Origin of the sequence: Streptomyces sp. NPDC047841 (assembly GCF_040704085.1) — a bacterium.
Taxonomy (GTDB): domain Bacteria; phylum Actinomycetota; class Actinomycetes; order Streptomycetales; family Streptomycetaceae; genus Streptomyces; species Streptomyces argyrophylli.
The window spans coordinates 1-57,671 of sequence record NZ_JBEYRP010000011.1; the positions used below are offsets into that span (position 1 = coordinate 1).

A 57,671-nucleotide genomic window follows, 5' to 3' on the forward strand; every position below is an offset into this window, starting at 1 on the left:
CACCCCAGCCGCATGCACCACCCCCGACAACTCCACCCCCTCCACCACACCAGCCAACGCCCCCAGATCAGCGACATCACACGCCGCCACATCCACCACAGCACCCAACGCCCGCAACTCACACGCCACCGACACCAACCGCTCATCCGCCCCACCACGCCGGCTCACCAACAAGAACCGACGCACCCCATGCACCACCGCCAAACGCCGCACCACCAACCCACCCAACGCACCACCCGCACCCGTCACCAACACCACACCCGCACCCCACACCGACCCCGCCGATTCCCCCGAACCCTCCACCGCGACACGAGCCAACCGAGGAACGAACACCTCACCACCACGCACCGCCAGCTGCGCCTCACCCGACGCCACCACATCCGGCAACACACCCGGCAACACACCCACGTCACCGTCCACATCCACCAACACGAACCGCCCCGGATGCTCCGACTGCACACTCCGCAACAGCCCCCACACCCCCGCACCCGCCAAACCACCCACACCCGACACACCACCAGGCCCCACCGCACCCCGCGTCACCACCACCAACCGCGACGACACCCACCGCTCATCCGCCAACCACCCCCGCACCAAAGACAGGGCGGCCTCGGTGGTGGAAAGGGCCAGGGTGTCCGCGCCGTCACGGGGCTCGTCCCCGATCGTGCGGCCGATCGGTGCGAGGACGACCTCCGGGCGCTGCCCGTCGGTGCCGACCGCGGCGACGAGATCGTCGAGGCCGGCGTAGTGGACGGTGCCGGCGGGGGCGCCGTCCATGGGGTCGGTGCCGACGACGGCCCACCGGCCCGCCGCCGGTGCGGGCGCGGTGCCGGTGGGCAGCGGCACCCAGTCGACGCCGAACACCGCGTTGTGCGTGGGGTGGGCGGCCCGGCCGGCCGGTGTCTTCATCTCGCGCAGCGTCAGCTCCGCGACGGAGACGACCGGGGCGCCGGCGGCGTCGGCGACGTCGAGGGCCGCCGTGCCGTCCCCGGTCCTGGTGAGCCGGACCCGCAGGTCGGTGGCGCCGACGGCGTGCAGGGACACGCCCGCCCAGGAGAAGGGCAGCCGGGGCGCCGCACCGCTGACCGCGGCGGCGGGGTCCAGGACGAGCAGGTGCAGGGCCGCGTCGAGCAGCGCGGGGTGCACTCCGTATTGGTCCGCCGTGGTGCGCTGCTCCTCGGGGAGCGCGATCTCGACGTACGTCTCGTCACCGTGGTCCCAGGCCCGTACGACGCCCTGGAACAGCGGTCCGTAGCGGTAGCCCTGCTCCGCCAGGCGCTGGTACAGGTCGTCGACGTCGAGGGCGGTCGCCGCGGCGGGCGGCCACTGGCGCGGCAGCGGTGCGGGCGCCTGGGCGTGGTGGAGGAGGGTGCCGGTGGCGTGCCGGGTCCACGGTCCGGGCGTCTCGTCGGCGTCGTCGGGGCGCGAGGAGACGGTGACGGCGCGGCGTCCCGCGTCGTCCGGTGCGGTGAGCGACAGCTGGAGCTGTACGCCGCCGGTCTCCGGCAGGACGAGCGGCGCTTCGAGGGTCAGGTCCTCCAAGTGCTCGTGGCCGGTGCGGTGTCCGGCGTGCAGGGCGAGTTCGACGAAGGCCGTGCCGGGCAGCAGGACGGTGTCGCCGACCTTGTGGTCCGCCAGCCAGGGGTGGGTGCGCAGCGAGAGCCGGCCGGTGAAGACCACCTGGTCGCCGTCGGCGAGGGCGAGGGTGGCCCCGAGCAGCGGGTGGTCGTCGCCCTGGAGGCCCAGTCCGGTGATGTCGCCGCCGCTCGTGGCGTCGGTGAGCCAGTAGCTCTCGCGCTGGAAGGGGTAGGTGGGAAGCGGCGCCGGGGTGTCGGCCGCCGGGACGAGTCCGGACAGGTCCAGGTGTGCCCCGTGGGCGACGGCCACGGCCAGGGAGTTCAGCAGCCGGGCCGGTCCGCCGTCCTGGCGGCGCAGCGAGCCGACGGCGACGCCGGGCACGCCGATGCCGTCGAGTGTCTCCTCGATGCCGACGGTGAGCACGGGGTGCGGGCTGGCCTCGATGAACAGGGTGTGTCCCTGCTCGGCCAGGGCACGGACGACCTGCTCGAACCGTACGGGGTTGCGCAGGTTGCGGTACCAGTAGCCGCCGTCGAGCAGGCCGGTGTCCTCGATGAGTTCGCCCGTGAGCGTGGAGTGGAACGGCACGGTCGATCGCTGGTTGGGCGTAACGGGTGCCAGGAGCTCGGCGAGGGGCTCCTGAAGCGCCTCGACGTGCGGGGAGTGCGAGGCGTAGTCGACCGGGATGCGGCGGGCCCGTACGTCCGACTCCTCGAAGCGCAGGAGGAGTTCCCCGAGGGCGTCGGCGTCGCCCGAGACCACCGTGGAGTGCGGGCCGTTGGCCGCCGCCACACAGACGCGGCCGTCCCATTCGGCGATCCGGCGCTCGACCTCGTCGGCCGCGAGGGACACGGAGACCATGCCGCCGGTACCGGCCAGCCGCAGCAACGCACGACTGCGCAACGCCACCACACGCGCCGCGTCCTCCAGGGACAACGCCCCCGCCACACACGCCGCCGCGATCTCACCCTGCGAATGCCCCACCACCGCCGCCGGCTCCACACCGTACGACCGCCACACCCACGCCAGCGACACCATCACCGCGAACAACACCGGCTGCACCACATCGACACGCTCCAACGACGGAGCACCCTCCACACCCCGCACCACATCCAGCAACGACCACTCCACATGAGGCGCCAGAGCCCGCCCGCACTCCACCATCCGCTCCGCGAACACCGGCGAAGCACCCAGCAACTCCACCGCCATCCCCACCCACTGCGACCCCTGCCCCGGGAACACGAACACCGGACGCACATCCCGGGCGGCGGTGCCGCGTACCAGAAGGTCGTCGGATTCACCGTTCGCGAGGGCGCGCAGGGCGCGCAGCGTGGTGTCGTGGCCGGTGGCGGTGACGATCGCGCGGTGCTCGAACCGGGTGCGGCCGCCGGCCAGGGTGCGGGCGACGCCGACCGGGTCGGTGGTGGTGCCGGCGGCGAGCAGTTCGGCCAGCCGGCCCGCCTGCTCGCGCAGCGCCGTCTCGTCGCGGGCGCTCAGCAGCCAGGGCACGGGGGTACCGAGGGGGGTGGGGGGCGTGGCGCGGGGTGTCGCGGGCTCGGGGTGCTCCTCCAGGACCAGGTGGGCGTTGGTGCCGGAGATGCCGAACGAGGAGACGGCGGCCCGGCGCGGGCGTTCGCCCCGCTCCCACGGCATCGCGTCGCGCAGCAGGGCGACGGCGCCGCTGTCCCAGTCCACGTGCGCGGTGGGGCTGTCGACGTGCAGGGTCCGGGGCAGCGTCCCGTTCCGGAGCGCCATCACCATCTTGATGACGCCGCCGACGCCCGCGGCGGCCTGGGCGTGGCCGATGTTGGACTTCAGCGAGCCCAGCCACAGCGGCGTGCCGGGGTCGCGGTGCCGTCCGTAGGTGGCGAGCAGGGCGCGGGCCTCGATGGGGTCGCCGAGGGTGGTGCCCGTGCCGTGCGCCTCCACGGCGTCCACGTCGGCGGTGGTGAGTCCGGCGGCGGCCAGTGCCTGTCGGATGACCCGCTCCTGGGCCGGGCCGCTGGGTGCGGACAGGCCGTTGCTGGCGCCGTCCTGGTTGATCGCGGAGCCGCGGATCAAGGCGAGCACGGGGTGGCCGCGCCGCTCGGCCTCGGACTGCCGCATCAGCAGGATCATGCCGACGCCCTCGGCCCAGCTGGTGCCGTCGGCGGCCTGCGCGAACGGCTTGCACCGGCCGTCGGGAGCCAGCCCGCGCTGACGGCTGAACTCGACGAACATGCCGGGCGAGCTCATGACGGTCGCGCCGCCGGCGAGGGCCATGTCGCACTCTCCGGCCAGCAGGGACCGGGCGGCCATGTGCAGGGCCACCAGTGACGAGGAGCACGCCGTGTCGACGGTGATCGCCGGGCCCTGAAGGCCGAGTGTGTAGGCCACGCGGCCGGAGGCCACGCTGGAGGTGCTGCCGGTCAGCAGGTAGCCGTCGAAGCCCTGGGCCCCCTGGTACAGCCGGGGACCGTACTCGGGTGCGACGGCGCCGACGAACACGCCGGTCTGGCTGCCGCGCAGCGTGGCCGGGTCGATCCCGGCCCGCTCCAGTGCCTCCCAGGAGGTCTCCAGGAGCAGCCGCTGCTGCGGGTCCATGGCGGCCGCCTCGCGCGGGCTGATGCCGAAGAATCCCGGGTCGAAGAGGTCGGCGTCGTGCAGGAAGCCGCCGACGTCGACGTAGGAGTGCCCGGCCCGGTCCGGGTCGGCGTCGAAGAGGCCGTCGAGGTTCCAGCCGCGGTTCGCGGGGAAGCCGCTGATCGCGTCGGTCCCGGAGGCGACCAGTCGCCACAGGTCCTCGGGTGAGGTGACCCCGCCGGGGTAGCGGCAGGCCATGGCGACGACGGCGATGGGCTCGTCGGCGGCCGCGGCACGGGCCGGGGCGTCGGTGTCCGGGCCGGTGCCGCCGTACAGCCGTTCGTGCAAGTGCCGGCTCAGGGCGAGCGGGCTCGGGTGGTCGTAGAGCAGGGTCGTGGGCAGGTCGAGGCCGGTGGCGAGGGAGAGCCGCTCGCACAGGTCGACCGACATCAGCGAGTCGAGGCCGAGGTCCCGGAAGACCCCGGTGGGGTCGACGTCGTGCGCGGAGGTGTGGCCGAGGACGGCGGCGACCTCCGCGCGGACCAGGGCGAGGGTGCCGGCGGAGCGGTCGGCCGCGGCGGGGGCGGGCGCCGCGTGGTGCGGGGCGGACGGCGGCGCGGGCGGCGCGGCCTGCGGGAGGCTCGGTGCGCCGGCCGGGGCGGCGACGCCGGGCCAGAAGCGGCGGCGCTGGAAGGCGTACGTCGGCAGCGGTACGAGGCGTGCGGCGCTGTGGGCGAAGAAGGCGGCCCAGTCCACCTCGGTGCCGGTGGTGTGCAGGTGGGCCAGGGCGCGGACGAGGGTCTCCTCCTCGGGCCGGTCGCGTCGCTGCGCGGCTGCCAGCAGCGGGCGCGGAGCGTCGGCCGGCAGGCTCTGGCGGATCATGTGCACGAGGACGGAGTCGGGACCGATCTCCAGGTAGCGGGTGACGCCCAGCCCGTGAAGGGTGCGGACGCCGTCGCTGAAGCGGACGGTCTTCCGGGTGTGCGCGGCCCAGTAGTCGGGGGAGGCGAGTTCCTCGGCCGTCGCCAGGCGGCCGGTCACGTTGGAGATCACGGGTACGGCGGGAGCGGCGAACTCCACGTCGGACGCCGCCGAGCGCAGGGGCCCCAGCGCGGGTTCCATCAGCCGGGAGTGGAAGGCGTGGCTGACGTGCAGCCGGCGGGTTCGGCGGCCCCGTGCGGCGAACAGCTCCATGACGGCGAGGACGGCCTCTTCGGGTCCGGACACGACGGTGGAGTCGAGCCCGTTGAGCGCCGCGATCTCGGCGTCGCCGCGCTCCTCGGCCAGCGCCTGTGCCACTTCGGCCTCGGTCGCCTCGACGGCGGCCATCGCACCGCCCGCGGGCAGCGACTGCATGAGGGCGCCCCGGCTCGCCACCAGCCGGCAGGCGTCGCCCCGGGAGAGGACGCCGGCGACGTGCGCGGCCGCCAGCTCACCGATCGAGTGTCCGATGAGGTAGTCGGGGCGGACGCCGAAGGATGCGAGCAGACGGTGCAGCGACACCTCGAAGGTGAACAGGGCGGGCTGTGTGTAGGCGGTCTGGTCGAGCCAGTGGGCCTCGGGCGTACCGGCGTCGGCGAACATCACGGTGCGCAGCGGACGCTCCAGCAGGCCGTCGAACTCCGCGCAGAGTTCGTCGACCGAGTGCCGGAAGGTCTCGAAGGCCGCGTAGAGTTCCCGTCCCATTCCGGGGCGTTGGGCGCCCTGCCCGGAGAAGACGACCGCGAGCGGACCGGTGGGTCCGGCGGTGCCGGTCAGCGTGGCGGAGGCCGGCTGTCCCTCGGCGAGCGCGGACAGGGACCCGAGCAGGGTGTCACGGTCGCGTCCGACGAGGGCGGCGCGGTGCGGGAAGGCGGTGCGCGTGGTGGCCAGCGAGAGTCCGATGTCGGCCGTCCCGGCGCCGGCTGCGGACGTGAGGTGCTCGTGCAGGCGCCGCGCCTGTGCCCGGAGGGCGGCGGGGTCCGTGCCGGAGAGCAGCCAGGGGACGACCGGCCGCGGTGCGGCGGGCGTGGTGCCGGTGTGCCGCGGCGCGGGGTGCGCGCCCTCGTCGGCCGGCTCGTGCCGGTGCTGGGCGAGGACGAGGTGGCAGTTGGTGCCGCCCATGCCGAAGGAGCTCACGCCGGCCACCAGGCGGTCCTGCGGACGGGGCCAGCTCTCGTGGCGGGTCTGCATCCGCAGCCGGAGCTCGTCCAGGGGGATGTCGGGGTGGGGCGTCTCGAAGTGCAGGCTGGCCGGGAGTTCGCCGTGGGCGATGCTGAGCACGGTCTTGATCAGCCCGGCGACGCCCGCGGCCGCCTCCAGGTGGCCGATGTTGGTCTTGACGGAGCCGACCCGCAGCGGAGCGTCCGCGGGACGGCCCGGCGCGAACACCGTGCCGAGGGCGGTGGCCTCGACGGGGTCGCCGACCCGGGTGCCGGTGCCGTGCAGCTCGACGTACTGCACCTCGCCGGGTGTGACCCCGGCCGCCAGCTGGGCCCGCCGGATGGCCTCGGCCTGGTACGCGGAGCCGGGTACGGTCAGGCCGTCGGTGCGTCCGTCGTTGGTGACGGCGCTGCCCAGGATCACGCAGTGGACGGGGTCGCCGTCGCGTACCGCCTGCTCCAGCGGCTTGAGCAGGACCACACCGGCGCCCTCGCCGCGTACGTAGCCGTCCGCGGCGGCGTCGAAGGTGCGGCAGCGGCCGGTCGGGGACAGGGCGCCGAACTTGGCGGACACCGCGGTGGTCTCGGCGAGCAGGTCGAGGTTGACTCCGCCGGCGATGGCCATCTCCGACTCACCCGCGCGCAGGCTCTCGCAGGCGAGGTGGACCGCGACGAGCGACGAGGACTGGCCGGCGTCCACGGCGAGGCTCGGGCCGTGCAGTCCCAGGACGTAGGAGAGGCGGTTGGCGATGATGCTGCGGTGGGTGCCGGTGACGGTGTGGCCGGTGCTGCCGTCCGGGCCGCGCCGCGCGAGGAGGCCGGCGTAGTCGTCCCAGATGGCGCCGATGAAGACACCGGTGCGGGAGTCGCGGACGCGCTCGGGGACGATGCCGGCGTTCTCCAGGACCTCCCAGCCCAGTTCGAGGACCACCCGCTGCTGCGGGTCCATCTCGACGGCCTCGCGTGGGGAGATCCCGAAGAACGCCGCGTCGAACTCGTCGACGTGGTCGAGGAACGCGCCGTACCAGCGCGGGCCCGGGTCGGCACCGGCCGGGCCCCAGCGGTGCTCGGGGGCGGGGACGACCGTGTCCCGGCCCTCGCGCAGGAGCTTCCAGAAGGCCTGCGGGCCGTCCGCCTGCGGCAGCCGGCATGCCATGCCGATGACCGCTACGGCGTCCTGGCGCCGCACCGCGGACTCGTTCGCGTTCACGTCCGGGGTTTCTGCAAACACCTGCTGACTCCTTGGTTGCACCGTGGCTGGTGTGCGTCGCTGTGGGCGGTGGCTCAGTTCTTGCGGGCGAGTCCCGCGTAGATGACCATGTCGCTCACCTTGCGGGGGGCCGTCTGCTCCGCCCGCCACTCGGTGGTCTCCACCAGACCGGGCTCCAGGAGTTCGAGGCCCTCGAAGAAGCGCGCGATCTGTGCCTTGGTCCGGTTGGCGTTGAGCTCGATGCTGCGCTTCTCGAAGGCCCGGTCGGTGGTGGCCGCGAGCTCGTCCAGCTCGGCCAGGGAGACGTGGGAGAGCACCAGGTAGCTGCCCGGGGGAAGGGCGTCGAGCAGCAGGCGCACGGCGGCCCAGGGGTCCTCGGCGTCGGGCACGAAGTGCAGGACGGCGACGAGCAGCAGGGCCACCGGCTCGTCGAAGTCGAGCAGCCGGCGCACCCCGGGGGCGTTCAGGATGTCCTCGGGGCGGCCGAGGTCACCGAGGACCACCTCGATGTTCTTCTCGGCGCGCACGAGGGACTCCGCGTGCACGGTGATGGTCGGGTCGTTGTCGACGTACACGACGCGTGCCTCGGGAGCGATGGCCTGCGCGACGGCGTGCACGTTGTCCTGGGTGGGCAGGCCGGACCCGATGTCGAGGAACTGCCGGATGCCCACGTCTTCGGTCAGGAAGCGGACCGCGCGGATCAGGAAGTCGCGGTTGGCGCGGGCCGCGGCGAAGACACCGGGATCGGTCGCGGCGATCTCGTCGACCAGCGCACGGTCGGCCGGGTGGTTCTCGGTGCCACCGAGGAGGTAGTCGTACATGCGGGCCAGGCCCGGACGCGTGGTGTCGATCTCGACGGGGGTCTTGATGGGGGTCTCGCTCAACGGAACGTTCCTTTCCGGAAGTGACGGGACGAAGCGTCGGGCAGGGGGCCTGACGGGGCGTCAGGCAGCCGGCCTGGGCCGGCGCGCCCCGGTCAGGGCGCCGGTGAGCCGTCGCCGCAGGGCGAGCAGACCGGCCGCGGCGGCGAGCAGGGCCGTGCGCGGGCCGCCGACGCGGCGCATGCGCAGCAGGGACAGGAAGATCCACAGCCGGGTTTCCAGGGCGTTGCCCGGTCCCGCGTGTTCGTCGCGGTACTCCAGGACCCGGGTGCCGGGGACCCTGCTCGTGAGCCGGCGGACGTCGTCACCCGGGATGATCGCGTCCTCGTGGGTGGCCAGGTAGTGCACCGGGATGCCGACGGCGGCGAGTTCCGTGTCGGTGAGCGCCCAGGGGCTCATGTCGCCGGTGATGTCGTCCGGGGTCGTGCGGGTCAGCCGGGCCAGCGTGTCGACGGTGATCCGGGGCAGGCCGCGGCGCCAGTCCGGGTCGGTGAAGAAGGCGGCGACCGGGGCGGCGATGGTGATGACACCCCTGATGCGCCGGTCGTGCGCCGCGCAGCGCAGGGCGGCGTGTCCGCTGAAGCTCAGGGTCAGCCCGTAGGTGTGCTCGACGTCGGCCCGGTCGCTTACGGCGTCGAGGAGGTGGGAGAGCATCCGCCAGCTGTCGGCGGAGTACGGCAACGGGTTCTCGCCGACGCCCGGCAGCTCGGCCACCAGCACGGCCATGCCCAGCCGTGACGCCTGCGCGAGCAGGGTCATCCACTGCTCCTTGATGCTGATGATGCCGCCCATCACCAGCAGCAGCGGGCGCCGCTCCGTGGCGGACAGGCCGCTCGCCCAGCAGGGCACGGTCTCGCCGAGGACGGGGAGGTCGAGGCGGGTCACCGCGTGGTCCGCCGCCCAGGCGGCGCAGACCTCGACGCACTTCTTCTGCGCCCGTTCCCTGGCCGGGCCGTCCACGGCGGGGAATCGCGCCAGGTTGTAGTGGGCGCAGGCCTCCAGCAGCCGGCCCTCGGCCTCCAGCCGGGCCGCGGCTCGGCTCCACTCCCCCGTCCAGGAGCCCGGCCGGTCCCCGTCGTCGGAGTGGATCCGGTCGCAGACCTCCTGGTAGGCGGCCTGGGTGAGGTTCTGGGCGCGTGCGTGGGCCAGCCCGAAGAGCTTCAGTTCCGCCACGTCGTTCATACGGCGTCCTCCAGGGCCGCGGCACGGCCGTCGGTGCCCGGCGTCAGGGGGTGGTGGAACTCCTCGATTCTGGTCTTGATGTCCGCGAGCAGGTCGGCGGCCTCTGCGCCGTCCACCACACGGTGGTCGAAGGCGAGGTTGAGCCGCATGACGGGGGCGGGGACCACCTGGCCGTCGCGGACGACCGGGCGCTCGGCGATCTGCCCGAGGCCGAGGGTGATGGTGGTGCCGCCGACGGAGTGGAACCCGTCGACCGGCCGGTGGCCGAGCGAGGACACGGCGAGCGTGCCCATGACCTGGTGCCGGGCGGGAAGCGGGCGCACGACCCGCCGGAAGGCACGGGACCCCACGGCTACGGGCAGCCGCTGGAGCCGGCGGACGGGGGCGAACTCGGGCATGTCGTCCGCGTCGCCCTCGCGGTAGTGCTCCAGTTGCCTCTGGATCTCGTCCAGGCCGGCCGCCTGCGCGCCCTTGAGCAGGGCCGACAGGACGACCCGTTCGCCGTCCAGCCTCTTGTCCAGGGCGACCTTCACATCGACGTGGTCGTAGGTGACGATCCGGGGGCGCAGGGTCCCGAGGATCGCGGCGTTGGCCTGCGGATGGGCGGCGAGTGCCCGTGCGGCGGCCAGGATGACGCACGCCACCGCGGAGTACCGCCGGCCGCTGTCCCGGGCGGCCTCGCGGACCTGCTGGACCCGGGTCATGTCGACGTCCGTGTCCAGGAAGACCGGGGAGAAGCCGCGGATCGTCTGGAGGAAGTAGAAGGTGTGGCGGCGCTGCCGCGCCAGGGGCCGGACCGTCACGGGGCCACCGCCAGTTCGTAGACGTGGGCGAGTGTGGGGGCTTCGATCACGTCGGGCAGGGACAGGCGTCGCCCGGTCTCCCGCTCCAGCACGGTCAGCAGCCACATCACGTGGAGCGAGTCCCAGCCGGGGACCTCGTCCACGTTGCGGCGCAGATCCTCACCGGTGACCGGTATCCCGATGTGATCACTGATCAACTCGGCGAATTCGTCCAGGCTGTTCACTTGCGGGCCCCCCGGGAGCGATCGATCAGACGGATGTGGCCGGGCACGTCCGGCAGCTGGCCCAGTCGGTGACGGAAGGTCGTCGACGTGGTGTCGCCACCGGTCTCCTCGAAGCCGGCGGACGGGTACAGGTGCCGCACCTTGGCGTTCTTGGCGGTCGGGCGGTACGCGGCCTCCACCGCGTCGGCGCCCTGTGCCTTGGCGTGGTGCAGCACGGCCGCCAGGCAGGCCTGTTCCACGCCGCGGGCCAGCACCCGGCAGCTGAGGAGGAAGTTGTCGACCGTCAGCACGTCGCCCGTGCGCCGCAGGAACACCGCGCCGGTCAGGCCGCTGCTGCCGAAGCGGTCGCTGACGTGGACCGCCAGCACGCTCGCGTCCGGGTCCTCGGCACGCTGCTGGACCGCCGCCGGCTGGAGCCGCTCGGTGGTGAGGTTGAACTGGTTGGTGCGCAGGGTGAGCTGGGACACCCGGGCGATCTCGTCCGGCCGCACGGGGCCGATGGTGACGGTGATCCGCAGGTCCCGCAGATAGTCGTCGGGATCGGCGTGCGCCGTGCGCAGCTCACCCCGTGCGGCCTCCGCCCGGTACAGGGCGGTGCGTTCGGTGTCCTCCGCGGTGACCGTCCGCACGGTGAACCAGCCGTCGGCCAGCAGCTTCTCCACGTGCAGCGCGGGCTCCTCGTCGAGGGCGACGACGTCGGCCTGCGGGCAGTGGGCGCGGACGAGGCCGCACTCGTGCGGGCTGTCGTCGACGAAGACGAAGCTGTCGAGACCGATCCCGATCGTGTCCGCGATCTCCCGCAGGTGCCCGGGCTTGGCCGACCAGTCGGCCTTGATCTGCACGAAGTCGTCCTCGCGCAGGGTCATGCCGGGGTGGTCGCGCAGCACCTCGCGCACCGGTGCCGGGTCGTTCTTGCTGACGGCCGACAGCAGGACGCCCTGCGAGGCGAGCTGGGCGAGGACGCGCTGGAAGGCGGTGAACGCCCTGCCGCGCAGGCCCTCGCCCACCTCGATGCCCTCGCGGCCGTCCTCGCTCAGCACTCCTCCCCAGAGGGTCTGGTCCAGGTCGACCGCCAGGCACTTCTTGGTCCGTCCGGTCAGGTGCCGGGCGAGATGGCCGATCTCCCTGGCGTAGGCGGCGAGCAGCGGCTCCGACAGGTGGGCACCGGTGTACGCGCTGAGCCGGGGGTCCGTGGCGGGCACGCCGTCGGCCAGCAGCGGGTCGAGGTCGAGTGCCACGACCTGGGGCCGGCTGTCGCCGAGCCCCAGCAGCCGTGAGTTGGCCTCCCGCCACAGCGTGCCGAGCCGGGCGCGCGAGCGGTAGTCGATCAGCTGCGCCGTCAGCGTCCGTGGGAGAGGCAGGGTGTTGACGACCAGGGTGGCGTCGCTGTGTGCGACGAAGCGTTCCACCAGGGCCTCGATCAGCGAGATCCGGTGCTCCACGGCCGCGCGTACCTCGTCGAGGGTCCAGGGCGCGCGCAGATCGTCGAGGACCACCATCGGGTCGAGGACCAGCAGGACCAGGTCGGGGCCCGCCGAGTACAGTTCGCCGGCCGGATCGGAGAGTTCCGGCACGTAGCTGTCGAAGTCGGTGAGGGTCGGCCGCAGCAGCAGCCCGTGCCGGGCGAGTTCGGCGGTGAGCGCCGGGGTCAGCAGGGCCAGGTTCCCGTGTCCGGTCACCGCTGTCCGCACCTGGGGAGTGTCCGCGTGGTGCCGCAGCACCTCGTCCGGGTCGAGACGGCACAGGAGCCGGCCGGCCCGCTGGAGTTCGGCGCCGGTGGCCTCGGCGAGCAGGGAACGCACCCGTGGGTAGTCGGTGGCCAGACGGCCGGCGCGGAACAGCTCCAGCAGGGAGCCGGGGCGGGACGTGTCCATCACGTCACACCCGCTCGATCGCGAAACCGGCGCGGATCCACTTGCTCGACTCCACCGAGATCCCGACCGCCCGGTCTCCGGGAGCCATGAGCTGGAGCGCTCGCTCGACCTGGAAGAACGGCGTGGCGTTCCCGGTGTTGCCGATCTGGGTGACGCAACTGACCTCCTTGGCGCCCAGCAGGTCCAGTTCGTCGACGACCCGGCGGGTCATCCGGCCGGACAGCTGCGGCGGCAGGACGTAGTCGACGTCCTCGCGGGTCCAGCCGACGTCGGCCAGCACCTGGTCCAGGATCTCGCGGCTCATCCGGGGCACGGTCTCCTCGATGGCCTTGTAGTCCTCCGCCGCGGGGAGCCGGTCGGACATGCGGTCGGCGGGGCCGAACCACTCCAGGATCTGCCCCGGCTCACGGCCGTGGCCCGTGAGCCGGGACGACGTGAGGCACACCCTGGCGAGCGCGCCCCCGGGCTCGGTGCTGAGGACCATCGCGCCGGCGCCGTCGCCGAACAGCACGTAGTTGATGAGCTGTTCGGGACGCAGCTTGGAGAAGTCCTGGCCGAGGTCGAAGTACTTCTCGTTCAGCTCGCCGCCGATCACCAGCGCCCTGCGGTACGCGCCCGTGGTGAGCAGCCGGTGGGCGAGGTCCAGCGCCTGGAACGCACCGGTGCATCCTGACTGCAACTGGAAGACGGGGACGCCGTCGATGCCCAGCCGGTCCGCCACCACGGAGGCCGTCGTCGGCAGGAGCCGGTCCGGGGTGGCGGTGCCCATGACCACCAGGTCGATGTCGGCGGCGGCGGTCGCGGCGCCGTCGAGCGCGCGGCGCGCGGCGAGTTCGCACAGGTCCGCCAGGGTGTTGCGCCGTTCGCCGGTGTCCAGGTCGACCGTGAGGTGCCGGGTCTCCGTGGCGATGAAGACCCCGATCCACTCCTCCCACTGGTCGCTCATGCCGAAGCGCCGGGTGAGCGCGGCGTTGTCGACGGGCGCGCCCGGGAGGGCGGTACCCGCGGACGCGACATGGATTCGTTGGGGTTGCATCTGGTCCCTCCGTCTGGTCGCGGCCCCCGCCCGTCCGGACCGGGGCATCGACCGGCTCGAAGCGGGGCGGTGCACCGGACGGGCCGTCCGGCGGAGCCCGGCAGCGAAGATCCTGGGAGGGGGCGCTTAAGCGGGCTTAAGGCCCCGCTCTAGCGGGTCGGCGCGCTCCCGGCGGGCGGCGCCCTCGCCCGTCCGGGCACAAGACCGGCTTTAGAGCCGGTCAATGCGGCCCGGCGACGATGGGCGAAAACTCTCGGGGAGGCACAGACGTGCGCGAGTGGGAAGGCACCGTATCCGGCCGCGGGCCGGCGACGCAGCGGACCCGGTACCTGACGACGACTCCGGTCGCCGGCGGGCCGCTCCGGCTGTTCTGCTTCCACCACGCCGGTGGCAGCGCCTCGGCGTTCACCGCGGTGCGCAACGCGCTCGCGCCGCACATCGACGTGCTGCCCGTGCAACTGCCGGGGCGGGAGGGGCGTAGGGCCGAACCGCTTGCGCGGTCGATGGCCGGCCTGGTGGCCGAGCTCGACGACCAGCTGGGCCCGTACCTCACGGGGCGATACGCCTGCTACGGCCACAGCATGGGCGCCCTGGTGGCGCACGACCTCGTCGCCCGCAGGCAGGCCCGCGGTGACGTGCTCCCGGTGCGTCTCGTCGCGGGAGCCGCGCGTGCGCCCCAGCTGGCGCCCGCGCTGGCCTCGTCACACACCGACTCCGACGACGAACTCGTCGAGAAGATCGTCGGTATCGGCGGCATGTCCGCCGAACTGCTGCGCTATCCGGACTGGGTGCGTCCGGCGCTGGAACTGACCAGGGCGGATCTGCGCCTGTGCGCGACCCGCAGCCCCTCGGCCACGCCCCCGCTGGACTGTCCGGTAGACGTGTTCCACGGAGTCGCGGACCCGCTGGTCTCCGAGGCCGAAGCCCGCGAGTGGGCGGCGCGCAGCTGGGCGGAGAGCACCTTCCACTCCTTCGAGGGCGGGCACTTCTTCTTCCTGCGGGAGTCACCCGCCGTGTTCGCCGCCCGGCTGGCGGCCCTCCTTCTCCCGGCCGGGGGTCTGGTGCCGGAGCACTGAGACCGACCCCCGGCCGGCAGCGCGGGCATGCGGCGGGCGGGCCCGCCGCTCAGCTCGCCATCAGGACGTCCAGGTCGCGGTCGGACGCGAGGATGGCCCGGTGCAACTGCCTGAGGGCACGGCAGGGCTCCAGTCCGAGTTCGGCGCGGAGTACGCGCTGGGCGGTGCGGTAGACCTCCAGCGCCTCGACCTGGCGTTCGGAACGGTAGAGCACCAGCATCAGCTGCCGGTAGAACGACTCACGCAACGGGTATTCGCTCGTCAGCCCGTACAGCAGTCCGATGACCTCGCGGTGCCGGCCGAGGGCCAGCCGCGCCTCCACGGACATCTCGAGGCACTGCAGGCTCTCCTCCTCGACCCAGGCGGCGAAGGAGTTCAGGATCGGCCCCTCGGCGAAGCCGTCCAGGACCTGGCCGCGGACCAGTGACAGCGCCCGTTCGAATGCGGCCAGCGCCGCCTCGTAGGCGGCGGCCTGGTGGTGCGCGTGCCCTCTGCGCACCGCCTCGTGGAAGTCCTGGAAGTCGAAGCCCGCGCCGTCGGTCTTCAGCAGGTAGCCGGCCGGCTTGGTGACGATGGCCCGTCCCTCGATGTCCCCCGCCGACACCAGGAACTTGCGCAGTTGGGAAATGTACACATGGACGGTGGCCGAGGCACGGCGGGGCGGATTGCTCACCCACAGTTCCCCGATCAGCTGATCCTTGTTGACGAAGCGCCCCGACTCGACGAGCAGCGCCGCGAGAACCGTCTCGATTTTCGGGGCACTTAGCGTGAACTGTCGCGAACCGTCGATTACTCGGAGCGAACCGAGTATTTCAAACCGCATTCACACCTCACGGGTTCGGTCTGGCTGAATGATTCCACGGTAAAGGAACCCGATCAGTCTGGACCATGACGTGGCGAACACACATCCGAGGAACTACGTACGTACCCGATAATGTCCGAGCCCCGCCTTTGCTTCCCGGTCCCACGAGCACTCCTCCCCTTCCGACACGCGGACGCGGCCGCCCGGCCCCTGCCTTCATGCGGGCGGCACAGGCGCCGACGGGGTCATCACCGTGACGACCGCCACCACTCACCGACGACATCCGGCCGCGCCCCCCGAGCGGCCCACGTACGTAGATTGGCCAATGAAAAGTAAATACTTAAAATTCAACGCAAATAAATCGACACGCCGCACCGTAAACACGCGACCAGCATTTCCGATGAAAAAAGCAGCACGATATCGGACGTTACCGGGGCATCCGCGGGAACCACAGCGCGGACGTTCTCACCATCTGGTCACGATGAGGTGGATCCCGTGTTCGGCGCGCCACTGCCCGTAATCGGTGGCGGCGGCCGTGTCACGAACGACGCGGAGCCAGTGACCGCGCGGCACTCTCGCCATCGCCCTCGAGGAAGACCTTGCGCATCAGCTCGGCACGCGAATGAACGCCCATTTTGCTGTATATCCGGGCCAGATGCGTGTCCACGGTGCGCGGGCTGACGCCGAGCGAGGTGGCGATGTCCTTCGTCCGCATGCCCTCGCCGACCAGCTGCGCGACCTGGCGTTCCCTCGTGGTCAGCAGGGCCGTGGGCAGCGGGCTCTCCTCGGCCGTGCGTCCCGGCGCGGAGCCACCGGGGGCGTCTCCCTCGTCCTGCGCGGGTTCGCTCCGCTCCTCCGCCGCCGCGGCGTCCGTCCGGGCCGGCGCCGTCCCGGTCCCGTCCGACGCCTCGCGCCGCCCCGGGCGGGACCGTACGGCCTTCGCCGCCAGGCTCTCCCAGTGTCCCGCTGTGGCCTTGTCGCCGAGGCCCTCCGCCGCTGCGGCGAGCAGCTCGTACACCCGCGCCCGGTGCACCTTCGCGGGACCGGCGCTCTCCCACATGTCCTGCTGCGCGGCCAGCAGTTCCAGCACGCCGACGTTGTCGCCGACGGACAGCGACGCCTCCGCCTGGAGGATCACGGCGACCGGCGCCCAGAAGTTGCCCTCGTCCAGCCCGTGCCGGAACCGCGGTGCCGAGGGCGCCGGATGGCGGTGCCACGCCCGGCCCGCGGCGGCCGCCGCGAACGCGTCCGCCACAGCGGCGTAGTCGTGCCGGCCGATCTGCCTGGCCGCCGCCTCGGCCCGCTTGGCCGCGTCGTACGCCTCGGGCAGCTCGCCCTGGCCGTAGTGGATACCGGTCAGCACGAGCAACAGCAGGGGCAGTTGGTGCCTGCCGCCGGTTTTGTGCATGGACTCGTGAGCCGCGCGGACATGGCGCTGGGCCGACTCGTACTCCCCCACCAGCGCCTCCGCCCAGGCCATCATGAGCAGGAACTCGGCGAACCCCGGCGTCTCCGCGTCCCCGTCGGAGCAGTTCGCCAGCGCCTGCGCGCACCCGGCCAGCAGACGCTGCCCCTCCGCGCGGTCGCCCTCGAACATCACGCACAACGCGCGCACGGCCTCGGCGCCGAAGCCGTGGACCGGGTGCGCCTGCCTCGCCCACGAGCCCAGCGAGTCCAGCTCGGCGCGGCTGGGTACCGTGCCCGTGAGCAGCTTGACCAGCACCCCCGAGAGGTCCATCACCGCGCGCACCGCGGGGTCGGCGCGGCCGAGCCTGGCGGTCTCCTGACCGAGCAGGGCCTGCCCGCGTTCGGCGTCACCGAGCGAGGCGTGCAGACAGGCCAACGTGGCCGCCGCGGTGGCCCGCGCCCCGGTGGACTCGTCCAGCAGGGACAGCAGTTCGCCGCCCAGCTCGATCAGCCGCTCGCGGTCACCGTCCGCGGCGGCTGCCTGCGCCACTCGGCGCCAGACGGCGGCGTCCACCATCCCGTGCCGCGCCCCTCCGCCGCGTGCCCGCTGCGCACGCAACGCCCCCACCAGCCAGCGGACGGCGAGCTCGGACCGGCCGGAGTGCAGTGCCGCGCTCGCGGCGGCGACCAGTGTTCGCACGGCCGCCGGGTCCTCGGCACCGATCGCCTCGATGTGCAGGGCGAGTACCGTCGCGGGTTCGCCGCGCTCGGTCAGGTACTCCAGGGCGCGCCGGTGCAGGTCGTGCCGCCACCATGTGCTGGTACAGCCGTAGATGCAGTACCGCATCAAGGGGTGACGGAACATCATCGTGCCGGCGCCGAGCATCCGTACGACGTCGTGCCGGCGCAGCTCGCTCAGCGCCCTGGACGCCGACGACACCTTCATCTGGGCGGTGGCCGCCACCGCCGGCACGTCGAAGGAGTCGCCGAGCACCGCCGCCACGTGCGCCACCAACCGGGCCTCGCTGTCGAGCCGGGACACCTCGGTGAGCAGTCGGGCGCCGAGGGGGCTCTGCGCCCAGGTCTCGGCGTTGTCCAGGCGCGGGCTCTCCTTGCCGGCGAGCGCGGTGACGTACAGCGGGAGGCCGTCACCCTCCTGGTGCAGACGGGCGAGGTCCGGGGAGGCCGGGTCCACGTCCAGCAGGGCGCCGCTCTGCGAGACGGTGAGCGGGTCGAGGTGCACCTGCCCGATGAACCCCAGGTCGATGCCTTCCTGCAGCGCCGCCCGCAGCCCCACCGGGCTCTGCCGGGGCCGGTGCGCGACGACGAGGGCGAGCCGCTCCTCCACCGGCCAGCGGATCAGGATCTCCAGGAACCTGATCGACCAGGCGTCCGCCCACTGCATGTCGTCCAGCACCAGCAGACAGCCGGCCGGGGCGAGGGCCAGGCACTCGGCCAGCGCACGGCGCTGTTCGAAGAACCGGTCCCATGACGGCATCGGCTGGAGCGAACCGGCCGACTGGGCCAGGGTCCGGGCCAGCGCCCGCGCCCTCTCGGTGCGCTTCGCATCACCGCCCGGCGCGCCGTCGGCGGAGGCCACCCAGGCGTTGAGCGCCTGGAGAAAGGGGTGGAGCGGTACTTCCGCCTCGGCCATCGAACACCGTGCCCGCAGCACCCACATGCCGCGACGGCGCGCGTCACGGGCGGCGGCGTCGAGAAGCCACGTCTTGCCGCTGCCAGGGTCCCCCAGTACCTCCACGCCGCCGTGACCGCGTGTTCTCACCAACTGAATGAAATCGGTCAGCCGGGCAAACTCGGATGTTCGGACAATTCGATCAGGTAAGGACAACCCCCCGTTGATGTCCACCGTTTCTCCCCCCGTGCAGTCAGCAATCCCGCCACATGCATATCCACCTCATCTGACGCACATGCCATACCGACGACTCCGTGCGCTTCGTCGCTGCATATATCTGCGCCAGGGGCCCGACCCCGGCTTGCGGGGCTTCTGGTCAGCGCCGAGCCTTCGCGTGCCTGAACCGCCCTGCCCGAAGTCATCATGGTGGCTGGACGCATAGCCGACCCCCTAACTATGGTGCCTCACCACATGTGCGGCTGACGAGCGTGTTTCTACGGTGTGCCGACACGTACCCGTCCCCACCGCACACGAGGAAGTGGCGCACATGGCCTCCGGAACCACCACCGCTCCCCCACCCCCCGCCAGCCTCCCCAGAATCGTCGCCGCCAGCCTCATCGGGACCACGATCGAGTGGTACGACTTCTTCCTCTACGGCTCCGCCGCCGCGCTGGTGTTCAACAAGCTGTTCTTCCCGGACTCCGACCCGCTCGTCGGCACGCTGCTGTCGTTCCTGACGTACGCCGTGGGCTTCGCGGCCCGCCCGCTGGGGGCGCTCGTCTTCGGGCACTACGGTGACCGGCTGGGGCGCAAGAAGCTGCTGGTGCTCAGCCTGCTGCTGATGGGCGGGGCCACGTTCGCCATCGGCCTGCTGCCCACGCACGCCACCGTCGGCGCCGCCGCGCCCGTGCTGCTCACCGTGCTGCGCCTGGTGCAGGGCTTCGCGCTCGGCGGCGAGTGGGGCGGTGCCGTCCTGCTGGTGTCGGAGCACGGGGACGCACGGCGGCGCGGCTTCTGGGCCTCGTGGCCGCAGACCGGCGCGCCGGCCGGACAGCTGCTGGCCACCGGCGTGCTCTCACTGCTCACCGCCGTGCTGTCCGACGACGCCTTCGGCACGTGGGGGTGGCGGATCCCGTTCCTGCTCTCCGGTGTGCTCGTGCTCGTCGGTTTGTGGATTCGTCTGTCTGTCGATGAATCGCCCGTCTTCAAGGAGGCCCGGGAGCGGGCCGAGGCGCGGCGCGACGGCGCCCAGGAGAAGCTGCCGCTCGTCTCCGTGCTCCGGCACCACTGGCGGGACGTGCTCGTGGCGATGGGCGCCCGCATGGCGGAGAACATCAGCTACTACGTCATCACCGCCTTCATCCTCGTCTACGCCACGACCTCGGCCGGCGTCTCCAAGCAGACCGCCCTCAACGCCGTCCTCATCGGCTCGGCCGTGCACTTCGCCGTCATCCCGGCCTGGGGCGCGCTGTCCGACCGGGTCGGCCGGCGGCCCGTGTACCTGCTCGGCGCCGCCGGTGTCGGGCTGTGGATGTTCCCCTTCTTCGCGCTCGTGGACACCGGCTCGTTCGGGTACCTGATCCTCGCCGTCACCGTCGGACTCGTGCTGCACGGCGCCATGTACGCGCCCCAGGCCGCCTTCTTCGCCGAGATGTTCGCGACGCGGATGCGGTACTCGGGCGCGTCCATCGGCGCGCAGTTCGCCTCCGTGGCCGCCGGCGCGCCCGCCCCGCTCATCGCCACCGCGCTGCTCAAGGACTACGGCGGCTCCACCCCGATCGCGCTGTACGTGATCGCCGCCGCCGTGCTGACCCTGATCGCGGTGGGCCTCGGGCGGGAGACGCGGCACCGCGATCTGGCCCAGGTCGACGGTGAGGACGGGGAGACCCCCGCGGCGAGCCCGGCCGCCGAGGCGCGCACCGTCTGAGCGGCGCCCTCGCCCGCCCGCATCCCGTCCGGCCTTCGCGCCGGCACCGTAGCGACGCCACTGACCGGCCCCCGCGCGGGGGCCGGTCAGTGGCGTCCGGGCGCGGCGAGCCGGTGCAGCCGCAGGGCCAGTTGGATCTCCAGGGCCCGCGCGGGGGTCTGCCAGTCCTCGCCCAGCAGGCGGCCCACGCGCTCCAGCCGCTGCGCCACGGTGTTGACGTGGACGTGCAGCGCGTCCTTGGTGCGTGCCGGGCTCATCCCGCCCTCGAAGTAGGCGTCCAGGGTCCGCAGCAGTTCCGTGCCGCGCCGCTCGTCGTACGACACCACCGGGCCGATGGTCCGCTCGACGAACCCGGCGATGTCCCGTTCACCCGCGAGAAGCAGACCGAGGAAGCCGAAGTCCTCGGCCGCCGCGCCGTCCCCGGCCCGGCCCAGCAGGTGCAGCGCGTCCAGGCAGCGGCGCCCCTCGGCATAGGCGGCGGTCACGGTCTCGGGGTTCCCGGCGAGGTCGGTGACGGGTGCGGAGGCGCCGACCGTGACCGGCTGGTGGACGGCGGTGCCCAGGTGGCGGGCGGTGCGGCGGGCCACGTCCGTGGCGGTGTCGCCGGCGCCGAGCGGCAGCAGCAGGACCGTGCCGCCGTCGCGGGCAGCGGCCAGGCCGTGCCGGGTGGCCGCGAGGTGGGAGGCGGCGGACCAGAGCCGGCGGCGGGCCGCGGCCTCCTCGTCGGCGTCGGCCGCCGGGCCGTCGAGGCGGGCGGCGAGGACGACATGGGTGGCGTCCAGGTCCGCCTGGACGCGTCTGGCGCGCTCGCGCAGCAGCCGCGGGTCCCGGTCGCGCGCGTCCAGCAGATCGTCCAGCAGCTCACCGCGCACGCGCTGTTCGGCCTCGGCGGCGGAGCGGCGGGCGAGCAGCAGCAGGGAGGTGACCATGGCCGCGCGCTCCAGGGTGCGCTGGTCGACGGGGTCGAGGCCGGGGTGACCGCGCAGGACCAGCGCGCCGAGGAGTTCACCTCCGGCGGCCACCGCGGCGATCCAGTCGCTGCCGTGGCGTACCGCGTGCCCCTCGGCGCGCGAGGCCTCCAGCGCCTCGGCCGGTGCCGCCGTGGCCTCGGTGAACTCGACGGCTCCGGCGAGGACCTGGGAGACGGCGGCGGCCACGTCGTGGACCCCGCCGCCGCGCAGGACGAGTTCGGCGAGCCGGTCGTGGACGTCGGACGCGCGCTCGATGACGGCACTGCGGTCGCGGATGATCTCGTTGGCGTGCTCCAGGCCGGCCAGGGCGGCGCGGGTCTCGGTGAGCAGGTTGGCGGTGTCGATGGCCGCCGCGGCGAGCGCCGCGAAAGAGCCGAGCAGGGCGATCTGCCCGCGTTCGAAGACCCTCGCGCGACGGTCCGCGGCGAACAGGACGCCGATCACGTGCGGGCCGAGCATCAGGGGGACGCCGAGGATGGCGACCAGCCCCTCGTCGCGGACGCCGGCGTCGATGGTGAGGGTGTGCTGGAAACGGCCGTCCTGGAAGTAGTCGTCGGTGACGTACGGCCGGGCGGTCTGGGCGACGAGTCCGCCGAGTCCCTCTCCCATGCCGAGGCGCAACTGCTGGAAGCGGGCCGAGACGGAGCCCTCCGTGACCCGCATGTAGGTGTCGCCGCGGGCCGGGTCGTTCAGGCTCAGGTAGGCGACGTCCGTGCCGAGCAGGGAACGGGCACGCTGCACGATCGCCTGGAGGACGGCGTCCAGATCGCGGAGTCCGGCCAGGTCGTGGGCGGTCTCGAAGAGCGCCGACAGCTCCGCCTCGCGCCGTCGGCGGCCCTCCAGCTCCGCGCGCACGCGCAGGGCGAGCAGTCTGGCCTCTTCCAGCGCGGCGACGCGGTCCGCCGGCTCGCCCTCGGCTCGGGCGCGCAGCACGGGCTGCTCGTAGGCCTCGACGGAGGCGTCGCGGGCCAGCAGGCCTAGGTACGGGGCCTCGGCGCTGCCGCTGGGTGCCGACTGGAGATGATCGCGGGACATGGTCACAGGATTCCGTATGGGCCACCCGGCCCGGCAGCCCTGTGGAAAACTCCCGGAGCCGCTGCCGGTGCCGGTGCCGCCGGGCCGGTCAGTGGGCCGTCCACCCGCCGTCCAGGACGAGCGAGGTGCCGGTGACGAAGGACGCCTGCGGGCCGCACAGGTAGGCCACGGCCTCGGCGACCTCCTCCGGTTCGATGAGCCGCCGCACGGCGCTGTCCTTCAGCAGGACCTCGGCGAGCACCCGGTCCTCGGGGATGCCGTGCGCCTCGGCCTGGTCCGCGATCTGCTTCTCGACCAGCGGGGTGCGCACATAGGCCGGGTTCACGCAGTTCGAGGTCACTCCATGGGCGGCGCCTTCCAGGGCTGCCGTCTTGGACAGCCCTTCGAGGCCGTGTTTGGCGGCCACATAGGCGGACTTATAGGCCGAGGCCCGCAGACCATGGACGGACGAGACATTGACGATCCGGCCCCAGCCCTGCGCGTACATGTGCGGCAGGGCGCCCCGGATGAGGCGGAAGGGGGCTTCCAGCATCACGGTGAGGACCGTGTGGAACACCTCGGGCGGGAACTCCTCGATGGGCCGCACGAGTTGCAGGCCGGCGTTGTTGACCAGCACATCGGTGCCGGCGGCGGCGCGTTCGGCGGCGTCCAGGTCGGTGAGGTCCACGACCACGGGTACGACGGTGCCCGCGAGGTCGCCGGTCCGCTCCGCCTGCTCGGCCAGTTCGGCCAGGCCGGCCGCGTCCCGGTCGACGGCGCGCACCTCGGCCCCGGCGGCGGCGAGCCGCAGCGCGCAGGCGCGGCCGATGCCGCCGGCGGCACCGGTGACGAGGGCGGTGCGGCCGCCGAGGTCGAGGCTGGGGGGCCGGGATCGGGGGCCGGGCCCCGGAAGGGGGGTGGGCGAGGTCATGTGCCGACCCTAAGCGGAGCCCCACGGTCACCACATGTGGTGACCACCCATACTTCAGCTGGCAGTCATAGGGTCGAACCATGTGGGTGCATCCGACATGGCTTGCTTGATCCGAAAGAGCCCGAACTCATGCAGGTCGGGCAGCGCGTCGAGCGTGAACCAGCCGACCTCCAGCGACTCGTCGTCGTTGACCCGGGCCTCGCCGCCCACCGCCCGGCAGCGGATGGTGATGTCCATGTACTGGCACGTGTCGCCGTTGGGATAGGTCACCGGCTCCAGCGCCTGCACCAGGACGACCCGCTCGGCGACGCAGTGCACCGCCGTCTCCTCGAAGACCTCCCGCACCGCACAGGCCGCGGGCTGCTCGCCCGGCTCCGGGATGCCGCCGATCACCGACCACTCGCGCGTGTCGGACCGCCGCCCGAGCAGCACTCTGCCCTCGTCGTCGAAGACGATCGCGGTGACACCGGGGAGCCACAGCAGCTGTTGACCGGCGGTGGCCCTGAGCGTGCGGATGAAATCGGGAGTAGCCATGATCCCGACCCTAGCGGGCCGGTGCGCCGCGTCAGGGCCGCTTCAGGAGTCGTATGCCGGTCGTACGGCGCTCATACGGCGGTTCGTACGGCGGTCGCGCGCACCGCGCACCGCACGCGCACGGCTACGCGCCACCGGCGCGCCGGGCGCGCAGTCCGGACCCGATCGCCCAGCCGATCCCGCCCGCGGCGACCAGCACCAGGGCGATCTCCGGAAGGATGCCCAGTTCGGTGGCGGGGGTCGTGGACCTGCGCAGTGGCACCTTCTGGACGAGATAGGCGGGCACGAACATGCCGGTCCTCTGGGTGATCCGCCCGTCCGGCATGATGACCGCGCTGACCCCGCTGGTCACCGGCACGGTCACGGTGCGGCTGTGCTCGACGGCGCGGACGCGGGACATGGCGAGCTGCTGGTAGGTCATCTCGCTGCGGTCGAAGGTGGCGTTGTTGCTCGGCACGGAGATCATCTCCGCGCCGTGCGTCACCGTGTCCCGCACGGCCCAGTCGAAGGCGGCCTCGTAGCAGGTGGCCAGGCCCACCCTGGCGCCGTCGATGTCGAAGACGCCCGGCTTGGCGCCCCTGCTGAAGTCCTGGCGGGCCATCTCGGTCCAGCTCTTGTTGATCGCGCCGACCAGCGAGCGCAGCGGGAGGTACTCGCCGAAGGGCTGGATCTGCCGCTTGTCGTAGGTCTGCGTCGGTCCCTTGACCGGGTCCCACAGGATCTGTTCGTTGAGCAGCTTGCCGTCCCGCTCGACCACGCTGCCGACGGAGATGGGCACGCCGATGTCCTTGGCCGCCTGCTCGATGACCGCGGCGGCGTCCGGGTACCCGAAGGGGTCGATGTCGGAGGAGTTCTCCGGCCACAGGACGTAGTCCGGCCTGGGAGTCTTGCTCGCCCTGACGTCGGCGGCGAGCTTGTGCGTCTCGCGCGCGTGGTAGTCGAGCACGGCCCGCCGCTGGGCGTTGAACTCCAGCCCGGCGCGCGGCACGTTGCCCTGGACGAGCGCCACGGTCGCGGTGCCGTGCTGCGCGGTGTCGCTCACCAGCGCGCGGGCGGCGACCGCGCCCGCCACCGGTACCGCCACGCCGAGCAGCGCGGCGGTCGCGGCGGCGCGCCGCACGACCCGGCCACGGCGCCGCTCGGCGATCAGCCGGCCGGCCTCGTACAGGCCGAAGCCGCACAGGACGACCGCGAAGCCGAGCACGGGGGTGCCGCCCAGCGCGGCGAGCGGCAGGAAGACGCCGTCCGCCTGGCCGAACGCCACCTTGCCCCACGGGAAGCCCTGGAAGGGCACCCGCGCGCGGGCCGCCTCGCCCGCCGTCCACACGGCCGCTGCCCACACCGGCCAGGCGGGCAGCCGGGAGACCGCGGCGACGCCCACGCCGACCAGCGCGATGAAGACCGCCTCGATGGCCACGAGCGCCAGCCAGGGCAGCGGCCCGACCTCCACGCTCGTCCACACCAGCAGCGGCAGCAGGAAACCCAGCCCGAAGAGGTAGCCGAGGCCCAGGGCGGCCTTCCAGCTCCGGCCGCGCAGCACCCAGCCGAAACCGGCGAAGGCGGGCAGGGCCAGCCACCACAGGGTGCGCGGCGGGAAGCTGACGTAGAGCAGCACCCCGCAGAGCGCGGAGGCGGCGGCCGGGACCAGGCGCAGCAGCCGGCCGCGCGCACCGGAGGCCCGGCGCGGCTGGAGCTGGTCCGACTGGTCCACGGAAGTTGCGGTGACGGTCACCCGGGTGAGTGTACGGCGGCTGACGTCACCGCCGACAGCGCGGCCGGGCCCCGCACACCGGCGTTCGCCGCTGGTCACGGTGCTGCTCCGCGCACGTCCGGCGAACCGGAGGTGAGCCGTTACGGCGTGCCCGGCTTCGGCGGCGCGGCCGGGCCCGGCGCGCTGCCGTGGCCTGCCACCGGCCGGAGGGCCGGGTACGCGGGGCGACGGGCGCCGTGGGTGCCGGCCGCCGGCGCGGGTCTCCCGGCGCAACAGGTCAGGCCGCCGTCCCCGGCTTGATCGTCCGCAGGCGGTCCCTGATGACCCGTACCGCCGTTTCCGCGTTGTCCACGGTGATCGTGAACGTGTGGCCGTCCCACAGGCGCAGCACGATCCCCTCGCCGCGGCGTACGACGACCGCGGTCCCCTTCTCGGGGCGCCAGCGGTAGCCCCAGCCGCCCCAGTGCCGGGGGGTGACGAGAGCGGTGAAGTCGGCACCGGCCACGTGGGAGAGCGGGATGCGGCGGCGCGGCAGGCCCATGTGCCCGCAGCGCACTTCGACGCACTCCTTGTCGAGCGTGAGGTCGACGTGCACGAAGGCGAGCGTGCCGAAGATGACCAGCAGGCCGGCCGCGATGCAGCCCACGACGGACATCACGAGCGGGGCGATGCCGGAGCCCCAGGCCGAGTCGACGGCCAGTTCGATGCCGAGCGCCATGCAGGCGGCACCGACCAGCGCGAGCAGCCACTGGACCCGGTTGGTGGCGCGTCCCGTCCAGACGTCCGGGCGGGGGGTGTCGTCGGCGTCGGGGTGGTCCCTCATGTGTACGAGGTTACTCAGGTTTCGCACCGCCGGTAGGGCGTGGCACGGGGTGACTGGCCCGGCCGGGGCACGGCGGACCGTGCGGCCGGGCCGGTTACGCGCCGGTCAGCGGACGGGGCTGACGGCCTGGAGGAAGCGGCCCTCCTCGTAGGAGAGCGCCGTGTCCGGGAGGGTCGCCTCACGGCCGCTCAGCAGCACCGTGAGCGGGGTGCCGGCGACGGTGGCCGGGACCGACTCCGCTCCGATCCGGCGCAGGGCCTGGGCGGCCACCGCCCCGGCGGTGCCGTGCAGGATGAGCGGCGGTCGGCCGGGCCGCTGGACGGCCGCCCGGATGCGCTCGGCGACCAGCTCGTAGTTGGTGCAGCCGAGGACGAGCGTGGTGACGTCGTCGGGGGTGCGGGCGGCGGCCGAGGCGATGGCCGCGTCGATCGCCGCGTCGTCCGCGTGGTGCACGGCGTCCGCGAGACCGGGGCAGGCCACCTCGGTCACGGTCACGCCCGCCGCGAACTCCTCGATCAGGCCGCGCTGGTAGGCGCTTCCCGTGGTGGCCGGGGTCGCCCAGATCGCGACGGGCCCGCCGCCCGCGGCGGCCGGCTTGATCGCCGGAACGGTACCGATGATCGGCAGGTCCGGCTCGAAGCGGGCCCGCATCGCCGGCAGGGCGTGCACCGACGCCGTGTTGCAGGCGACGATCAGGACGTCGGGGTCGTGTGCGGCGGCGGCCGCGGCGACGGCGATGGCCCGCTCGGTGATGTCTTCGGGGGTGCGCGGTCCCCAGGGCATGCCGTCCGGGTCCCACGAGAGCACGAGATCCGCGTCGGGTCGCAGTCGACGTACCGCGGCGGCGGCGGGCAGCAGGCCGATTCCGGAGTCCATGAGCGCGATCTTCACCCGGCCACGATAGACGATGGGGCCTCGTGGGCCGTCCGGGTGGGGCAGACTGCGGCCGTGAGCGCCTTCCTGTGGATCACCGTCGTATCACTGGCCGCCTGGTGCTGGCTGCTGCTGGGCCAGGGCTTCTTCTGGCGCACGGACGTCCGCCTGCCGCGGCGCCGGGACCCGGACGTGTGGCCGTCGGTCTGTGTGGTCGTACCGGCCCGTGACGAGGCCGCCGTGCTGCCCGCCGGCCTGCCGTCGCTGCTGGCGCAGGACTATCCGGGACGCGCGGAGGTCTTCCTGGTGGACGACGGCAGTACGGACGGCACCGGGGACCTGGCCCGCGAGCTGTCCCGGCGGCACGGCGGGCTGCCGCTCACGGTGGGATCGCCCGGGGAGCCGCCGGCGGGCTGGACGGGCAAGCTGTGGGCGGTGCGGTACGGCATCGGGCTGGCACGCGCGCGTGACCCCGAATACCTGCTGCTGACGGACGCCGACATCGCGCACGCGCCGGACAGCCTGCGGGAGCTGGTGGCGGCGGCCGGCACCGGCGGCTTCGACGTCGTGTCGCAGATGGCGCGGCTGCGGGTGGCGAGCCCGTGGGAGCGGCTCGTGGTCCCGGCGTTCGTGTACTTCTTCGCGCAGCTGTATCCCTTCCGGTGGATCGGCCGGCCGGGCTCGCGCACCGCCGCGGCGGCGGGCGGCTGCGTCCTGCTGCGCGCGGACATGGCCGAGAAGGCACGCATCCCGGAGGCCATCCGGCACGCCGTCATCGACGACGTCGCGCTCGCGCGCGCGGTGAAAGGCGCGGGCGGACGGGTCTGGCTGGGGCTGGCCGACCGGGTGGACAGCGTGCGCCCCTATCCGCGGCTGCGCGACCTGTGGCGCATGGTCTCGCGCAGCGCCTACGCGCAGCTGCGGCACAGTCCCCCGCTGCTCCTCGGTACGGTCGCCGGGCTCGCGCTGGTGTACCTGGTCCCGCCGGCCGCCGTGGCCGTGGGCGCGGCCGGCGGCGCCGCGCCGGTCGCTCTCGTGGGGGCCGCGGCGTGGGCGGTGATGGCGGGGACGTACGTGCCGATGCTGCGTTACTACCGGCAGCCGCTGTGGCTCGCCCCGCTGCTGCCGTTCACCGCGTTCCTCTATCTGCTGATGACGGTCGACTCGGCCGTGCAGCACTACCGCGGGCGCGGGGCGGCGTGGAAGGGCCGCACCTACGCCCGTCCGGACGCCGTGGCCGACGAGGGCTGAGCCCGGTCACTTGCGGCCGGGCGTCCAGTTCATGCCCCAGCCGTAGGCGCGGTCCACGGTCCGCTGCGGGCTCACCCCGCGGTCCGGCACCAGGTACCGGGCCTCGCGCCGGACGAGCAGGTCGCCGCCGGTGTTGGTGATCAGCGCGAGCGCGCACACCGGGGAGTCGACGGTGCACTCGTCCAGCGCAAACTCGATGGGGGCGCCGTGCTGCGGCTGGAGGGTGACGGTGGCGTGCAGGTCGGCGAAGGACCGGGCGCCCTCGTAGATGGTGACGAAGACGAGGACGCGCCGGAAGTCCCGCGTGTGGTCGAGGTTGACGGTGAGGTTCTCGCCGGCCGCGACGGCTCCGGTGCGGTCGTCGCCGTCGAGGTGGATGTACGGCGGCCGGTGGAGCGAGCCGAAGGCGTTGCCGAGGGCCTGTACGACTCCCTTGCGGCCGTCGGCGAGTTCGTACAGCGCGCACAGGTCGAGGTCGATGTCGCCACCGCCGCCCCAGCGGCCCCGGCCCGTGGACCGTTTGCGCGTCTGCCAGTTGAGGTTCACCCGCATCGCGCCGGACGTGCCGCCCTGCTTGGCCAGCGAGACCGAGGGCGACGCCTTGGTGAGGGTGACCTTGGAGAGGCGGACGGGCTGGGCCGGGGGCGGCGCGGTGGGGCGCGGCGGGGTGGTGGCCGGGGCCGGCGCGGCCGGCGGCGCGGTGTGCTGCGGTTCGTCCACGGTGATGCCGAAGTCCGTTGCCAGGCCCTCGAGTCCGCTGCTGTAGCCCTGGCCGACGGCACGGAACTTCCAGCCGCCCTGGCGGCGGTAGAACTCGCCGAGCACGAAGGCCGTCTCGACGGTCGCGCCGGGGCTGTCGAAGCGGGCGACCACCTGGCCCGAGGCGGCGTCGGTCACCTCGGCGTAGAGGTCCGGGACCTGTCCGAAGGTGCCGCCGTCGGCGGAGGCGGCGAGGACGATGCGTTCGACGGCGCCCTCCACGCGCGCGAGGTCGACCCAGAGGGTGTCGGTGACCCGTCCGCCGGTCGTCCGCTTGCCCTCGTGGCGTACCGCGCCGGAGGAGTGGGCGGGCTGGTTGTAGAAGACGAAGTCCCCGTCGGAGCGCACCTTTCCGTCGGCGAGCAGCAGTGCCGAGGCGTCGGCGTCCGGGATCCCGGGGCCGGAGCGCCGGCCCACTTCGACGCGCAGCGCCGTGGTGGGCACCGCTGTGTTGGCTCCTTTGGGCATCGACATGTCCGCCCCCTCACGTGTCGGCTTCCGGGTCTCGCCCCGCGTCCGGGTCACCCCTTCCCGCACAACCTATGGCCGGGTGCGCCGCACGCCCATGAGAGGCGCAGGAAGATCGCCGGTCAACCGCCGGTAACCCGGGACGAACCCGGCCTTTACACGATCCAAACGTTGATCGGCGTCCCTTTTTGCCAAGTTCGCTCGTATTGAGGATCCCAGGCTCCCACCGACACGGAAAACAACCCTCTTATCGGTCTCCCCAACCAGCACATCGTGGGCTTAACTTATGTGCCATGACCTCCCCCCGCTCCACTTATGGTGGCGGCTACTACTCCGCCTCCTTCCCGGACACCCCGATCTACGACTCGCTCGTCGCCGAGCGGGGCACCCCGCAGATCGCCCCGATCCGGGTCCCCGCCGCCTACGACACGGGCAGCAGCAACAGCCTGCCCGCCCTGCCGTCGGCCCTCCCCGCCCTCCCGGCGGCACCGGCCCAGCAGCAGCCCCCCATCTACGGCTACCCGCAGCAGCAGCCCGCACCGCTGCAGCAGGCGCCCACGGCGTACATCCCGCAGCAGGCGAGCGCCCCGCGCGGCTACCCCGGCCCGCAGGCCCCGCAGCAGCAGCGGCCGATGGCGCCGGGCAACGGGTACGAGGCCATGCGCCCGGCCGCGCCGCGGCCCGCGCCGGCTCCCTACCAGGACCCGTACAACAGCCAGCAGTACCGCGGGTACTGACCGCCCGCGTCCCGGCTGTCCGTGCCGCCTGGCACGATGGACGGCATGGGACATGCCGAAGTGGAGTCGATCCACGTCCACCCGGTCAAGGCGTTCCGGGGCCTCTCGCCCCGGGAGGCCGTCGTGGAGCCCTGGGGCCTGGCCGGTGACCGGCGCTGGGCGCTGATCGACGACGGGGGGAAGGTCGTCACGCAGCGCGACCGGCCGCGTCTCGCCCTGGCCGCCGCCGAGCCTCTGGCCGGCGGCGGCCTGCGTCTGTCCGCGCCCGGTCTGCCGCCGCTGGCGGTCGCGGTGCCGGAGCCGGCGGGGACCGTGCCGATGGACGTGTTCGGCTCGAAGGTGGAGGGGGTCCCGGCCGACCCGGCCGCGGACGCCTGGTGCAGCGCCTTCCTCGGGTACGGGGTCCGTCTGGTCCACCTGGACGACCCGGCCACCCGCCGCCCGGTCGACCCCGAGTACGCGCTGCCCGGCGAGACGGTGAGCTTCGCCGACGGCTATCCCCTGCTGGTCACCACGGTGGCCTCGCTGGACGCCCTGAACTCCCTGATCGCGCAGGGGCCGGACGCGCACGAGGGCCCGCTGCCCATGAACCGGTTCCGGCCGAACGTCGTGGTCGCGGGGACCGAACCGTGGGCCGAGGACCACTGGGAGCGGATCGCCGTCGGCGAGGTCGTCTTCCGGGTCCCGAAGCCGAGCGGACGGTGCGTGGTGACCACCACCGACCAGGCCACGGCCGTACGCGGCCGGGAACCGCTGCGCACTCTGGCGCGCCACCGCAGGATCGGCGGCAGGCTGCTGTTCGGGCTGAACCTGGTGCCCCTCTCACCGGGCACGATCAGGGTCGGCGACCCGGTGCGGGTGCTGGGGTAGGCACCGGCCCGCGCACAGCCGCCGGTGATGATCCGGCGGACCGGGAACCGGGGGGCGGGTGCCGGTCGTTGGGCAAGCGTGAGAAATTCGTGAGGAGCCGCGTCCGTCAGGTGCCGCGGCGGACGGGAAGCGCTCTCACCCGGTCCGGTCCGGGGCCGAGCGCGGATGCCGGGGTCGTGACGGACCGGAAGGGGGTGGGGCATGCGAGCACTCAGTGGGCTGTGGCGCTGGCGGCACAATCCGCTGTGCCGCGCGACCGATCTGGCCGAGGCGTGGGCGGCCCTGGTGGCGCTGCTGCTCATCGCCGTGGCCGCGCCCGTGACCGGCTGCCTGGTCGGTGCCGCCGCCCGGGACTCGCTCCAGCGGTCCGTACTGGAGCAGCGGCACACACGCCATCCGGTCACGGCCACCGTGGTGCGGGACATGGGCGGGGCCCTGCAGGAGACCGACCCCGACGCCGCTTCCACGCGCCAGACCGGCAGCCGCGTCCTCGCGGACTGGACCGCTCCGGACGGCACACCGCGGCACGGCCCGGTCCTCGCGGACCTCAAGTCCCCGCACCAGGGGGACCACTTCCGGCTCTGGACCGATCCGCACGGCCGAATAACGACCCGCCCGCTGGACTCCGCCACGGCGACGACGCACGCCGTGCTCGCGGGAGTCGGCGCGGCCCTGCTGACCGCCGCCCTGGTCGAGGGCGGCCGGCGCCTGGCCGTCTGGCGCCTGGTCCGCCGGCGCTACGCGCGCTGGGACCAGGCCTGGGACCGGGCGGGCCCGGACTGGGGCAAGGCGGGCACCGGCAGCTGACGGCCTTCCGGCTCTGGTCAACCCGGCGTGCACGCACGCGCTACGGTGGACCGGCCGAAGCGCATTCGGCGACGACCCGCGGGTGCGTGAACCCCGGGGCGCACAGGACTCCAGGGGCGCCGGCGCGCTGACGTCCAGGGGGACCGAGCACGGCCGCGGTCCAGGTACGGCGGCAGCGCCCCGGCGGACAGCGAGCCATCAGTACGACGAGGTGGGGGCACAGCAACGCCATGGCACAGGGCACGGTCCAGGTGACGCACACCGGTACTTCGCGGTGGCGGCGCCGCACGGGTGAGTACGCATCGCTCGCCGCCGCCCTGGAGGCCGCCGCCGACGGCGACGTCCTCACCATCGCCCCCGGCACCTACCGGGAGAACCTCGTCGTCCAGCGGGCGGTGACACTCCGTGGGCCCGAGGGCTCGTCCGGCTCGGTGCGGATCGCGCCGGTGGACGGCGTCCCGCTCACCGTGCGGGCCTCGGCCGTCGTGCAGGACCTGCACGTGGAGGGGCAGGACGCGGCGGCACCCGCGCTGCTCGTCGAGGAGGGCACGCCCGAGCTGATGGACGTGCGGATCGTCACGCGGTCCGCCGCCGGCATCGAGGTGCGCGGAGGCGCCCGCCCGACCGTGCGGCGGTGCACCGTCGACAACCCGGCCGGCATCGGCATCGCCGTACTCGACGGCGGGGGCGGGGTGTTCGAGGAGTGCGAGGTCGTCGCGGCCGGGCAGGCGGGCGTGGCGGTGCGCGGCGGGGCCCATCCCCGGCTGGAGCGCTGCCGGGTGCACCACGCCTCCGGTACCGGGCTGACCGCGACCGGCGAGAACTCCTCGCTGGAGGCGGTGGGCTGCGAGATCTACGAGGTGCGCGGCTCCGGGGTGCAGGTCACCCAGCGGGCCACCGCGCACCTGACCGACTGCGAGGTGCACCGCACCACCGCCGACGGCATCACCCTGGACACCGACGCGGTGCTCACGCTCGCCGACTGCCACCTCCACGACATCCCGGAGAACGCGGTCGACCTGCGCTCCCGCTCGGTGCTCACGCTGACCCGGACGACGGTCCGCCGGTTCGGGCGCAACGGCCTGTCGGTGTGGGACCCGGGGACCCGGGTGGACGCCAACCAGTGCGAGATCTTCGACAGCACCGGCGACTACCCGGCGGTGTGGGTGAGCGACGGGGCCACCGCCGTACTGGAGTCCTGCCGGGTGCACGACGTGCCGGACGCGCTGTTCGTACTGGACCGCGGCTCCCGCGCGGACGTCGTCGACAGCGATCTGTCGCAGGTGCGCAACACGGCCGTGTCGGTGAGCGACGGGGCGACCGCGCAACTGGACGACTGCCGGATCAGGGAGGCGGCCACCGGTGCCTGGTTCCGTGACCACGGCAGCGGCGGCACGCTCCACAACTGCAGCCTGGACGGCACCCAGACCGGTGTGATCGTCACCAAGGGCGCCGACCCGACCATCGAGCGGTGCACGGTCGACTCCCCCGCCGAGGCCGGTTTCTACGTCTCCGCGGGCGGCCGGGGCAGCTTCCTGAACTGCCGGGTCACCGGCAGCGGCGGCTACGGCTTCCACGTGATCGACGGCTGCCGTACGACGCTGCGCAAGTGCCGTACGGAGCGGTGCGCGCGCGGCGGGTACGAGTTCGCCGACGCCGGCCCGGACGCCGGGCCCGGAACCGGACCGGTCGTGGAGGACTGCACCAGCGACGAGAGCGGCGGCGTCCGGCCGCCCGCGGTCCGGGAGGCGGCCGTGGAGACGGTGACGCAGCCCGCGGGCCTGCTCGGCGCGCTCCCCGGGCAGCGGGCGGCGGAGCAGGCGCCGACCGTGGCCGTGGTGGAGCCGGTCAAGCCGCCACGCACCTCGAAGGACGTGCTCGGGGAACTCGACGCGCTGGTCGGCCTGGAGAGCGTCAAGCGCGAGGTGCGGGCGCTGATCGACATGATCGAGGTGGGCCGGCGCCGGCAGCGGGCGGGGCTGAAGGCGGCCTCCGTCAAGCGGCACCTTGTCTTCACCGGCTCCCCCGGCACCGGCAAGACGACGGTCGCCCGGCTCTACGGCGAGATCCTCGCCTCGCTGGACGTGCTGGAGAAGGGGCATCTCGTGGAGGTGTCCCGGGTCGACCTGGTCGGCGAGCACATCGGTTCCACGGCGATCCGCACCCAGGAGGCCTTCGAGCGGGCCCGCGGTGGCGTGCTGTTCATCGACGAGGCGTACGCGCTGTCCCCGGAGGACGCCGGGCGGGACTTCGGCAAGGAGGCCATCGACACGCTGGTGAAGCTGATGGAGGACCACCGGGACGCGGTGGTGGTGATCGTCGCCGGGTACACCGCGGAGATGGAGCGCTTCCTGTCCGTCAACCCGGGCGTCGCCTCCCGCTTCTCCCGCACCATCACCTTCGGTGACTACGGCCCCGAGGAACTGCTGCGGATCGTGGAGCAGCAGGCCGACGAGCACGAGTACCGGCTGGCGCCGGGCGCGGCAGAGGCGCTGCTGAAGTACTTCACGGCGATCCCGAAGGGCCCGGCGTTCGGCAACGGCCGCACCGCCCGGCAGACCTTCGAGGCGATGGTGGAGCGCCACGCGAGCCGCGTCGCCCAGTTGCCCGACCCGACCACCGACGACCTGACGCTGCTCTACGCGGAGGACCTGCCGGACCTGCCCTGAGCCGTCCCGCGGCCGCCAGGTCACGCCTGGGGGGCGGCGGCCTCGTCCCCGGGCTCGGGCTCGGTCTTGGGGCGCTGGCCCGGCAGCTCCGGGTGGAGGCGGGTCAGCAGGCGGGTCCGCTCGCGGGTGAAGGCGGGGTCCGACTGGTAGTCGGAGTGGCCGAGGATCGGGGCCGGGAGCGGATGGTCCGGGGTGCGGCCGTAGGCGAGGGGGTCCCGCAGGGGCTCGTGGTCCACGTCGCAGGTGCCGTCGGGGACGCGGACGGGGCCGCCGATGGGGTCGGTCCGCCGGTAGAGGTTGCGCCAGCAGTCGATGTCGTGGTGCAGGGCGGCCAGGGCCGGCGGGCCGAAGTGGGCCGGGAACCAGCGGCCGTACAGGCGTTCCAGCGGGGAGCCGTAGGTGAGCAGGGCGACCCGCCCGCGTACGGACGGCGGGAGCTGCCAGGCCGCCGCGGCGGCGAGGACGCTGCCCTGGGAGTGGCCGGACAGCACCAACCGGCCCCCGGTGCGCCGGGTCCAGGTGGCCATGCGCCAGGTCAGGTCCGGTACCGCGCGCTCGGCGTAGCAGGGCGGTGCGAAGGGGTGGGCGGCGCGCGGCCAGAAGGTGCCGACGTCCCAGAGGATGCCGATGGTGCGCCGGGCAGAGGCGTCCTTGTAGGCGCGCCTGCCCCAGGTCACGAACAGCAGGAAGCCGAGGCCGACCAGCCAGGAGCCGAGCGCCTGCGAGGTCTCGGCCACGGCCCGCATGAGGTGGTGGGTGTGGTGCGCGGCCCCGTCGGGCGTCTTCCTCGTGACCAGGGCTCCGGCCAGCGCCACGGAGCCCAGGACCAGGGTGGTGGCGGTCAGCACGGCGACGACGAGCGGCGCCCGGTCGGTGAGGGTGGCCATGGCCCGCGCGTGGGCGATGGCGCGGGTGCGGGACGGGTCCTCGGGCTCGCCGGGGTGCTCGCGGCGGACCCGGTCGCGTTCGGCGCGGGCGAGCCGGGCGGTGTGCAGGGCGAGCCCGGCGGTCAGGAGCAGCAGGATGGTGAGGAGCGGCGGGATGACGGACGCCTGCCAGGTCAGCAGCACCGGCGGGCCGGTGAGCACGGCGCGGGTGCCGTCCAGCCAGTCGGCCACGCGCTGGGCGACCCCGCCGGAGATCACGCCGCCCAGCGCACAGGCGAGCAGGGCGACGGCGGGACCGCCGAGCCCGTGCATCGCGGCGCGCGGGTCGGGGCGGCGCCGGTGCAGGTATCCGGCCACGGCGGCGAGGGCGACGACGAGCACGCCCTGGGCCAGCATGAGGGCGCCGAAGGAGGGGTCGCCGGGCAGCCGGCCGGTGGACCGCCAGCCGGGCCGGGACCAGCCGGTGTACACCAGTGCGAGCAGCAGCAGGGCGAGCGCGGCGAGCGGCAGGCCGCGTACGACGTGCCGGTCGAGCCGCTGGTCCGGCCGTCTCTCGCTGCGGCCCCGGCGGCAGACCACCGCGACCACCGCCGCCCCGCAGACGAGCAGGGCCGCCGCCAGCAGCAGGCCGAGCACGTCCGGGACCGCGGGCCCGCCGGGCCGGTGGTCGAAACGGACCGCCGGGGTGGTGACGGCGCCGGCCACCGTGAGCAGGCCGGCCGCGGTGTGCGCGGCGCGCAGCCGGGCGACCAGGCGGCGCCCGTACCAGAACCCGGGCCGCACCAGCGCGCTGCCGTGCGCGGCGGAACCGGCGTCGTCACCGGGCGACTCCGCCCCGCCCGAGCCGGCTCCCTCGCCGGCCGGCCCCTGCTCGTCACCAGCCGGTTCCGGGGCACGGGGCAGCGGTCGGTGGGACTCGTAGGCGCGCCAGGTGCGGTGGGAGAGGTACCACAGCAGGCCGGTCAGCGAGAGCGGCAGTGCCGCCGCGAGGGCGAGCCGGCGGCCGGGGGCACCCCACCAGCCGCCGGCCGCGGGCGACAGGAAGTCCAGCCAGGAGTGGCGGCGGACGCAGGCCTGGACGCCGGCGCACTGCCAGGCGACCAGGTCGAGCGCCACCTCGCAGGCGGCGGCCACCAGCAGCACGGTCAGGGTGAGGGCGGACAGACGCACCAGGAGGCCGTAGAGCCGGACCACACGCGGCCGGCCGGGTCCGGCGGGGCGCATCCAGTGGGCGAGGTTCACCACCATGAACGGCAGCAGCAACAGCCACAGGGCGCGGCTGCCGTCGCCGGAGGTGAGGTTGCACCAGACGTACGCCTCCCGGACCGGTCCGCTCCGCGGCTCCCGCCCGCGCTGCCGCTCCGCTGCTCCCCCTGCGCCGCTCCCGTCCGGGGCGGCCCCGGTGTCCCCGGCGCGCCGGAAGACGGCGGCCGTGTCGTCGCCGGTGACCCGGACCGTGCGCGGATCACCGAGCATCTTCTCCGGCGTGGTCCCGCCGACCCCGTGCACCAGCAGTTCCAGTTCGGTCTCCGGCGGCTCCCCGGACCGGCCCTCGTACGGCCCGGCGGGACGCCGCTCCCGCTGCCCCGCCGGGTGTTCCCGCGCGCGTTCCACTGTTCTCGCACTTCCCCCATGACGCCCTGACGCCTGTGCCGTGCGCGCTCCAGGATCTCCGGTCCGGCGGCCGGGTACACCTCTCGTCACGGAATCTCCCCGAACCGAGTGCCGCCGGACGGGTCGCGACGCGGTGGCGCAACCGGTGCCGACCCGTGAAAAGATGGGACGCCCGCACACTGGCGGACAGAGGGACGTTCCTGGTCGGAGCCGGTGCGCCGGGCGTGTCGGACGGATGGCGGCGAAAGGACCGGAGCGTACGTGAGCGAGAATCAGAACCTCCTCGCGGAGCAGCGCCGCGCCCTGATCGTGGACGAGGTCCGGCGCCGGGGCGGGGTACGGGTCAACGAGCTGACCCGCAAGCTCGGTGTCTCGGACATGACGGTGCGCCGCGATCTGGACGCGCTCGCCCGCCAGGGCGTGCTGGAGAAGGTGCACGGCGGCGCGGTGCCGGTGGTCGAGGCGAGCACGCACGAGCCGGGGTTCGAGGCGAAGTCGGGGCTGGAGCTGACCGCCAAGGAGGACATCGCGCGCGCCGCGGCCCGCCTGGTCAGCCCGGGGGCGGCGATCGCCCTGTCCGGCGGTACGACGACGTACGCGCTCGCGCAGCACCTGCTGGAGGTGCCCGACCTGACCGTGGTGACGAACTCGGTGCGGGTCGCGGACGTCTTCCACTCGGCACAGCGCACCGCGGGGCAGCGGCAGGGGTCGGCGACGGTGGTGCTGACCGGCGGGGTGCGCACCCCGTCGGACTCGCTGGTGGGGCCGGTCGCCGACCAGGCGATCGCCGCGCTCCACTTCGACCTGCTCTTCCTCGGGGTGCACGGGATATCGGTGGAGGCCGGTCTGTCCACGCCGAACCTCGCGGAGGCCGAGACCAACCGGCGGCTGGTGCATTCCGCGCGCCGGGTCGTGGTGGTCGCGGACCACACCAAGTGGGGTGTGGTGGGCCTGAGTTCGTTCGCCGCGCTGGAGCAGGTGGACACGCTGGTGACCGACGCCGGCCTGCCCGCCGAGGCGCGGGCGGAGATCTCCGAGCATCTGCGGGTGCTGGTGGCGGGCGAGCCCGGGGACGAGGACGGCGCAGACATCTGAGAGCCCGTCAGCTAGGCTGACGGGTGTCCGGTTGACGATGCCCGGTCAACCGACCCGCGCCCGTGTCACGAGGGGGTTTCGTCCATGGCTCGTCGGCTGCGCCCGGTGGATCCCGGCTTCATCGGGACCGCCCCCGTACGCATGGTCTTCGCGCGGAACATCTCCGCCCCGCCCGAGCGGGTCTACCGCGCGCTCGCCGAGGACGTGCCCGGCTGGGCCGAGTGGTTCGCGGCGGTGACGCTCGCCCGGGCCACCGACGGCGGCTCCGGGCGGGAGATCCGGCTCTGGGGCGGGGGGCGGTTCGCGGAGACGGTGCTCGTCGCGAAGGCCCCCGAGGTGTACGCCTACCGCGTCGACAGCACCAACGCGCCGGGCGCCCGTGCCCTGGCCGAGGAGTGGCGCCTGACGCCCCGGGACACCGGCACGCGTGTGCAGTGGACCTTCGCCGCCGACGGGACGGCGCCGTTCCGGTTCGTCCTCACGCTGGCCCGGGCGGGCCTGGGGCGCGCCTTCCGCGACGCGGTGACGTCCTTGGACAGGTACGTGGCCCGGCGGTGATCAGCCGCCGCCGGCGTGCTGCGCCTCGGACAGGACCGCTGCCAGCAGTTCCGCGTCCAGCGCCGAGACGTCGGCCATCCGGGAGGCGGCCGAGAGGGAGTTCAGCAGGGTCTTGGTGACGCGCAGCGCCGCCGGGGGGCGGCGGACGACGGGCCTGGCCCAGGCGTCGACGGCCGCGTCCAGCTGGTGAGCCGGCACGACCTTCTGCAGGATGGACAGCGAGTGGGCTTCCGCCGCGCCGAACGCCCGGCCGGTGAGGACGAGTTCGCGTACGCGGGCGGCGCCCACCTCGTTGATGAGCCGGGGCAGCAGGCCGCCCCAGGCGGTGGGGAGCCCGAGGGCCAGTTCGGGCAGCCGGAAGGTCGCGCCCTCGGAGCCGACCCGCAGGTCGCAGGCGAGTGCCAGGGCCATGCCCGCCCCGATGGCCTTGCCGTGGACGCGGGCGATGGTGACGGCCGGGTTCCCGGTCAGGGCGTCGCAGACCCGCCGCGCCTTGGTCCCCGAGACGCGGATGCCGCTGCCGGTGGGATCGGCGGCGAGGTGCCGGGCGAACTCGCCGCGGTCCCCGCCGAGGCTGAAGTCGTCGCCGCTCCCGGTGAGGACGAGCACGCGGACCGCCGGGTCCTGGCCCTGGAGGACGGCCAGGAGGTCGTCCAGCAGGGCGTCGGTGACGGTGTTGCCGTGCTCGGGGGTGTTCAGCTCGATGGTGAGGACCGGCCCCTCCCGGTGGGTCCGCAGGGTCTGCCGTACGGGGCCGGCCGGGAGAGCCGTGAGGGGGAGGGCGGTCATGTCGTCGCTTTCCGGGGAGTCATGTCGTCGTCGGTTCCGGGCGGGTCTGCCGTCAGGTGCGGGGAGTTCGCCTCCAAGGGGTCACGCGGTCACCATGAGGGAGGTGACGCGCCGGAAGACCATCCGGCGCGCATACGTCGGGCCCGCGGCCGGCCGCAGAGTGGGGAATCGTTCCAGCAGCTCGCTGAGGAGCAGGCGGGCCTCCAGCCGGGCCAGGGCCATGCCGAGGCAGTAGTGGGCCCCGCCGCCGAAGGTGAGGTGGGCGCCCTTGCGGCCGATGTCGAACACGTGCGGGTTCGCGTTGCGGCGCGGGTCGTGGTTGGCGGCGCCGTAGAGGACGTGGACGGTGGTGTCCTTGGCGACGGGGACGCCGGCGAGGAGGGTGTCGTCGGCGGCGTACCGGGAGTTGAGGTGGATGGGCGGGTCGTAGCGCAGCACCTCGTCGATCGCGGCGTCGATGTGTTCGGGGTGCCGGCGCAGCCGGTCGGCCAGGGCCGGGTCCCGGGTGAGGAACCACACGGCGTTGGTCAGCAGGGTGGCGGTGGTCTCCAGGGACGCGATGGTGATGAACATCGTCAGGTCGTAGAGCGTCTGGTCCGCCGCCGCGCGGTCGTCGGGGTACTGAGCGTCCCAGTAGCGGATCCAGCCGGAGAGGACATCGTTGCCAAGGTGGCGGCGCCGGTGGGCGATCAGGCGGGTGAAGTAGGCCCTCATCTCCAGGGTGGCCTGGGCGGAGACGGCCAGTTCGCTCTTGGTGGGCAGGAGTTCCTGGGCGTGGACCTGGCGGTGGGTGAAGTCCAGGATCCGCGGGTAGTGCTCGGCCGGGATGGCGAGCCACTGGCCGACGGTGTGGATCGGCAGCCGGTCGCCGACCGTGCCGGCGAAGTCGGCCTCGCCGCGGGTGCGCAGTTGCAGGGCGAGGCGGTCCAGGAGCCGGGTGACGTGGCCGGCGATCCGGGGCCGCATGGCCTCCAGGGTGCCCCGGTCGAAGAGGTTGCCCAGAGCGCGCCGCTGGAAGGTGTGCACGGGCGGGTTGAGGCGGGAGAGGGTCCGCGTCATCTCCCGCGTCGCCGGCTCCCGCCAGCGCCTCGGGTCGGGCTGGCGCTCCTGCCAGTCGAAGTCGGGGACGCGCCAGTTCCTGCCGCGCAGCACCTGGCTGCACGCCTCGAATCCGGTCACGAAGTACCCGCCCCAGGGCGCGGGCACCACATCGCCCAGTGCGCGCAGCTCCTCCCAGACGGGGCGGGGGTCGGCCAGTCCCTCGCCGGACCTCAGGCGGCGAAGGAGGGGGATGACGACTCGGCGGTCGGGGGTGGTACCGCGTATGACGCCAACGGCGGTCACGCGAAGCTCCTCTGCTGGGCGCTACCGTTACCGCCGGAACCTACCCTTCCCCTCTCCTTCGTCATGCGCCTGTCAGTGTTGCTCCTGTCACATGCCGCACATCAGACCCGGAAAATGTCCAGGAAACTGCTCCAGAATCCCTTCTTCCTGGCCGGCTCCTGGCGACCGGCGGAAGCGGCGGAGGCCGGGACCGTGGGCAGCGGCTGCTCCGCCGCGGCGGAGCCGGTGCGGTTCCGGAGGGCGTTGACCATGCGGGTGGCCGGGGTCGGGCTGAAGGCCACGGGCAGCGCGACCAGGGCCCGGTGGAACGGCCCCGGCCGCCATGCCAGCTCCTTCTCGGCGACGGCGAGGGTGAGGTCGGGCAGGGCGTTGAGGATCTTCTCGATCGCGGTGACGGCGATGACCTGCGCCGGGTCCTTGGCCGGGCACGCGTGCGGGCCGGCCCCCCAGGCCAGGTGGGCGCCCTTGCCGCGCTTCAGGCGGGCTTCGGCCAGCGCCGGATCGCTGTTGGCCGCGGCGAAGCTGATGACGACCGGCGTGCCGGCCTCGGCCACCACTCCCCCGAGGTCCACGTCCTGCACCGGGTAGTGGGTGGCGTAGTTGGCGATGGGCGTCTGGTTCCACAGCACGTCGTCGATCGCCTCCTCGACCAGCAGCCCGGAGTCGCGCCCGCTCCTGTCGGGCGACAGCAGCAGGAGCAGGGCGTTGCCGATGAGGTTGCGCTCGGGCTCCACGCCGGCGCCCATCAGCATGACCAGCTGATCCTTGAGTTCCTCGTCGGTGAGCCCGGCGGGGTGCTGGATCAGCCAGGAGGTGACGTCGTCACCGGGCTGGCGGCGCTTGAGGGCGATCAGCTCCATCAGGCAGGCGGTGAGTTCCTCGTTGGCGCGCAGGGCGTCCTTGCCGTCGAAGATCGCCGACATGGCGCTGGTGAGGGTGTCGCCGATGTCCGCCGGGCAGCCGAAGAGCTTGTTGAACAGCAGCAGCGGCAGCAGCTTGGCGTAGTCGTTGAGGAGGTCGGCCCGGCCGCGCTCGCTGAACTGGTCGATGAGGTAGTCGGCGATGGGCTCGACGTCGCGGCGGATGCGGGTGATGTTGAGCCGGGCCAGGCTGTCCGTGACGGCCTTGCGCAGCCGCAGGTGCACGGCGCCGTCGGTGAACAGGCAGTTGGGCCGGTACGCCATCATCGGCAGCACCGGGCTGTCCAGCCCGATGCGCCCTTCGTTGAGCGCCTTCCACCGGCGGGCGTCCCGGGCGAAGAGCGTGGAGTTCTGCAGCACGCGCAGTGCCATCTCGTGGCCGACGACCAGGGTCGCGTCGACGCCGGGGGCGAGTTCGACCGGTCCGGCCGGGCCGTGGGCGCGCAGCCGGTCGTAGACCTGCTGCGGATCGGCGGCGAACGCGGCGTCGTGCATGGGGCATCTGGCGCCGGCGGGGGCGGGGGCTGACTGGCGGTCCATGGGGTTCCTTCTGCTGGCTCCGGGCCGAGGCTCCGGGCGGATGGGTCCGGCCGGGGCCGGGGCCGTCCGGGCCGGGGGCCGGGGGGTGGTGCCGGGCCGGGGTCCCGGCAGAGGTCCCGGGCCCGGGCGGAGGGCCTGAGCCTGGGATCGGGGGATGGGCGTGCGGGGCGGCCGTGTCAGGCGGCCCGGGTGAGCAGGTGCCGCACGAGCGCGATCAGCGCGTGGGCGGAGGACTGCCGGTCACGGGCGTCGCAGTAGACGACGGGGGTGTCCGGAAGCAGGTCGAGGGCCTCGCGCACCTCCGCCTCCTCGTACGCCGAGCCCGCCTCGAAGCTGTTGACCGCGATGGCGTACTCCAGGCCGTACCGCTCGACGAGGTCGATGACGGGGAACGTCTCCTCCAGCCGGGCGGGGTCGACCAGGAGCAGCGCCCCCAGCGCCCCGCGGGCCATGTCCTCCCACAGCTGCATGAAGCGCTGCTGTCCGGGGGTGCCGAACAGGTACAGCACGAGGTCGTCGCTGAGCGTGAGCCGGCCGAAGTCCAGGGCCACGGTGGTGGTGGTCTTGTCGGCCACGCCCCTGAGGTCGTCCACGTGGAGCGACGCCTGCGTCATCTTCTCCTCGGTGCGCAGCGGGGTGATCTCCGACAGGGAGCCGATGAAGGTCGTCTTGCCCACGGCGAAATGCCCGACGACCAGGATCTTGGCAGCGTTGGTCACCGCGCTGGAGACGTAGATGGAGCCGGGGGCCGTCTCAGCCGATGAGGGATTGGAGTCCATTCAGAACCTTTTCCAGGGTCGCTCTGTCAACGTTCTGAGCCCGGGGCGGCTCGGCGCGGCGCAGGAGGTGTCCCTGCTCGAATAAATCGGTCAGCAGCAGCCGGGCCACCCCCACCGGCAGTCCCAGGTGGCCGGCCACTTCGGCGACCGACAGGTAGCCGCCCGCGCACAGCTTCCAGATCGCCGTCACCTCGGGGCCGGCTCCCAGCGGGGGTGTCCGGTCGGGAGCGATGGTGACCAGGGTGTGCAGCGCCAGGTCGTCCGAGTCCGGCAGCGTCCGGCCGCCGGTGATGACGTAGGAGCGGACGAAGTCGCTGGTGACGGAGGCTTCCTCGCCGGGGGTCGTCATGCGCCGGCACCGTTGTCCGAGCGGGGCGCCACGCTCATCGCCTTGCTCAGGCCCGTGACCGTCTTCTGCATGCGGAACGACATGGCCTCCATGTCGACGTCCAGCGCGGCGGAGACGGCGAGGTAGGAGCCCTGGCCGGCGGCGATCAGGAAGATCCAGCCGCCGTCGTACTCCAGCAGCGTCTGCTTCCAGATCCCGTGTCCCGCTCCCACGAACCCGGCGACGGCCCGGCTCAGCGACTGCATGGAGCTCATCGCGGCGGCGTTCGTCTCGGCGTCGTCCCGCCCGATCTCGTCCGAGCGCTGCAGCAGCAGGCCGTCGCCCGAGACGAGGATCGCGTGCCGGGCTCCGCGCACCTCGAGCACGTCGTTCAGCACCCAGGACAGGTCGATGTTCACTTGTTGTCAGGTCCTTCCGTGGTGTTCGTGGTGCGCCCGAGCTGGGTTCCGCGCGCGAACGCGCCGAGCCGGGACGCCGTCACCTCGCTGACGGGCTCGGGCGTGACCTCCTGACCGGCGGTGGCGTCGAGTGCCGGGACGACCGTGACGGGGCCGCTGCGTCGGCGGCGTTTGGGCAGACCTCCCGAGGTCGTCCCCACGACGTGGGTGGGGCCGACCACCGGGACCGGCGCCAGCCGCTGGGGGGCCGCCTCCGGACCCGTGGCGTCCTGGGCGTCGGCCGCGGGGGCGGGCGCGTCGGGCGCGAGGAGACTTTCGGGCACACGGATCACTGCACGCACTCCGCCGTAGGGGGACACGGAACCGACGGAGACGGCGAAGCCGTAGCGGGCGGCGAGCATGCCGCACACGGCGAAGCCGAACCGCGGCGGATCGCCGAGACCGGTGATGTCGACCGGACCGTCGACCGACAGCAGGGCCGCCGCCCGGTCCTTCGTCTCCTGGTCCATGCCGAGCCCGGCGTCGTCGACGATGAAGCACACACCGGTCGGTACGGTCTGGATGTTGACCTCGACCGGGGTGCCGGGCGCACTGTAGTTCGTCGCGTTGTCCAGCAGCTCGGCCAGCACGACGGCCACCGGCTCGACGGCCTTGCCGACGAGGGAGACGTTCACCTGCGAGTGGACGCCGACCCGGTTGAAGTCCTTGATCCGGCCCTGGGCGCTGCGCGCGACGTCGTAGACCGTGGCGGCGCCCTCCCGCCGGCCCAGCCAGCCGCCGCACAGCACGGAGATGCCCTTGGCGCGGCGGCCGAACTGGCTGCCGGTGTGGTCGACCGTCATCAGGTCGGCCAGGACCTCGGTGGTGTCGCCGTACTTCTTCAGCAGGCTGTCGAGGAGTACCTGCTGCTCCTCCGCGAGCGACTGGAGCGTTCCCATCGCGGACTTGAGCACCGCCTTGGTCGCCGCCTCCGCGTCCGCCCGGACGTCCGCGAGGTCGCGCTGGTGCTGGGCGGTCAGCGTGGCGATGTGCGCGTGGAGCTCGCCGACATCGCCGCGGGCCTCGCCGAGTCCTGCCTCCAGGTCCTTCTTCGTTCTTCGGAGCGCCATATTGGTTCTCCGGGCCCGCATCACCGCGGCGACCGCGGCGATGAGCACCACCAACAAGACCCACAGCAGTGGATCCTGAGTCAATGACGTCATGAGACTCTCTTCAAGTCGCATCGCGCCGGGAAGGTGACAGCGCGACGGTGCCTTCGAGACTGTCCCCCAGACGCGTTCATGACACGCCGTCAGTCCACTGAAAAGTGGGATGATCTTATCAGCCGCTTAGATCCAACCGGCTTTCCGAGGGCCCCAATTGAGACGTCACCAAACCCTCACAACACCGCAACCCGGCTGACGCGCGCCGGCTGCCCGGGAAGGTGCCGCCCGAGGAGGGGTGGAGGGCGACTCAGTCCGGCCACACGCCCGTGGCCAGGAACGTGTCCACGGCGGCGGTGTACGGCGCGATGTCCAGGCCCTGCGCCGCGAGCCACGCGTCCGAGTAGTACTTGTCCAGGTACCGGTCGCCCGGATCGCACAACAGCGTGACGACGCTGCCCGTGCGCTCCCCAGCCACCATCTCGGCGACGATCCTGAGCGCGCTCCACAGGCCGGTGCCCGTCGAGCCGCCCGCCTTCCGGCCGATGGCCGCCTCCAGGGCCCGTACGGCGGCGACGCTGGCCGCGTCCGGGACCTTCATCATCCGGTCGATCGCACCGGGCACGAAGCTCGGCTCCATGCGCGGCCGGCCGATGCCCTCGATCCGGGAGCCGCAGTCGCAGGTGACGTCCGGGTCGGCGGTCGTCCAGCCCTCGAAGAAGCAGGAGTTCTCCGGGTCGGCGACGCAGACGCGGGTGTCGTACTGCATGTAGTGGACGTAGCGCGCGAGGGTCGCGGAGGTGCCGCCGGTGCCCGCCGTGGCGACGATCCAGGCCGGCTCCGGGAACCGCTCCAGCCGCAGCTGACGGAAGATCGACTCGGCGATGTTGTTGTTGCCGCGCCAGTCCGTCGCGCGTTCGGCGTAGGTGAACTGGTCCATGTAATGACCACCGGTCTCCACCGCGAGGCGTGCGGACTCCTCGTACATCTTCCGGGGGTCGTCCACGAAGTGACACCGTCCGCCATGGAACTCGATCAGGCGGATCTTCTCCGCACTCGTCGTGCGCGGCATGACCGCGATGAAGGGCACGCCGATCAGTTTCGCGAAGTAGGCCTCGGAAACCGCCGTCGAACCGCTGGACGCCTCGATCACCGGGCGGCCGGGGCGGACCCAGCCGTTGCAGAGGCCGTAGAGGAACAGGGAACGGGCGAGCCGGTGCTTGAGGCTGCCGGTGGGATGGGTGGATTCGTCCTTGAGGTAGAGGTCGATACCCCACCGCTCGGGCAGCGGGAAGCGCAACAGGTGCGTGTCCGCGGATCGGTTCGCGTCGGCCTGAACCTTGCGGACGGCCTCTTTCAGCCAGTCACGGTAGGCGGGATCGCTGCGGTCGACGTCGAGGGTGGCGCCGGTGCTGATCTGGGGAGTGGTGCTCACGGCGGGGCTCCTTACGCTGCTTGCCGACAGCGCCTCGCGCGGGCCGGCAGATCGAGCATAGGCACCTTTCACACCGCTTCCCACCTGCATAAACGCATCTTTTAGCCACCCAAAGACGCGCTGGGGCACGGGTGTGCGAGCCCCAGGGGGGCGCATGGGCGCGAGTGCTCCGGGCGGCTGCCGCACGCGCCCCGCGCGTACTGGTGCTCCACGCCGAGCAGGGGCAGACTGCACGCGACGGGACCGCGGTCCCGGACGGGGGCGCAACAGGGAATCACGGGAACACCGCGAGGGGGCGGCCAGACATGGCGGAACCGGAGTTCACGGCCACCGGCGTGCGCATCGGCAAACGCCTGCGTTCGCTCACCCGGGCCGGACAGGTCCGGATCAGCGACGGCAGGCTCCAGTTGCTCACCAGCTACGGCAGCGAGATAGACAGCGCGCCGGTGCAGGCGGTGCGCGCGTCCACGCCGTGGTTCGTACCGGACGACCGGGCGCTCGCCGACGTCAACGGCACGCGGTACCTGCTGACGATGGGCGCGCGCGATCCCGCGCCGGGCCGGCCCGGACCGCCCGCGGCACGGCGGTTCGTCGAGGCGGTCCGCCGGGCGGCGGGACGCGGCGGCTGACGAGCGCGCCCGCACACGACCGGCGGCAGCCGGCCGCGCCTGCTGAACGGCGGCCGGTCGAACACGCCGGGCAGCGGTCGGTAGCGGCGAGTTGCGGGAGCGTATCCGCTGCGCCACGCTTGTCTCACGTCACTCTGGGTTTACCGGCGATAACGCTGCGAACCAGCCCGCCGGCCACGACAGCAGGCGGACGTTTGGACGCAAGCACCCTGCTGGATCCGTTGTTCTCCGTGTTCCTCCGGTTCCTCCGGACCTCACATCGGGGAGTCGCAGCCGTGATCAGTCACCCAAGCAGGCACTGCATGGTGGAGCTCCAAGCCCTGCCGTCGCGGATCGGCCAGGTCCGCAGAATCGTATCTGCGCAGTTGCGCTACTGGCATATGGACCCGTTGATCGACCGGGCCGCGCTCGGTGTGACGGAGCTGCTGAGCAACGTCCACCGGCACGCCAGGCCCGACAAGTCGTGCACCGTCGAGCTGGAGCTGCTGCCGGACCGGCTCACGGTGTCGGTGCGCGACCACGATCCGCGCCTTCCGGTGCCGGCCGAGTCCGCGGAGGCGACGGCGGCCACGCCGCTGGCGACCTGCGGGCGGGGCCTGGCCATGGTGGCCGCGGTGAGCGAGAGCTGGGGCGCCCGCCCGGACGGCGAGAACGGCAAGGTCGTCTGGTTCACGCTCCCGGCCCCGGTGACGCCCCGCAGCCATCCGTCGGGATCGCCGCGCGGAGCGGTACGGGGCACACCGGCGCCGGCTGCGACGAGGGCGGCCGTGCCCACGAGGGCGGCCGGTCCGGCGGAGGCGGCTGTCCCCGCGGGGGCACCCGGTCCGACGGCGCCCCGCGTGGCCCCGGCCGCCCCTGTACCGGCGAGTGCCGCGCCCCTCACCAGTCCCGCACCCCCGCCCCTGCGCCGTACCGCGCCCGCCGTCGACACACCGGCCGTCGCCGCGGCGGCCACGGCACCGGTGGGGGCGCCCGCCCCCACCGTGGGCCCCGGCCCCACACCGGCCGGAACACCGGCACCCGCCCGGTCGGCGGCCGTGCCCTCCTGACACGCGGAGACTCCCGGCCGACCACGGCGACGTTCAGCCCACGGACGGCTCCCGGCCGGCCACGCCCCCGGCTGACCGGCCGGGAGCACCAGGCCCGCACTAGCCCGCCGGGCCACGGCGACGGCCGGGCCGCAGTCCGCGCCCGGCCGTCGACACGCCGGCCGTCGCCGCCGTGGCCACGGCACCGGTGGCGGCGCCCGCCCCCACCGTGGGCCCCGCCCCCACACCGGCCGGAACACCGGCACCCGCCCGGTCGGCCGCCGTGCCCTCCTGACACGCGGAGGCCCCCGGCCGACCACGGCGACGCTCAGCTCACAGGCGGCCCCCGGCCGACCACGGCGACGTTCAGCCCAGAGGCGGCCCCGGCCGGCCACCGCGACGTTCAGCCCACGGACGGCTCCCGGCCGGCCACCGCGACGTTGAGACACGGTGCCGAGGCGGGCCGCCCCCAGGGGCGGCCCGCCTCTGTGTCCCAGTGACCCGTGGTGTCCGCCCCCGCGCTCCGGCGGCTGCCCGGCCGAGACGCGACGGACCAGCCGACGGAGCGTGACCGGCCCATGATCAGTCAGTCCCCGTGAGCCGTCTCCCGCGATCTGGGCTCTCAGCAGGGGAAGGTGCCGCTGTAGAGGGCGTGTCCGTTGGAGGAGCTTGCGGAGCCGAAGCCGTAGATGCCGTCATCGCTCCAGACCGCCTCGCGGAACCCGTTGGCGCAGGTCGACGTGGGCGCGATAGCGAAGCCCTCCAGATTGTCGACCGGCATGACGGTCGGGTTCGTGTAGGTCACCTCCGGCACGATCGCGCCGGATGCGTCGACCTTCATGAACGTGTGCGTCTCGCCGCAGGTGTTGTCGCAGGTCGCGATGATGCGCTGGGTTCCGGCGTCGAACGTCACGTCCATCACGGATGCCTTGCCGGTCGGGATGGTGCCGAACGTGGTGTACGTGCCGTCGGAGTTCAGCCCGTAGACGCGCAGCGTGCCGTCCCACTCCAGACCGGCGAAGTACAGGCCCGACCCGTGCAGCGGGTAGTTCGCCGGGTTGTAGGCGGCGTGGGTGAGCGGGTCGGTCCAGCCGTTCGCGGTCAGCCAGCTGGCCGGCACGTACCCGACGCCCTCGAAGCCCAGGTTGGCGTCGTCCTTGCTGCCGGTGTTGAGCTGAGGGAACTGCGAGGTCATGTCCCACTGGTGGACCGGCGTCAGGGTCGATCCGGTCGCGGCCGGGTCGAACTCCATGATCGTGTCCTTCGGGACGGTGTTGTCGGCGTTGTCACGCTCCGAGGTCACGTAGATGTGGCCGTTGCCGCCGACCGTCACGCCCTCGGAGTCCGGCTGGCCCGAGCCGCCCGCGAAGCGGATCTGCTTGCCGGTCGCGCTCCACGAGGGGTCCGGGACCCACTTGCCGTTGCTCTTGACCAGCTTGTACAGCCAGTTCTTGTTCTTCGCCGCCCACAGCACCGACGGGTTCGCCGGGTCGAACGCCAGCCCGCTCACGTCACGGCCCTCGGGTCCGGTGGACGTGGTGAAAGCGCAGACGTTGTCGGTGATCGTGACGTCCAGCCCGCCCGGCCACGCCGACGTGCCCGCTGGGGCCGTGCCCGTACCGGAGGGCGCCTCAGGGGTGCAGCCGCTGGTCAGCGAGCCCCCACCGCCCAGCAGATGGCCGGTCTGCCCGCCACCGCCACCGCCACCGCCACCGCTTCCGCCGCCGGAGCAGGAGTTGGCGCTTCCGAGCGTCGCGGTCGTGGAGGTCTGGAACCAGCCGGTGCCGTTGGCACAGCGTTCGTCGGACGGCTTGGCACCGCCAGTGGCCCAGGTCACCGAATCAACGGAGTTGCCGCTGCTGTCGGTGAGGAAGAGCGAGTCGGCGTCGCCCAGGCCGAGAGTGGAGTCGAAGGTGACGTAGCCGCCCGCGGGGATGCTCGTCGCGTTCGGCGAGGAGGAAGCGACCGAGACCGGGGAGTGGCTGGTGTCGTTGTCGACGTACTTCCACGATCCGATGCCGACTGCGCTCGTACCGCCGTTGTACAGCTCCACGGTGTCCGCGCCGTCGGAGGTGACCTCGTTGATCCGCACCTGGCCGGCCGACGGGATCGACGACGGGCAGCCGGAGACGTTCGCGGCGCCGAACGTGGTCGCCTTGGTCGTGGTCACCCACGCGCCGGTGCCGTCGCCCCCGCAGCGGGCCATCGCCGGCTTCGCCCCGTTGGCGGCCCACTCCACGCGGTCGACGACCGTGCCGTCGGCCGTGTAGATCACCAGCTTGTCGGAGTCACCGAGCCCCTTGGGCGAGTTGAAGGTGACGAAGCCGCCGGCCGTGATCGTGGTGGCGGACGGGGTGAACGACTGTGGCGAGAAGCTGTCGTCGGACATCTTCCAGCCGCTGATACTCACCGCGGTGGAGCCGGTGTTGTACAGCTCCACCGTGTCGCTGTTCGAAGAGGTGACCTCATTGATGCGAACGTTTTGGTAGCCGGCCGGGTCAGCGGCAGCCGCGGGCTGAGCGGCGAACAGCCCCGTGGCAACCAGACCTGAGAACGTCAAAGCCGCGGCGCATACGGAGGCGACGCCGACGCGTGAGTGTGAAGTAGGCACGAGGCGGAACTCTGGAGAAACGAGGTGGAAGCAGCGTGTACTCCGGCTGAATGCCGGCTGCTCAACACCGGAACGCCACGCCCGCGTCACCGCCACGATCGGCACAGCCGTGCGCGACGAAGCCGACCGGGTGGAGATGGTCGTCGGTGGGGTCGTCGGTGGGGTCGTCGATGGCGGTGACGTGCAGGCCGCGATGGACGATGAAGCCGTTCTCCACGGCGTCGGCCTCGTACGGGTCTGCGAAGAGCTGGTGTTGGCTGACGTCGAACGGCGCGTACCGCACGGAGACGCGGTGTCCGGGCACGAGGGTGGTCTCCCGCCCGTCCAGCGCCGCGGTGATCCGGTCGTGGTCCTGCTGGGCGTGTGGGACTGGGTACAGGGGACGAGACGCAGCACCTTCGACGGCCCGTCCCGCGCCCACCACGCCACCGACTGGCGGGAGCCCGAGGCCGTACGGGCCTTGGCGGAGGCCGGGTTCGGGGACCGGCTGCCGCTGGGCGGTGACACGGCCCCCGCAGGGGCCCGCTCGGTCGACGGTGGGCCGGGGATGCCGTACCCGCTGCGCCGGGTACGCCGGCGGCTGGACCAGGCGGTGAGGGCGGGCCCGGTGGACCGCGCCCTCACGGAGCACCCGGGGCGGGCGTTCGGGGCCGGCTGGACCTGAGCGGGCCGTGGCCCGATCCTGTGGTCGCCTGTCCCCCCGGATGCTTCCGCCGGCGGCCGTGGCCGACAGGATGGGAGCGGACGGCACACGAGAGCCGACGACCGCCTACCACCGACCGCCGTCCGGAGGGACGGGAGAACATGGGCCTGGAGATGCGCGCCCGCTGCGAGCGCTGTGAGACCGCCCCGCTGCCGCCGGACGGTCCGGCCCGCGTCTGCTCGTACGAGTGCACGTTCTGCGAGGCGTGCGCGGCGGCCCTGGGCCAGGTCTGCCCCAACTGCGGAGGCGAACTGGTGCCGCGGCCCCGCCGGGCACCCTCGGGCACGACCACGGTCACGGTCAGGGCCGCCGGGGAACGGGTCGGTGTCATCGGGGTGGGCGGCATCGGCCGGGCCCTCGTGGACGGGCTGTGCCACGGCTCCGGGGAACCGCCGGAGATCCTCCTCTCACCGCGCGGGCCGGACACGGCCGCCGAGCTGGCCCTGCGGTATCCGAACGCGCGGGTGTGCGCCGGCGACCAGGAGGTGGTGGACGGTTCCGACGTGGTGGTCCTCGCCGTCCGCCCGCAGGACCGCGCCGAGGCACTCGCCGGGCTCCGGGTCGGCGGCGACCGTGTGGTCGTGAGCGTCATGGCCGGGGTCGGTGCCGACGAGTTGCGGCGGACGCTCGGCACCGGCGTCCCGGTGGTGCGCGCCCTCCCGTCGCCCGCTGTGCGCGAGCGACGGTCCGTCACCGTGACGTACCCCTCGCACCCGGTCGTGGACGCGCTGTTCGACGGCCTCGGCGAGGCGCTCCCCGTCGCGGACGAAGCTGCCTTCCGCGTCTTCTGCGCGCTCACGGGCACGCTGACCACGCATGACGCGTACCTGGCCACGCTCACCGGCTGGGCCGCGCGGCAGGGCGTGCCCGCGGGGGACGCGGAGCGCTACGTCCGCGGCCTCTTCCAGGGTGCCGGGCGTGCGCCGGGCGACGGCACGCGCTCCCCGCACCGGCTCGCGGGCGGCCACGAGACACCGAACGGCCTGCACGAGCGCGTCCGCACGACATGGTTCGACGCAGCCGGCTCCACGGCCCTGACCAGGACGCTCGACGCGCTCCTGGCCGATCTCGCGTGACTGTGGCGGCCGTCGCGCCGGCGGGTCCGGGGACGGGACCCGTTGTCAGTGCCGTGTCCTACGCTGCCCTCACTTGTTCAAGCACCCAGCACGCGTGTCACCAACGTCCCGGGACAGCACACCTAGTCGCTCCCGGCCAGCGCCTCCAGTGGATCGTCCAGCACCGGCTGCCAGGCGAGTTCCGCCGCGCCGACCAGGCTGTTGTGGTCCAGGGTGCACGGCAGGATGGGGACGCCGCCGCTCTGGCCCCACAGGCTGCGGTCGGCGACCACCGCGCGGAGTCGGCCGGGGTCCGCGTCCAGCAGGGTGCGGTGCAGACCGCCGAGGATGATGCGGTCGGGGTTGAGGATGTTGACCAGGCCGGCCAGGCCGAGGCCGAGACGGTCGATGAGGACCTCGGCGGCCCTGCGGACGGCCGGGTCGTCGTACTGGGTGCGCAGCAGGTCGCCCGCCTGCTGGACCAGCGACACCTCGGGGCCCGGCTCCCGGCCCGCCTCCACGAGCAGGGCGAGCGGGTCCGCCTCGACGTCCAGGCAGCCCCGGCTGCCGCAGTGGCAGGGGCGGCCCTCGGGGTTGACCGTGAGGTGGCCGACCTCCAGCGCGAGCCCCGAACTGCCCGTGTGCAGACGGCCGTCCAGGACGAGCGCGCCGCCGACGCCCCGGTGCCCGGTGGCGACGCACAGCAGGTCCCGCGCGCCCCGGCCGGCGCCGTGCCGGTGCTCGGCGAGTGCGGCGAGGTTGACGTCGTTGCCCGCGAACGCGGGCCCGCCGATGCCCGCGGCGCGCACGCGTTCCGCGAAGATCTCCCGGACGGGGGCGCCCGCGGGCCAGGCCAGGTGCAGGGGGTTGAGGGCCAGTCCGGCGGGTTCGGCGACGGCGGACGGCACGGCGAGTCCGGCGCCGACGCAGCGCCGGCCGGTGCGGCGCAGCAGTTCCGCGCCCGCCTCGACCACGGAGCCGAGCACCTTCGCCGGGTCGGCGTCGACGGTCTCGCAGCCGGGCGCGGTCGCCACGATCCGGCCGCCGAGACCGACCAGCGCGGCCCGGAAGCCGTCGGCGTGGATCTGCGCCGCGAGTGCGACCGGACCGTCCTCGGCGACCTCCAGCCGGTGCGAGGGACGCCCCTGGGAGCCGGCGGCCGAGCCGGGCCGGGCGTCCACGCGGATCAGGCCCAGCGCCTCCAGCTCGGCGGCGACCGCGCCGGCCGTCGCCCGGGTGACGCCGAGTTCGGCGGTGAGTACGGCGCGGGTGGGCGCCCGTCCGGTGTGCACCAGCTCCAGCGCCGGCCCGAGCGCCGCGCGCCCGCGGTCCAGCCGTCCCCTCGAGGTGGTCCTCTCCCCCGCTGCCCGGGGCTCCGCCTTGCCGCTCATGAGGGCGAGTCTCCCATGATCCGCACCCCGGGCGGCCTGCGCCTGCCGGCTACCGGCCGCTGACCCGCAGGGTGATGTTCAGCCGTCCGTCGAGGCCCAGCCGGGCCGGGGCCGTGCCGGGGCGGACGCGCGGCACGCCGTGGTAGGCGAACCGGGACGGGCCGCCGAAGACGAACAGGTCGCCGCTGCGCAGTTCCACGTCGGTGTAGGGCTTGCCGCGCGTCCCGGTGTTGCCGAAGCGGAAGACGCAGGTGTCGCCGAGGCTGAGCGAGACCACGGGCGCGTCGGTCTTCTCGTCGCCGTCGCGGTGCATGCCCATGCGGGCGTCACCGTCGTAGAAGTTGATCAGTGCGATGTCGTACGGCGTGGCCGGTACGGCGTCCGGGCCGAGCGCGTCGGCCACCGCGCGGCGGCCCAGCGCGTCGAGCCAGTCCGGGAACGGCTTCACGGGGCTGCCGTCGCCGTCGACGACGGTGCGGGCGTAGGCGTACGGGTACCAGTGCCAGCCCAGGCAGACCTGGCGCGCGGTCATCGTGCCGCCGCCCGGCGTGCGCACCGTGCGCAGTCCGGCGGGGGGCCGGGCCCAGTCGCGGCAGGCGGTGAGCAGGGCGCGCTGCCGTTCGCCGTCCAGCCAGTCCGGGACGTGCACGGCGCCCGGAGCGACCTCCGCGCGCTCCCGGCCGAACAGCTCGTCCTCCATGCCCCCATCCTGCCCCACGCCCTCTGATCTGCGGCTCCGCTAGCCTGGACGCACGATGAGCGACCGTATGACGACACCGTGGGGCGAGGTCGGGCTGACCCGCTTCCCCGAGGACCCCCGCGACCCGCTGCGCGCCTGGGACGCCTCCGACGTGTACCTGCTGCGCCACCTCGCGGAGGAGAAGGTACCGCTCACGGGCGCGGTCGTGGTGGTCGGGGACCGCTGGGGCGCGCTGGTGACCGCGCTGGCGGAGCACCGGCCGACGCAGATCACCGACTCCTTCCTCGGCCAGGAGGCGACCCGGGCGAACCTGGCGCGGGCGGGCGTGGAGCCCGGTGCCGTACGCCTGCTCACCACGCAGGACCCGCCGCCGGAGCGGGTGGACGTGCTGCTGGTGCGGGTGCCGAAGAGCCTGGCGCTGCTGGAGGACCAGCTGCTGCGGCTGGCGCCCGCCGTGCACGCGGGCACGGTCGTGATCGGCACCGGGATGGTGAAGGAGATCCACACCTCGACGCTGCGGCTGTTCGAGCGGATCCTCGGCCCGACCCGGACCTCGCTGGCCCGGCAGAAGGCCCGGCTGATCTTCTGCACCCCGGACCCGGCGCTGGAGCGGCCCGCGAACCCGTGGCCGTACAGCTACGCCCTGCCGGACGGCGTCGGCGCGGTGTCGGGGCGCACGGTGGTCAACCACGCGGGCGTCTTCTGCGCCGAGCGGCTGGACATCGGCACCCGCTTCCTCCTCCGGCACCTGCCCGGCCCCGGCGCCGGGCGCGTGGTGGACCTCGGCTGCGGCAACGGCGTGGTCGGTACGGCGGTGGCGCTGGCCGATCCGGGGGCCGAGGTGCTGTTCGTGGACGAGTCGTACCAGGCGGTGGCCTCGGCGGAGGCGACGTACAAGGCGAACGGGGTGCCGGGGCACGCCGAGTTCCGGGTCGGGGACGGGCTGGCCGGGGTGGCGCCCGGCAGTGTGGACCTGGTCCTGAACAACCCGCCGTTCCACTCCCACCAGGCGACCACGGACGCGGTGGCGTGGCGGATGTTCACGGGGGCGCTGCGCGCGCTGCGGCCGGGGGGTGAGCTGTGGGTGATCGGGAACCGGCACCTGGGCTACCACGTGAAGCTGAGGCGGTTGTTCGGCAACAGTGACCTGGTGGCGTCCGACCCGAAGTTCGTGGTGCTGAGGGCGGTCAAGAGGGGTTAGGCGCGCTGCGGGGAGCCGGGCTGGTCAGCCGCCGGTCCGGGAGAGGACCCCGATGATCCGCCGTACCTCGCAGGCCATCGCCTCCCGGCCCACGCCGAGGTAGGTGCGCGCGTCGACGGCCTCGGAACGGGCGGCGAGGAACTCCCTGATCGCCCCGGTCATGGCCGCGTTGAGCGCGGTTCCGACGTTGACCTTGGCGATGCCGCCGCCGACCGCCGCGACCAGACCGTCGTCCGGCACCCCGGAGGAGCCGTGCAGGACCAGCGGCACGGTCAGCGCGGCGGACAGCCGCGCCAGCAGGCCGAGGTCGAGGACGGCGGTTCGGGTGGTCATGGCGTGCGCGCTGCCGATGGCGACGGCCAGGGCGTCGACGCCGGTGCCGGCGACGAAGTCCCGCGCCTGGCCGGGGTCGGTGCGGGCGCCGGGCGCGTGCGCGTCCAGCGGGGGCCGGCCGTCCTTGCCGCCGATCTGCCCCAGTTCGGCCTCGATCCACAGGCCTCGGGCGTGCGCCCAGTCGACGGCGGCCCGGGGGGCGGCCAGGTTGCCGGCGTACGGCAGGCGGGCCGCGTCGTACATCACCGAGCTGAACCCGGCGCCGGGCGCCTGGCGCAGCAGGTCGTCGCTCTGGACGTGGTCCAGGTGCAGGGCGACGGGTACGGCGGCCCGTTCGGCGGCGGCGGCGACGGCGCGGGCCAGCGGCCGCAGCCGTCCGTGGCGGTACGTGACGGCGTTCTCGCTGACCTGGAGGACCACGGGTGCGCCGGCCGACTCGGCGCCGGCGACGACGGCCTCGATGTGTTCCAGGGTGATGACGTTGAACGCGGCGACGGCACGGCGGGCGGCGGCGGCCCGGGTGATCAGCTCGCCGGTGGACGCGAGGGGCACGTGAGGTGTCCTTCCGGGAGGGCCGGCGGGTTCAGGGGGCGAGGATCACCGAGCGGGTGAGGTGCCGCGGCCGGTCGGGGTCGAGACCGCGGGCGGCGGCGACGGCGACCGCGAGCCGCTGGACCCGGACGAGTTCGGCGAGGGGGTCGAGCCCGCCCTCGATCCACAGGCCGCCGGTGGCGCGGACCTGGTCGGCGAGTCCCTCGGGCGCGCCCAGCATCCAGGTGGCCGTTCCTCCGGTGGTGACGCTGATCGGGCCGTGCCGGTACTCCATCGCCGGGTAGGACTCGGTCCAGGAGAGGGAGGCCTCGCGCTTCTTCAGCCCGGCCTCGTGGGCCAGTCCGACGGTCCAGCCGCGCCCGAGGAAGGTGAACTGCGCGCACTCCACGAGCCCTTCGGGCAGGGGAGCGGCGAGGGCGGTGCGGGCGTCGGCGACGACGGCGTCGGTGTGCAGGCCGAGGTGGGCGCGCAGGAGGGTGAGCGCGGTGGTCGCGAACCGGGTCTGAACGACGGAGCGTTCGTCGGCGAAGTCGAGGACGACGAGGTCGTCGGCGGCCGACACGACCGGGGTGTCCGGGTCGGCGGTCACGGCGGTGGTGCGGGTCCGCCCCGCCGACTCGCTCAGCAGAGCCAGCACTTCGGTGGTGGTGCCGGACCGGGTGAGGGCGAGGATCCGGTCGTACGGCCGCCCGTGCGGGAACTCGGAGGCGGGGAACGCGTCGGTCTCGCCCTGTCCGGCGCAAAGACGGCCCGGCGCGCCTCGGAGAAGCAGCGCATCGCCAAGGCGGTGGCCGAACTCCTCGCACCGGGCGAGGCGGTGGGACTGACCGGCGGGACCACCACCACGGAGGTCGCCCGGGCGCT

Annotated in this window: 42 protein-coding genes and 5 pseudogenes (1 of these 47 running past the window's edge); 16 read left to right on the forward strand and 31 right to left on the reverse strand. The window is 73.4% G+C overall.

From position 1 onward, the window contains the following. From AB0947_RS19160 to AB0947_RS19190, 7 genes are all read right to left on the reverse strand, one after another. Positions 1–7,512, reverse strand: a 7,512-nt coding sequence (locus tag AB0947_RS19160; RefSeq protein ID WP_366751508.1) for a beta-ketoacyl synthase N-terminal-like domain-containing protein, incomplete at its 3' end; no start/stop codon positions are given. Between the two features lie 53 nt (positions 7,513–7,565). Then, positions 7,566–8,375 (reverse strand): SAM-dependent methyltransferase, encoded by an 810-nt coding sequence (locus AB0947_RS19165; RefSeq protein WP_366751509.1) that lies wholly within the window; start codon positions 8,373–8,375, stop codon positions 7,566–7,568. Positions 8,376–8,435: 60 nt separating this feature from the next. Next, the gene (locus tag AB0947_RS19170) at positions 8,436–9,554 is read right to left on the reverse strand and encodes an alpha/beta hydrolase (RefSeq protein ID WP_366751510.1); all 1,119 of its coding nucleotides are present in this window, start codon (positions 9,552–9,554) and stop codon (positions 8,436–8,438) included. Then, positions 9,551–10,357, reverse strand: a complete 807-nt coding sequence (locus AB0947_RS19175) for a 2-oxo acid dehydrogenase subunit E2 (protein WP_366751511.1) — start codon at positions 10,355–10,357, stop codon at positions 9,551–9,553. Before AB0947_RS19175 ends, AB0947_RS19170 begins: the two co-directional genes overlap by 4 nt. Continuing rightward, positions 10,354–10,581 carry an acyl carrier protein gene (locus AB0947_RS19180; RefSeq protein WP_366751512.1) on the reverse strand — a complete coding sequence of 76 codons (228 nt, stop codon included), beginning with the start codon at positions 10,579–10,581 and terminating at the stop codon, positions 10,354–10,356. Before AB0947_RS19180 ends, AB0947_RS19175 begins: the two co-directional genes overlap by 4 nt. Beyond that, positions 10,578–12,455, reverse strand: a complete 1,878-nt coding sequence (locus AB0947_RS19185; RefSeq protein WP_366751513.1) for an HAD-IIIC family phosphatase — start codon at positions 12,453–12,455, stop codon at positions 10,578–10,580. Before AB0947_RS19185 ends, AB0947_RS19180 begins: the two co-directional genes overlap by 4 nt. Positions 12,456–12,459: 4 nt before the next feature. Further along, complete coding sequence (locus tag AB0947_RS19190) at positions 12,460–13,491, reverse strand: 3-oxoacyl-ACP synthase III family protein (protein ID WP_366751514.1); 1,032 nt, start codon at positions 13,489–13,491, stop codon at positions 12,460–12,462. Positions 13,492–13,760: 269 nt separating this feature from the next. On the opposite strand from AB0947_RS19190, the gene AB0947_RS19195 reads away from it, so the two are divergent. Continuing rightward, positions 13,761–14,567, forward strand: coding sequence for an alpha/beta fold hydrolase (locus tag AB0947_RS19195; RefSeq protein ID WP_366751515.1), 807 nt, complete (start codon positions 13,761–13,763; stop codon positions 14,565–14,567). A 49-nt stretch (positions 14,568–14,616) separates the two neighbouring features. Here the strand turns inward: AB0947_RS19195 and AB0947_RS19200 are convergent, their stop codons facing one another. Next, positions 14,617–15,390: an AfsR/SARP family transcriptional regulator gene (locus AB0947_RS19200; protein ID WP_366751516.1), complete on the reverse strand. Its 774-nt coding sequence runs from the start codon at positions 15,388–15,390 to the stop codon at positions 14,617–14,619. A gap of 517 nt (positions 15,391–15,907) precedes the next feature. Continuing rightward, positions 15,908–18,643, reverse strand: coding sequence for an AAA family ATPase (locus tag AB0947_RS19205; RefSeq protein WP_366751517.1), 2,736 nt, complete (start codon positions 18,641–18,643; stop codon positions 15,908–15,910). A 313-nt stretch (positions 18,644–18,956) separates the two neighbouring features. Between AB0947_RS19205 and AB0947_RS19210 the strand changes: the two genes are divergently transcribed. Beyond that, the gene (locus AB0947_RS19210; RefSeq protein WP_366751518.1) at positions 18,957–20,336 is read left to right on the forward strand and encodes an MFS transporter; all 1,380 of its coding nucleotides are present in this window, start codon (positions 18,957–18,959) and stop codon (positions 20,334–20,336) included. 86 nt (positions 20,337–20,422) lie between these two features. Here the strand turns inward: AB0947_RS19210 and AB0947_RS19215 are convergent, their stop codons facing one another. The 6 genes from AB0947_RS19215 to AB0947_RS19240 all read right to left on the reverse strand — a co-directional run bounded on the left by AB0947_RS19215 (position 20,423) and on the right by AB0947_RS19240 (position 27,211). Next, positions 20,423–22,342 carry a GAF domain-containing protein gene (locus AB0947_RS19215; RefSeq protein WP_366751519.1) on the reverse strand — a complete coding sequence of 640 codons (1,920 nt, stop codon included), beginning with the start codon at positions 22,340–22,342 and terminating at the stop codon, positions 20,423–20,425. 88 nt (positions 22,343–22,430) lie between these two features. Beyond that, positions 22,431–23,252 carry a 3-hydroxybutyrate dehydrogenase gene (locus AB0947_RS19220; protein WP_366751520.1) on the reverse strand — a complete coding sequence of 274 codons (822 nt, stop codon included), beginning with the start codon at positions 23,250–23,252 and terminating at the stop codon, positions 22,431–22,433. Between the two features lie 54 nt (positions 23,253–23,306). After that, complete coding sequence (locus AB0947_RS19225; RefSeq protein WP_366751521.1) at positions 23,307–23,786, reverse strand: NUDIX domain-containing protein; 480 nt, start codon at positions 23,784–23,786, stop codon at positions 23,307–23,309. A gap of 124 nt (positions 23,787–23,910) precedes the next feature. Then, positions 23,911–25,518, reverse strand: a complete 1,608-nt coding sequence (gene lnt, locus AB0947_RS19230) for an apolipoprotein N-acyltransferase (RefSeq protein ID WP_366751522.1) — start codon at positions 25,516–25,518, stop codon at positions 23,911–23,913. Between the two features lie 256 nt (positions 25,519–25,774). Next, positions 25,775–26,320 carry a hypothetical protein gene (locus AB0947_RS19235; protein WP_366751523.1) on the reverse strand — a complete coding sequence of 182 codons (546 nt, stop codon included), beginning with the start codon at positions 26,318–26,320 and terminating at the stop codon, positions 25,775–25,777. Positions 26,321–26,425: 105 nt separating this feature from the next. Beyond that, entirely contained in the window at positions 26,426–27,211 is a 786-nt protein-coding gene (locus AB0947_RS19240; RefSeq protein WP_366751524.1) for an aspartate/glutamate racemase family protein, read from the reverse strand. A 39-nt stretch (positions 27,212–27,250) separates the two neighbouring features. On the opposite strand from AB0947_RS19240, the gene AB0947_RS19245 reads away from it, so the two are divergent. Then, positions 27,251–28,444 carry a glycosyltransferase gene (locus AB0947_RS19245; protein WP_366751525.1) on the forward strand — a complete coding sequence of 398 codons (1,194 nt, stop codon included), beginning with the start codon at positions 27,251–27,253 and terminating at the stop codon, positions 28,442–28,444. 6 nt (positions 28,445–28,450) lie between these two features. On the opposite strand, the gene AB0947_RS19250 is transcribed toward AB0947_RS19245, so the two are convergent. Further along, positions 28,451–29,671 (reverse strand): TerD family protein, encoded by a 1,221-nt coding sequence (locus AB0947_RS19250; RefSeq protein WP_366751798.1) that lies wholly within the window; start codon positions 29,669–29,671, stop codon positions 28,451–28,453. Positions 29,672–29,964: 293 nt separating this feature from the next. Between AB0947_RS19250 and AB0947_RS19255 the strand changes: the two genes are divergently transcribed. The 4 genes from AB0947_RS19255 to AB0947_RS19270 all read left to right on the forward strand — a co-directional run bounded on the left by AB0947_RS19255 (position 29,965) and on the right by AB0947_RS19270 (position 34,754). Continuing rightward, entirely contained in the window at positions 29,965–30,408 is a 444-nt protein-coding gene (locus AB0947_RS19255) for a DUF6643 family protein (protein ID WP_366751526.1), read from the forward strand. A gap of 45 nt (positions 30,409–30,453) precedes the next feature. Beyond that, on the forward strand, positions 30,454–31,278 hold the full coding sequence (locus AB0947_RS19260; protein ID WP_366751527.1) for an MOSC N-terminal beta barrel domain-containing protein: 825 nt from the start codon (positions 30,454–30,456) through the stop codon (positions 31,276–31,278). A gap of 201 nt (positions 31,279–31,479) precedes the next feature. After that, positions 31,480–32,085 carry a hypothetical protein gene (locus tag AB0947_RS19265; RefSeq protein ID WP_366751528.1) on the forward strand — a complete coding sequence of 202 codons (606 nt, stop codon included), beginning with the start codon at positions 31,480–31,482 and terminating at the stop codon, positions 32,083–32,085. A gap of 230 nt (positions 32,086–32,315) precedes the next feature. Next, positions 32,316–34,754 (forward strand): right-handed parallel beta-helix repeat-containing protein, encoded by a 2,439-nt coding sequence (locus AB0947_RS19270; RefSeq protein ID WP_366751529.1) that lies wholly within the window; start codon positions 32,316–32,318, stop codon positions 34,752–34,754. Positions 34,755–34,774: 20 nt separating this feature from the next. Here the strand turns inward: AB0947_RS19270 and AB0947_RS19275 are convergent, their stop codons facing one another. After that, positions 34,775–37,255, reverse strand: a complete 2,481-nt coding sequence (locus tag AB0947_RS19275; protein ID WP_366751530.1) for a hypothetical protein — start codon at positions 37,253–37,255, stop codon at positions 34,775–34,777. A 261-nt stretch (positions 37,256–37,516) separates the two neighbouring features. Between AB0947_RS19275 and AB0947_RS19280 the strand changes: the two genes are divergently transcribed. Next, positions 37,517–38,350 (forward strand): DeoR/GlpR family DNA-binding transcription regulator, encoded by an 834-nt coding sequence (locus AB0947_RS19280; RefSeq protein ID WP_366751531.1) that lies wholly within the window; start codon positions 37,517–37,519, stop codon positions 38,348–38,350. An 84-nt stretch (positions 38,351–38,434) separates the two neighbouring features. Then, entirely contained in the window at positions 38,435–38,908 is a 474-nt protein-coding gene (locus AB0947_RS19285) for an SRPBCC family protein (RefSeq protein WP_366751532.1), read from the forward strand. Here the strand turns inward: AB0947_RS19285 and AB0947_RS19290 are convergent, their stop codons facing one another. The 8 genes from AB0947_RS19290 to AB0947_RS19325 form a co-directional block, all read right to left on the reverse strand. Continuing rightward, positions 38,909–39,697 (reverse strand): enoyl-CoA hydratase/isomerase family protein, encoded by a 789-nt coding sequence (locus tag AB0947_RS19290; protein ID WP_366751533.1) that lies wholly within the window; start codon positions 39,695–39,697, stop codon positions 38,909–38,911. 81 nt (positions 39,698–39,778) lie between these two features. Further along, positions 39,779–41,041 (reverse strand): cytochrome P450, encoded by a 1,263-nt coding sequence (locus AB0947_RS19295; protein WP_366751534.1) that lies wholly within the window; start codon positions 41,039–41,041, stop codon positions 39,779–39,781. 101 nt (positions 41,042–41,142) lie between these two features. Next, positions 41,143–42,456, reverse strand: coding sequence for a cytochrome P450 (locus tag AB0947_RS19300; protein ID WP_366751799.1), 1,314 nt, complete (start codon positions 42,454–42,456; stop codon positions 41,143–41,145). Positions 42,457–42,677: 221 nt separating this feature from the next. After that, a complete protein-coding gene (locus tag AB0947_RS19305) occupies positions 42,678–43,280 on the reverse strand; it encodes an ATP/GTP-binding protein (protein WP_366751535.1) in 603 nt (200 codons plus the stop codon). After that, positions 43,255–43,629 (reverse strand): DUF742 domain-containing protein, encoded by a 375-nt coding sequence (locus AB0947_RS19310; protein ID WP_366751536.1) that lies wholly within the window; start codon positions 43,627–43,629, stop codon positions 43,255–43,257. The genes AB0947_RS19305 and AB0947_RS19310 overlap by 26 nt, the downstream gene beginning before the upstream one ends. Further along, complete coding sequence (locus AB0947_RS19315; RefSeq protein WP_366751537.1) at positions 43,626–44,027, reverse strand: roadblock/LC7 domain-containing protein; 402 nt, start codon at positions 44,025–44,027, stop codon at positions 43,626–43,628. The genes AB0947_RS19310 and AB0947_RS19315 overlap by 4 nt, the downstream gene beginning before the upstream one ends. Next, entirely contained in the window at positions 44,024–45,229 is a 1,206-nt protein-coding gene (locus AB0947_RS19320) for an ATP-binding protein (RefSeq protein WP_366751538.1), read from the reverse strand. Before AB0947_RS19320 ends, AB0947_RS19315 begins: the two co-directional genes overlap by 4 nt. A gap of 250 nt (positions 45,230–45,479) precedes the next feature. Further along, entirely contained in the window at positions 45,480–46,604 is a 1,125-nt protein-coding gene (locus AB0947_RS19325) for a PLP-dependent cysteine synthase family protein (protein WP_366751539.1), read from the reverse strand. A gap of 305 nt (positions 46,605–46,909) precedes the next feature. Here AB0947_RS19325 and AB0947_RS19330 point away from each other — a divergent pair, with 305 nt between their 5' ends. Next, the gene (locus tag AB0947_RS19330; protein WP_366751540.1) at positions 46,910–47,233 is read left to right on the forward strand and encodes a hypothetical protein; all 324 of its coding nucleotides are present in this window, start codon (positions 46,910–46,912) and stop codon (positions 47,231–47,233) included. Positions 47,234–47,508: 275 nt separating this feature from the next. Beyond that, a pseudogene (locus tag AB0947_RS19335) lies at positions 47,509–47,919 on the forward strand (ATP-binding protein); the annotation flags it as partial. Between the two features lie 964 nt (positions 47,920–48,883). On the opposite strand, the gene AB0947_RS19340 reads toward AB0947_RS19335, so the two are convergent. Both AB0947_RS19340 and AB0947_RS19345 read right to left on the reverse strand, forming a co-directional pair. Further along, complete coding sequence (locus tag AB0947_RS19340; RefSeq protein WP_366751541.1) at positions 48,884–50,872, reverse strand: lamin tail domain-containing protein; 1,989 nt, start codon at positions 50,870–50,872, stop codon at positions 48,884–48,886. A 61-nt stretch (positions 50,873–50,933) separates the two neighbouring features. Further along, positions 50,934–51,176 carry a hypothetical protein gene (locus AB0947_RS19345; RefSeq protein WP_366751542.1) on the reverse strand — a complete coding sequence of 81 codons (243 nt, stop codon included), beginning with the start codon at positions 51,174–51,176 and terminating at the stop codon, positions 50,934–50,936. A 93-nt stretch (positions 51,177–51,269) separates the two neighbouring features. On the opposite strand from AB0947_RS19345, the pseudogene AB0947_RS19350 reads away from it, so the two are divergent. The 3 genes and pseudogenes from AB0947_RS19350 to AB0947_RS19360 form a co-directional block, all read left to right on the forward strand. Next, positions 51,270–51,536: pseudogene (locus AB0947_RS19350) on the forward strand (phosphotriesterase); the annotation flags it as partial. Positions 51,537–51,676: 140 nt separating this feature from the next. Next, positions 51,677–51,847: pseudogene (locus AB0947_RS19355) on the forward strand (DUF1272 domain-containing protein); the annotation flags it as partial. Continuing rightward, a complete protein-coding gene (locus tag AB0947_RS19360; protein ID WP_366751800.1) occupies positions 51,830–52,651 on the forward strand; it encodes an NAD(P)-binding domain-containing protein in 822 nt (273 codons plus the stop codon). The pseudogene AB0947_RS19355 and the gene AB0947_RS19360, both read left to right, overlap by 18 nt. A gap of 122 nt (positions 52,652–52,773) precedes the next feature. Here AB0947_RS19360 and AB0947_RS19365 read toward each other — a convergent pair whose 3' ends face one another. After that, a complete protein-coding gene (locus AB0947_RS19365) occupies positions 52,774–54,021 on the reverse strand; it encodes an ROK family protein (RefSeq protein ID WP_366751543.1) in 1,248 nt (415 codons plus the stop codon). Between the two features lie 49 nt (positions 54,022–54,070). Next, entirely contained in the window at positions 54,071–54,721 is a 651-nt protein-coding gene (locus AB0947_RS19370; protein WP_366751544.1) for an alpha-ketoglutarate-dependent dioxygenase AlkB, read from the reverse strand. A 67-nt stretch (positions 54,722–54,788) separates the two neighbouring features. Between AB0947_RS19370 and AB0947_RS19375 the strand changes: the two genes are divergently transcribed. Further along, positions 54,789–55,922 (forward strand): methyltransferase, encoded by a 1,134-nt coding sequence (locus tag AB0947_RS19375; RefSeq protein WP_366751801.1) that lies wholly within the window; start codon positions 54,789–54,791, stop codon positions 55,920–55,922. 24 nt (positions 55,923–55,946) lie between these two features. On the opposite strand, the gene AB0947_RS19380 is transcribed toward AB0947_RS19375, so the two are convergent. Both AB0947_RS19380 and AB0947_RS19385 read right to left on the reverse strand, forming a co-directional pair. Next, positions 55,947–56,807 carry a class II fructose-bisphosphate aldolase gene (locus tag AB0947_RS19380; RefSeq protein ID WP_366751545.1) on the reverse strand — a complete coding sequence of 287 codons (861 nt, stop codon included), beginning with the start codon at positions 56,805–56,807 and terminating at the stop codon, positions 55,947–55,949. A gap of 31 nt (positions 56,808–56,838) precedes the next feature. Next, positions 56,839–57,546, reverse strand: a pseudogene (locus AB0947_RS19385) (sugar isomerase); the annotation flags it as partial. Positions 57,547–57,549: 3 nt separating this feature from the next. Between AB0947_RS19385 and AB0947_RS19390 the strand changes: the two are divergent. Further along, positions 57,550–57,671 (forward strand): annotated as a pseudogene (locus tag AB0947_RS19390) (alkaline phosphatase) (its annotated part continues 451 nt past the right edge of the window); the annotation flags it as partial.

Bases quoted from the DNA above. Each gene is read 5' to 3' on its own strand.
- AB0947_RS19190 (WP_366751514.1), bottom strand. From the start codon at position 13,491: ATGCAACCCCAACGAATCCATGTCGCGTCCGCGGGTACCGCCCTCCCG.
- AB0947_RS19310 (WP_366751536.1), bottom strand. From the start codon at position 43,629: ATGACGACCCCCGGCGAGGAAGCCTCCGTCACCAGCGACTTCGTCCGC.
- AB0947_RS19270 (WP_366751529.1), top strand. From the start codon at position 32,316: ATGGCACAGGGCACGGTCCAGGTGACGCACACCGGTACTTCGCGGTGG.
- AB0947_RS19290 (WP_366751533.1), bottom strand. From the start codon at position 39,697: ATGACCGCCCTCCCCCTCACGGCTCTCCCGGCCGGCCCCGTACGGCAG.
- AB0947_RS19370 (WP_366751544.1), bottom strand. From the start codon at position 54,721: ATGGAGGACGAGCTGTTCGGCCGGGAGCGCGCGGAGGTCGCTCCGGGC.
- AB0947_RS19330 (WP_366751540.1), top strand. From the start codon at position 46,910: ATGGCGGAACCGGAGTTCACGGCCACCGGCGTGCGCATCGGCAAACGC.
- AB0947_RS19185 (WP_366751513.1), bottom strand. From the start codon at position 12,455: ATGGACACGTCCCGCCCCGGCTCCCTGCTGGAGCTGTTCCGCGCCGGC.
- AB0947_RS19170 (WP_366751510.1), bottom strand. From the start codon at position 9,554: ATGAACGACGTGGCGGAACTGAAGCTCTTCGGGCTGGCCCACGCACGC.
- AB0947_RS19375 (WP_366751801.1), top strand. From the start codon at position 54,789: ATGACGACACCGTGGGGCGAGGTCGGGCTGACCCGCTTCCCCGAGGAC.
- AB0947_RS19250 (WP_366751798.1), bottom strand. From the start codon at position 29,671: ATGCCCAAAGGAGCCAACACAGCGGTGCCCACCACGGCGCTGCGCGTC.
- AB0947_RS19265 (WP_366751528.1), top strand. From the start codon at position 31,480: ATGCGAGCACTCAGTGGGCTGTGGCGCTGGCGGCACAATCCGCTGTGC.
- AB0947_RS19320 (WP_366751538.1), bottom strand. From the start codon at position 45,229: ATGACGTCATTGACTCAGGATCCACTGCTGTGGGTCTTGTTGGTGGTG.
- AB0947_RS19235 (WP_366751523.1), bottom strand. From the start codon at position 26,320: ATGAGGGACCACCCCGACGCCGACGACACCCCCCGCCCGGACGTCTGG.
- AB0947_RS19220 (WP_366751520.1), bottom strand. From the start codon at position 23,252: ATGACCTCGCCCACCCCCCTTCCGGGGCCCGGCCCCCGATCCCGGCCC.
- AB0947_RS19255 (WP_366751526.1), top strand. From the start codon at position 29,965: ATGACCTCCCCCCGCTCCACTTATGGTGGCGGCTACTACTCCGCCTCC.
- AB0947_RS19260 (WP_366751527.1), top strand. From the start codon at position 30,454: ATGGGACATGCCGAAGTGGAGTCGATCCACGTCCACCCGGTCAAGGCG.
- AB0947_RS19210 (WP_366751518.1), top strand. From the start codon at position 18,957: ATGGCCTCCGGAACCACCACCGCTCCCCCACCCCCCGCCAGCCTCCCC.
- AB0947_RS19225 (WP_366751521.1), bottom strand. From the start codon at position 23,786: ATGGCTACTCCCGATTTCATCCGCACGCTCAGGGCCACCGCCGGTCAA.
- AB0947_RS19305 (WP_366751535.1), bottom strand. From the start codon at position 43,280: ATGGACTCCAATCCCTCATCGGCTGAGACGGCCCCCGGCTCCATCTAC.
- AB0947_RS19300 (WP_366751799.1), bottom strand. From the start codon at position 42,456: ATGCACGACGCCGCGTTCGCCGCCGATCCGCAGCAGGTCTACGACCGG.
- AB0947_RS19215 (WP_366751519.1), bottom strand. From the start codon at position 22,342: ATGTCCCGCGATCATCTCCAGTCGGCACCCAGCGGCAGCGCCGAGGCC.
- AB0947_RS19200 (WP_366751516.1), bottom strand. From the start codon at position 15,390: ATGCGGTTTGAAATACTCGGTTCGCTCCGAGTAATCGACGGTTCGCGA.
- AB0947_RS19365 (WP_366751543.1), bottom strand. From the start codon at position 54,021: ATGAGCGGCAAGGCGGAGCCCCGGGCAGCGGGGGAGAGGACCACCTCG.
- AB0947_RS19285 (WP_366751532.1), top strand. From the start codon at position 38,435: ATGGCTCGTCGGCTGCGCCCGGTGGATCCCGGCTTCATCGGGACCGCC.